The organism is Dyadobacter beijingensis DSM 21582 (assembly GCF_000382205.1).
GTDB classification, from domain to species: Bacteria; Bacteroidota; Bacteroidia; order Cytophagales; family Spirosomataceae; genus Dyadobacter; species Dyadobacter beijingensis.
Genome location: NZ_KB907790.1, coordinates 461372 through 519042 on the forward strand (window position 1 = coordinate 461372; position 57671 = coordinate 519042).

52 protein-coding genes and 1 tRNA gene (2 of these 53 running past the window's edge) are annotated in these 57671 nt (G+C 49.4%); 10 read left to right on the top strand and 43 right to left on the bottom strand.

Going from position 1 to position 57671, the window contains the following annotated elements; all coding sequences use genetic code 11:
* The 4 genes from H144_RS0125635 to H144_RS0125650 form a co-directional block, all read right to left on the bottom strand.
* Window positions 1-177, bottom strand: the beginning of a protein-coding gene (locus H144_RS0125635; RefSeq protein WP_019944972.1) for a hypothetical protein. Its footprint begins 201 nt before the window's first position; only the first 177 of its 378 coding nucleotides appear in the window; the start codon lies at window positions 175-177; the stop codon falls past the left edge of the window.
* Window positions 178-1311 (bottom strand): cytochrome-c peroxidase, encoded by a 1134-nt coding sequence (locus tag H144_RS0125640; RefSeq protein WP_019944973.1) that lies wholly within the window; start codon window positions 1309-1311, stop codon window positions 178-180.
* 22 nt (window positions 1312-1333) lie between these two features.
* Window positions 1334-2161, bottom strand: coding sequence for an MbnP family protein (locus H144_RS0125645; protein WP_033403279.1), 828 nt, complete (start codon window positions 2159-2161; stop codon window positions 1334-1336).
* Window positions 2162-2286: 125 nt separating this feature from the next.
* Complete coding sequence (locus H144_RS0125650) at window positions 2287-2682, bottom strand: hypothetical protein (RefSeq protein ID WP_157505135.1); 396 nt, start codon at window positions 2680-2682, stop codon at window positions 2287-2289.
* Between the two features lie 155 nt (window positions 2683-2837).
* On the opposite strand from H144_RS0125650, the gene H144_RS0125655 reads away from it, so the two are divergent.
* From H144_RS0125655 to H144_RS0125665, 3 genes are all read left to right on the top strand, one after another.
* Window positions 2838-3458 carry a Uma2 family endonuclease gene (locus H144_RS0125655; protein ID WP_019944976.1) on the top strand — a complete coding sequence of 207 codons (621 nt, stop codon included), beginning with the start codon at window positions 2838-2840 and terminating at the stop codon, window positions 3456-3458.
* 120 nt (window positions 3459-3578) lie between these two features.
* Window positions 3579-4259: a MotA/TolQ/ExbB proton channel family protein gene (locus H144_RS0125660; RefSeq protein WP_019944977.1), complete on the top strand. Its 681-nt coding sequence runs from the start codon at window positions 3579-3581 to the stop codon at window positions 4257-4259.
* A 56-nt stretch (window positions 4260-4315) separates the two neighbouring features.
* Window positions 4316-4708: an ExbD/TolR family protein gene (locus H144_RS0125665; protein WP_019944978.1), complete on the top strand. Its 393-nt coding sequence runs from the start codon at window positions 4316-4318 to the stop codon at window positions 4706-4708.
* Window positions 4709-4786: 78 nt separating this feature from the next.
* Here the strand turns inward: H144_RS0125665 and H144_RS0125670 are convergent, their stop codons facing one another.
* The 9 genes from H144_RS0125670 to H144_RS0125710 all read right to left on the bottom strand — a co-directional run bounded on the left by H144_RS0125670 (window position 4787) and on the right by H144_RS0125710 (window position 16205).
* Window positions 4787-5815, bottom strand: coding sequence for a Gfo/Idh/MocA family protein (locus H144_RS0125670; protein ID WP_019944979.1), 1029 nt, complete (start codon window positions 5813-5815; stop codon window positions 4787-4789).
* Window positions 5816-5857: 42 nt separating this feature from the next.
* Window positions 5858-7666: a TonB family protein gene (locus tag H144_RS0125675; protein WP_019944980.1), complete on the bottom strand. Its 1809-nt coding sequence runs from the start codon at window positions 7664-7666 to the stop codon at window positions 5858-5860.
* Window positions 7667-7688: 22 nt separating this feature from the next.
* Window positions 7689-9284 carry a M56 family metallopeptidase gene (locus H144_RS0125680; protein ID WP_019944981.1) on the bottom strand — a complete coding sequence of 532 codons (1596 nt, stop codon included), beginning with the start codon at window positions 9282-9284 and terminating at the stop codon, window positions 7689-7691.
* Window positions 9285-9298: 14 nt separating this feature from the next.
* On the bottom strand, window positions 9299-9673 hold the full coding sequence (locus tag H144_RS0125685) for a BlaI/MecI/CopY family transcriptional regulator (RefSeq protein WP_026350996.1): 375 nt from the start codon (window positions 9671-9673) through the stop codon (window positions 9299-9301).
* Window positions 9674-9834: 161 nt separating this feature from the next.
* Entirely contained in the window at window positions 9835-10458 is a 624-nt protein-coding gene (locus H144_RS0125690) for a hypothetical protein (RefSeq protein WP_019944983.1), read from the bottom strand.
* Between the two features lie 155 nt (window positions 10459-10613).
* A complete protein-coding gene (gene pyk, locus H144_RS0125695) occupies window positions 10614-12053 on the bottom strand; it encodes a pyruvate kinase (RefSeq protein WP_019944984.1) in 1440 nt (479 codons plus the stop codon).
* A gap of 29 nt (window positions 12054-12082) precedes the next feature.
* Window positions 12083-14578 carry a replication restart helicase PriA gene (gene priA, locus H144_RS0125700; protein ID WP_019944985.1) on the bottom strand — a complete coding sequence of 832 codons (2496 nt, stop codon included), beginning with the start codon at window positions 14576-14578 and terminating at the stop codon, window positions 12083-12085.
* A gap of 42 nt (window positions 14579-14620) precedes the next feature.
* Window positions 14621-15214 (bottom strand): aminotransferase class IV family protein, encoded by a 594-nt coding sequence (locus H144_RS0125705; protein WP_019944986.1) that lies wholly within the window; start codon window positions 15212-15214, stop codon window positions 14621-14623.
* Window positions 15201-16205 (bottom strand): aminodeoxychorismate synthase component I, encoded by a 1005-nt coding sequence (locus tag H144_RS0125710; protein ID WP_019944987.1) that lies wholly within the window; start codon window positions 16203-16205, stop codon window positions 15201-15203. The genes H144_RS0125705 and H144_RS0125710 overlap by 14 nt, the downstream gene beginning before the upstream one ends.
* Before the next feature lie 126 nt (window positions 16206-16331).
* Between H144_RS0125710 and H144_RS0125715 the strand changes: the two genes are divergently transcribed.
* On the top strand, window positions 16332-17339 hold the full coding sequence (locus H144_RS0125715; RefSeq protein WP_026350997.1) for a YpdA family putative bacillithiol disulfide reductase: 1008 nt from the start codon (window positions 16332-16334) through the stop codon (window positions 17337-17339).
* Window positions 17340-17398: 59 nt separating this feature from the next.
* Here H144_RS0125715 and H144_RS0125720 read toward each other — a convergent pair whose 3' ends face one another.
* Window positions 17399-18415, bottom strand: coding sequence for a WD40/YVTN/BNR-like repeat-containing protein (locus H144_RS0125720; protein WP_229207994.1), 1017 nt, complete (start codon window positions 18413-18415; stop codon window positions 17399-17401).
* A gap of 192 nt (window positions 18416-18607) precedes the next feature.
* Here H144_RS0125720 and H144_RS0125725 point away from each other — a divergent pair, with 192 nt between their 5' ends.
* Window positions 18608-18910 carry a YtxH domain-containing protein gene (locus tag H144_RS0125725; protein ID WP_019944990.1) on the top strand — a complete coding sequence of 101 codons (303 nt, stop codon included), beginning with the start codon at window positions 18608-18610 and terminating at the stop codon, window positions 18908-18910.
* 68 nt (window positions 18911-18978) lie between these two features.
* Here the strand turns inward: H144_RS0125725 and H144_RS0125730 are convergent, their stop codons facing one another.
* From H144_RS0125730 to tgt, 13 genes are all read right to left on the bottom strand, one after another.
* A complete protein-coding gene (locus tag H144_RS0125730) occupies window positions 18979-19518 on the bottom strand; it encodes a DUF4136 domain-containing protein (protein WP_019944991.1) in 540 nt (179 codons plus the stop codon).
* A 23-nt stretch (window positions 19519-19541) separates the two neighbouring features.
* A complete protein-coding gene (dnaG, locus tag H144_RS0125735) occupies window positions 19542-21563 on the bottom strand; it encodes a DNA primase (protein ID WP_019944992.1) in 2022 nt (673 codons plus the stop codon).
* A 13-nt stretch (window positions 21564-21576) separates the two neighbouring features.
* Window positions 21577-22329, bottom strand: a complete 753-nt coding sequence (locus tag H144_RS0125740; RefSeq protein ID WP_026350999.1) for a TerC family protein — start codon at window positions 22327-22329, stop codon at window positions 21577-21579.
* Window positions 22330-22658: 329 nt separating this feature from the next.
* Window positions 22659-23624 (bottom strand): glycosyltransferase family protein, encoded by a 966-nt coding sequence (locus tag H144_RS0125745; RefSeq protein ID WP_019944994.1) that lies wholly within the window; start codon window positions 23622-23624, stop codon window positions 22659-22661.
* Between the two features lie 12 nt (window positions 23625-23636).
* Entirely contained in the window at window positions 23637-25016 is a 1380-nt protein-coding gene (locus H144_RS0125750) for an O-antigen ligase family protein (protein WP_033403254.1), read from the bottom strand.
* On the bottom strand, window positions 25001-26365 hold the full coding sequence (locus H144_RS0125755; RefSeq protein ID WP_157505137.1) for a CDP-glycerol glycerophosphotransferase family protein: 1365 nt from the start codon (window positions 26363-26365) through the stop codon (window positions 25001-25003). The genes H144_RS0125750 and H144_RS0125755 overlap by 16 nt, the downstream gene beginning before the upstream one ends.
* Complete coding sequence (locus tag H144_RS0125760; RefSeq protein WP_019944997.1) at window positions 26305-27111, bottom strand: acylneuraminate cytidylyltransferase family protein; 807 nt, start codon at window positions 27109-27111, stop codon at window positions 26305-26307. The genes H144_RS0125755 and H144_RS0125760 overlap by 61 nt, the downstream gene beginning before the upstream one ends.
* Complete coding sequence (gene neuC, locus H144_RS0125765; protein ID WP_019944998.1) at window positions 27111-28256, bottom strand: UDP-N-acetylglucosamine 2-epimerase; 1146 nt, start codon at window positions 28254-28256, stop codon at window positions 27111-27113. Before neuC ends, H144_RS0125760 begins: the two co-directional genes overlap by 1 nt.
* Window positions 28249-29262, bottom strand: a complete 1014-nt coding sequence (locus tag H144_RS0125770; RefSeq protein WP_019944999.1) for an N-acetylneuraminate synthase family protein — start codon at window positions 29260-29262, stop codon at window positions 28249-28251. Before H144_RS0125770 ends, neuC begins: the two co-directional genes overlap by 8 nt.
* Before the next feature lie 24 nt (window positions 29263-29286).
* Window positions 29287-31545 (bottom strand): GumC family protein, encoded by a 2259-nt coding sequence (locus tag H144_RS0125775; RefSeq protein WP_019945000.1) that lies wholly within the window; start codon window positions 31543-31545, stop codon window positions 29287-29289.
* A 148-nt stretch (window positions 31546-31693) separates the two neighbouring features.
* Complete coding sequence (gene glf / locus H144_RS0125780) at window positions 31694-32800, bottom strand: UDP-galactopyranose mutase (protein ID WP_019945001.1); 1107 nt, start codon at window positions 32798-32800, stop codon at window positions 31694-31696.
* A gap of 120 nt (window positions 32801-32920) precedes the next feature.
* Window positions 32921-34378, bottom strand: a complete 1458-nt coding sequence (locus tag H144_RS0125785; RefSeq protein WP_019945002.1) for an OmpA family protein — start codon at window positions 34376-34378, stop codon at window positions 32921-32923.
* 227 nt (window positions 34379-34605) lie between these two features.
* Window positions 34606-35739 carry a tRNA guanosine(34) transglycosylase Tgt gene (gene tgt, locus H144_RS0125790; protein ID WP_019945003.1) on the bottom strand — a complete coding sequence of 378 codons (1134 nt, stop codon included), beginning with the start codon at window positions 35737-35739 and terminating at the stop codon, window positions 34606-34608.
* A 111-nt stretch (window positions 35740-35850) separates the two neighbouring features.
* Between tgt and H144_RS0125795 the strand changes: the two genes are divergently transcribed.
* From H144_RS0125795 to H144_RS0125810, 4 genes are all read left to right on the top strand, one after another.
* On the top strand, window positions 35851-36981 hold the full coding sequence (locus H144_RS0125795) for a glycosyltransferase (RefSeq protein WP_019945004.1): 1131 nt from the start codon (window positions 35851-35853) through the stop codon (window positions 36979-36981).
* Window positions 36972-37592 carry a 16S rRNA (guanine(527)-N(7))-methyltransferase RsmG gene (rsmG, locus tag H144_RS0125800; RefSeq protein ID WP_019945005.1) on the top strand — a complete coding sequence of 207 codons (621 nt, stop codon included), beginning with the start codon at window positions 36972-36974 and terminating at the stop codon, window positions 37590-37592. The genes H144_RS0125795 and rsmG overlap by 10 nt, the downstream gene beginning before the upstream one ends.
* A 25-nt stretch (window positions 37593-37617) precedes the next feature.
* Window positions 37618-37899, top strand: coding sequence for a hypothetical protein (locus tag H144_RS0125805; protein WP_026351001.1), 282 nt, complete (start codon window positions 37618-37620; stop codon window positions 37897-37899).
* An 85-nt stretch (window positions 37900-37984) separates the two neighbouring features.
* A tRNA-Asn gene (locus H144_RS0125810) sits at window positions 37985-38058 on the top strand.
* Window positions 38059-38153: 95 nt separating this feature from the next.
* Here H144_RS0125810 and H144_RS0125815 read toward each other — a convergent pair.
* The 14 genes from H144_RS0125815 to H144_RS0125885 form a co-directional block, all read right to left on the bottom strand.
* Complete coding sequence (locus tag H144_RS0125815) at window positions 38154-38978, bottom strand: hypothetical protein (protein ID WP_019945007.1); 825 nt, start codon at window positions 38976-38978, stop codon at window positions 38154-38156.
* Between the two features lie 33 nt (window positions 38979-39011).
* Window positions 39012-39569, bottom strand: a complete 558-nt coding sequence (locus H144_RS0125820; RefSeq protein WP_019945008.1) for a T9SS type B sorting domain-containing protein — start codon at window positions 39567-39569, stop codon at window positions 39012-39014.
* A 229-nt stretch (window positions 39570-39798) separates the two neighbouring features.
* On the bottom strand, window positions 39799-40116 hold the full coding sequence (locus tag H144_RS0125825; RefSeq protein ID WP_019945009.1) for a hypothetical protein: 318 nt from the start codon (window positions 40114-40116) through the stop codon (window positions 39799-39801).
* Window positions 40117-40684: 568 nt separating this feature from the next.
* A complete protein-coding gene (locus tag H144_RS0125835) occupies window positions 40685-40990 on the bottom strand; it encodes a hypothetical protein (RefSeq protein WP_019945011.1) in 306 nt (101 codons plus the stop codon).
* A gap of 74 nt (window positions 40991-41064) precedes the next feature.
* A complete protein-coding gene (locus tag H144_RS0125840; RefSeq protein WP_019945012.1) occupies window positions 41065-41532 on the bottom strand; it encodes an SMI1/KNR4 family protein in 468 nt (155 codons plus the stop codon).
* A 219-nt stretch (window positions 41533-41751) separates the two neighbouring features.
* A complete protein-coding gene (locus H144_RS0125845; protein ID WP_019945013.1) occupies window positions 41752-42084 on the bottom strand; it encodes a DUF6984 family protein in 333 nt (110 codons plus the stop codon).
* Window positions 42085-42304: 220 nt separating this feature from the next.
* Entirely contained in the window at window positions 42305-42709 is a 405-nt protein-coding gene (locus H144_RS0125850) for a hypothetical protein (RefSeq protein ID WP_157505139.1), read from the bottom strand.
* 60 nt (window positions 42710-42769) lie between these two features.
* On the bottom strand, window positions 42770-43048 hold the full coding sequence (locus H144_RS32465; RefSeq protein ID WP_019945015.1) for a hypothetical protein: 279 nt from the start codon (window positions 43046-43048) through the stop codon (window positions 42770-42772).
* Between the two features lie 2 nt (window positions 43049-43050).
* Window positions 43051-43203, bottom strand: coding sequence for a DUF6984 family protein (locus H144_RS35165; protein WP_019945016.1), 153 nt, complete (start codon window positions 43201-43203; stop codon window positions 43051-43053).
* 14 nt (window positions 43204-43217) lie between these two features.
* Window positions 43218-43382 (bottom strand): DUF6984 family protein, encoded by a 165-nt coding sequence (locus tag H144_RS35170; RefSeq protein WP_374754598.1) that lies wholly within the window; start codon window positions 43380-43382, stop codon window positions 43218-43220.
* Window positions 43383-43694: 312 nt separating this feature from the next.
* The gene (locus H144_RS0125865; protein WP_019945017.1) at window positions 43695-44345 is read right to left on the bottom strand and encodes a hypothetical protein; all 651 of its coding nucleotides are present in this window, start codon (window positions 44343-44345) and stop codon (window positions 43695-43697) included.
* A gap of 345 nt (window positions 44346-44690) precedes the next feature.
* Complete coding sequence (locus tag H144_RS0125875) at window positions 44691-50759, bottom strand: FG-GAP-like repeat-containing protein (protein ID WP_019945019.1); 6069 nt, start codon at window positions 50757-50759, stop codon at window positions 44691-44693.
* Between the two features lie 450 nt (window positions 50760-51209).
* Window positions 51210-52106: an OmpA family protein gene (locus H144_RS0125880; protein WP_019945020.1), complete on the bottom strand. Its 897-nt coding sequence runs from the start codon at window positions 52104-52106 to the stop codon at window positions 51210-51212.
* A gap of 379 nt (window positions 52107-52485) precedes the next feature.
* Window positions 52486-54132, bottom strand: a complete 1647-nt coding sequence (locus H144_RS0125885; RefSeq protein WP_019945021.1) for a leucine-rich repeat domain-containing protein — start codon at window positions 54130-54132, stop codon at window positions 52486-52488.
* Window positions 54133-54261: 129 nt separating this feature from the next.
* Between H144_RS0125885 and H144_RS0125890 the strand changes: the two genes are divergently transcribed.
* Window positions 54262-55149 carry a dienelactone hydrolase family protein gene (locus H144_RS0125890; protein ID WP_019945022.1) on the top strand — a complete coding sequence of 296 codons (888 nt, stop codon included), beginning with the start codon at window positions 54262-54264 and terminating at the stop codon, window positions 55147-55149.
* Window positions 55150-55221: 72 nt separating this feature from the next.
* On the opposite strand, the gene H144_RS0125895 is transcribed toward H144_RS0125890, so the two are convergent.
* Together H144_RS0125895 and H144_RS0125900 are read right to left on the bottom strand one after the other, a co-directional pair.
* Entirely contained in the window at window positions 55222-57045 is a 1824-nt protein-coding gene (locus H144_RS0125895) for a YjbH domain-containing protein (protein WP_019945023.1), read from the bottom strand.
* 74 nt (window positions 57046-57119) lie between these two features.
* A protein-coding gene (locus H144_RS0125900) for a hypothetical protein (RefSeq protein ID WP_019945024.1) crosses the window boundary here: on the bottom strand, window positions 57120-57671 show its 3' portion. The gene runs 483 nt beyond the window's last position; 552 of the gene's 1035 nt are visible here — the last part of the coding sequence; its start codon lies beyond the right edge, outside the window; it ends in the stop codon at window positions 57120-57122.

A 57671-nucleotide genomic window follows, 5' to 3' on the forward strand; every position in this document is an offset into this window, starting at 1 on the left:
GAGTTTTTTTGCGAGATAACATTTACCGTCGCAACGCAGCTCGGGCCGTTTGCGGTTTTCGCACAGCACCTTGGCAATGTATTCGCGGTTCAGTTTGAAATACGCGATCGTTCCCCACGGGCTGAGCGTGGGTAGCATAATGGCTATGAGCAATATGTATGCGATGATCGAACGCATTTAAAAAGATGTCCCTACGCCGGGATCGGAAAACCGTTTGTCTTTGATAAAATCATCATCACTCAATGTTTTCAGAAAAGCGATAACCGATTGCTTTTCGGCCGCGGTGAGGCTGATCCCACGTTTCTGGCCAGCCACATTCAGCAGCGGGTCGAGGGTAGGCGATACGTAAATGCTGTCCTTATTCCCGGGTTTGTCGTTGCTGTAATGGTCAAGCACTTGTTCCAAACTCGTAAAACGGCCGTCGTGCATGTAAGGCGCCGTCAGGCCCACATTGCGCAGGCTCGGTACTTTGAATTTCAGACGGTCGTTCTCGTTCAATGTAATCAAGTACCGGCCCTGGTCGTTGATACGGTTTGGCGTGAGGCCGTTGTTGCGGAATTGCTGGTCGGTAAAAAGCTCGCCCGTGTGGCAGGAAGCACATTTCTGTCTGAAAACAGTGAGACCGTCCTTTTCCTGGGCCGTCAATGCGGTAACATCGCCCCGCATGTAATAATCGTATTTCGAAGTGGCCGAAACGAGCGTCATCATAAACTGCGACAGCGCCAGCATCATCCGATCGGCGGTAATGCTATCGCTGCCGAAAGCCGCTTTGAACATTTTGGGATAATCCACTTGTTTGGTAGCACCGGCGACGGGCGTTTTTCTCAGCTTTTCGATCACGTTGGCCACCTTTTCGTCCATTTCCACCTTGTTCTGGATCGGGACGGGCGGTACCATATCAAGGGCATGCACACCGCCATCCCAGAAAAACGAAGTGCTCCAAGCCATATTCTGCACCGCAGGGGTATTCCGCGTACCGATTCTATCGTCCACGCCGTGGCTCAGGTCATGCCCGTGGTGGGTGAATGCCGACAGCTGCTGGTGGCAGGTGCCGCAGCCGATATTGTCTGTGCGGGAGAGGATACCGTCGTAAAAGAGGAATTTGCCCAATTCGACGCCTTCCACGGTGAGCGGATTTTTGGATAAATCATAAACCGGATCGGGGAAATAGGAAGGTTTCGTCCACTGCAGGGGCGTAGGCTCATTGTCCGTCGGCGCAACGGGCCCGGGGTTGTCGGATTTCTTGCCGCAAGAAACCGCCAACGCCACCAGTGCCGCCGTGAAGATCAATATGCCTGAAACTTTCCTCATTACCTGTCCGTAAATGCGCTATCTAATTGATTTTAATCTCTTTTACACTAAACATACCGGCATAGTTGTCGGCCACGTATTTCGTCGAGTCGGTAAACATCAGCGATGGATTCTGTTTAATGCGCAACTGCGTCGGGCCGTTGAAAATTTTCAGAATATCAGCCTTGATGAGCACGTTGGAAACAATGTTCGTCGTGACGATCGCCTTTTGGCCAGGGAAATTCAGTTTGACAGTTCGGAGATTGTTGAGGGTTCTTTCCGTTCTGCCCCCGAAGAAGCCGATATGGTAATAATATTTGCCATTGGCTGTTGTGGACGAATCCGAAGAGCCTTCGAGTTTCAAAAATATGTAGCCCGGGTTCCAGGTCCAGTACATTTCCTCTTCGTTGGTGGGTCCGGCATAGATGTCGAGAATACCCTTCCGCCCGGGCGAATCCGGCTCCATGACGCTGCGGGTGCTGTCCACGCCTACCATGAACTCGATGCCGGTATAATCCCCCGTCAGTACATTCCGTATCGTCAGTTTCTGGGATGCGGCGTTGGCTTCCCGGATCATAAAATAGCTCGAATCCTGCGGCACGGTGAAGATACTGCCGTCCATTCTCGTGAGTTTGATATTCGAAATATAGTAGTTCAGCTTGCTGACGGTGAAATCCTCGCCGGCTGCATTTACATACCGCGTACTGTCGAGCCGCAGGTCCTGGTCGCCCACGATATTATCGAATTGCAGTTCTATCGTCCCGGTTTCAATGGGATCGGTCTCTTCCTCCTCGTCGGGAAACCGGCATGATGTTACCCATAGCCCCGACGCCATCGCCAGTGCACACAGCAATGAAATTGTACTTTTCATGGTATTGTGTTTAATGAAAATATCGACCACACCCTTTCTGTGGGCATAGTTTAAGCCTGCAAAGATGTAAAGAGATTTTGTACCAACTGTTGATACAACTGCAAACGGGGGCGTTTTATGCTAAATCAGGTGAGCGGGGGATGAAAAATATCGTCCACCGCCATGCGGGGCGTGAAGGATGGTGCCACGGAAAAAGCAGTCCTGGCCGGCAATTCGGCTACGACCGCTGTTTGTGCAAAGGAAAATACCGCACGCTGGTCCATTACCTGGTCTATCAGCCGCGACATATAGCTTTTTTCGGCCTGGCGTTTTTCCTGCTCGTCGAGCGAGGCGATGCGTTTGGCGAGGTAGCATTTGCCGTCGCAATGCATTTGCGGCCTGTTTTTATTTTTGCAAAGGTTCGCGACGATGTATTCCCTTCTGATCTCGAAATCCAGGTACAACAGCGGAATCACCCATACTTTGATCAGCATGAGGCTCAGCAGGCTGAGGGAGATCCATTGTTTGGCAGAATTTCTCACAATTTCATAAACGAACAAACCGGTAGAAATGGTGTCGCGGCGGCAAAGGTAATGACGAACAGGCAGAAATTGGAGGCCACCACAGGATAATCGCCATTTTTTAGCCAGTTAGAATACAGGTATTAGGGTTATATTTGAGAAAAAACACACTATTTATGGCAGCATCCGCATTGGCACTTTTACAACCGATCATGTATTCAGAAGAGGAATATCTCCGGATTGAAAACGACGCTTTCGAAAAGAGCGAATATTTTCAGGGGCAGATTATCAGCATGGCGGGAGCAACTCCGAATCATAACCGGGTTAAAGAAAATGTAGCAGTAGAGGTTGGGATTGTACTGAAACAGAACAAATCCTGCCGAAGCTCTTCCAGTGACCAGCGTATTCACATTCCGGCCAACTCGCTCTATACTTATCCCGATATTGTTATCGTTTGCGGACCGAACAAATTTTCGCCGCTGGATCGTATCACAATCACAAACCCGTCGGTCATTATCGAAGTGCTTTCCTCGTCCACGGAAGAGTACGATCGCGGCTACAAATTCAAATTGTACCGCGACATTGAAACCTTGCAGGAATATGTGACAATAGATTCCCGCAAGCCCTACGCGCAGGTTTTCCGCCGGACAGCCGATAATCAATGGATACTGGCCGATGACGCATTCTCACTTACCGATAACATTACCATTCAGACCATCGGCGCTACGTTGCAAATGGCCGATCTTTATGATGGTACGGAGAATGTAAGCAGTCTCTTACCCCCGGCTAAAGAGTAATTTTCCTATATTTGCCCTTTGAACAATAAGGGGCTTTTTGCTCCGTTTATGTTCAAAATTGTTTTTTGCTAGAATCGACCTCTGTTTCATTCGCTTAACCATTCACTTTTTATTTCTGATATGATGCTTCTGCAAGCACTTACTGACTCTACTGCGGCTGCACCCGTCGCTGAGCAGGGCCTTTCCGTAATCGATCTGCTCGCCAAAGGGGGGTGGGTAATGTTGCCGCTCGGATTGCTTTTCCTGGCAACCTTGTTCCTCATTATCGAACGTTTCCTGGGTATCGGCGCTAACGGCAAGATCGAGCCGCAATTTGTGGATAACGTGAAAGATTTTATCCAGCAGGGGAACCTCAAATCCGCCGAGTCGCTTTGCAGAAACCAGCGTAATGCCGCGGGCCGCATTCTCGAACGAGCCATCGGTCGCATCGGCTACCCTATCAAGGACATTGAAACCACCATCGAAAACGCCAGCCAGATCGAGATCCAGCGCATGGAAGGTAACCTGCCTTACCTCGGGGTAATCGCCGGTATCGCGCCCATGCTCGGTTTCGTCGGTACGATTTCCGGTATTATCCGTATTTTCTACGATATTTCGATCTCCAACGACTTCAATATCAGCACCATCGCCGGTGGTATGTATGAAAAAATGATCACTTCCGGTTCCGGTCTGATCATCGGTTTGATCGCTTACGCGGGCTACCACTTGCTGAACATGAAGATCGACCGTTTCGCATTGCGCCTGCAAATGGCGGCGTCCGATTTCCTCGACGTGCTTTCGAAGCCGGTTGCTGCAAAATAAGATATTGATAATCAGGCACCTTTTAGAGGTGCCCGGTTTAAAACCTCATTGTATATATGAAAATACGTCGGAAGAGCCGGTTTGCCCCGGAGGTGTTTACGCACTCGCTCAACGATATCATGTTCTTCCTGCTGTTGTTCTTTTTGATCATCTCTACGATGTCCAATCCGAACGTGATCAAACTGATGCTGCCCAAGGCGTCGGCAACGCAGCAGATGTATAAAAAGCAGATTACGCTTTCGGTTGACGAGAACAAGGCTTACTTTATAGACAAAGAGCCGATTCCTTTTGAAAATCTGGAAGCGCAGCTGCAAACGATCTTCGCCAATGTAGAAGAGCGCACGGTGGTGCTGCGTGTGGATAAGAACCTGGCAGTTCAGGACCTCGTGGATGTACTCGAAATCGGGGCCAAGAACGATATCAAAATGGTAATGGCTACGGCTAAATAGATTTTCTGGGAAGAAGGAAGAGGGAGAAAGGAGCATGAAAAGGGCTTGGAGATTTGATCTTCAAGCCCTTTTTCCTGACTACTTATTTGCAGCGCTTTGGTAAATCTGCTCTACAATGGATTGCAGCACGGCACCTTGTGCGGCGTCGCAGATATTGGCCGGCTTACCTTCGCACAAATCGAGGAATGCAATGGTGTTTTCAAGCTGAATATCGACATCGCCCAAATGCGGAAAACGAATGTCCGCCAGCTCGCCCGCTATTTCCGTATGCACGGACAGCGGATATAGTTTCGCTCCGCCCTTCGTGCCGAATACTTCCAGGTTAACCACATCTTCCTCTTCCATATTCAGCGCAAACGACGTGGAAAGCATCATGCTTACATTGCCGGGGAACGACAGGTAGGCAAAGCACGCATCCTCTACTTCGAACGATTCGGGGTTCCAGGAGCCTTTCAACCCCTTCCCGCCCGCTTTGCCGATGAAGTCGTACGTGTTCGCGACCACGCGTGCAGGGAGCTGGTAGCCCGTCAAACCCAGCGCGAGGTCGAGGATATGCACGCCGAGGTCGATCATCGCGCCGCCGCCCTGGATGGCTTTGTTGGTGAAATTGCCCCAGCCGGGAATGCCACGGCGGCGCAGGTAATGCGCTTTGATGTGGTAAACCTCGCCCAGCTTGCCCAGCGAATGGTAGTTTTTCAATGCGGTGTATTCCGGGGAATGTCTTCGCTGGAAATTGTAGGCTAGAATTAAGCCTTTTTGTCGGGCCAGGTCCGCCATCTCGTTTGCTTGGGCGGCGTTCATGGCCGGTGGCTTTTCGCAAAAGACATGACAACCGTTTTCCAATGCCTGCGTCGTGAACGGGTAATGCAGGTTATTGGCCGTGCAGTTGATCACAATGTCGGGCCGGCCCTCAGCCTGGTACATTTCATCCGCTTTGTCGTAGGCGAATGGAATGCCGTGCTTGTCGGCCAGCGCACGGGCCTTGTTAATATCGCGGCTGCATATGGATACGACCTGGACGCGCTCAGGGAGTTTGGCTAATGCGGGCAGGTGGTTTTGGTCGGCAATGTGCCCGCCGCCGATGATGGCCGCTTTCAGGATTGACATGAAAAGGAAGAATGGGTTGGTGTTAATTCTTCCAAATATCCATTATTTGTGCTCTATTTTCCGCCATTTCAGCGGCGGATTTTTGATGTACTGACCTCCATAGTTGACAAACCGGTATTTCCCCTTTTCATTTTCCATGTAGTCGATCACCGCACTGTTCGAGACTGTGTAGCCCATTGACCAGTACGTAACCTCAGGCGCCTTTCCGGCGGCCAGTACATTCGGGGAGTCATTGAAAAGCTGGCCTATCTTCTCCATAGCCGGTGAGACGGTATTGAAATTCAGGAATCCCTGCCGCTTGTCCTGGCTATCTTTTTCCAGTTTAAAGTTGACTTCCAGCGTGTATTCCATTTCAACCGGTTTGCCGTTTTGCACCGCAGGGTTCCATTTCGGCATTTCATTCACAACGCGCAATGCTTCCTTGTCAATACCGTAGCCAATGTTTTTCAGGCTTTTCGCATTGCGGATATCGCCATTTTTATCCACGGTAAATGCGACCAGCGCAATGGCCTCCACGTTAATTTTGCGTGCCGTTTCGGGGTATTGCAGGTTTTGCATTAAATATCGCATCAATGCGTCCCTGCCGCCCGGAAATTCGGGCTGCTGCTCGACTACCTTCATATCGGTGTTTTCGACCCGGGCAGGTAAGGCCATTGCCGCAGTAGTACCGGGCGTCACCGGCTTGCCCACGACGACAGCGCCGGTGATCTGGTTAACTGCTTTTTTCATCACGAGCAAAAGCTCCGCCGGACTGTTGCCGACTTTCCATTCCAGCGTTTGGTAGGCAACATGCGTGATCACCAGTTGGGCATCGGCAGGAACATTGTCCAACTCAAACCAGCCGTTCCGATCGGTAGTGGTGCCGCGCGTGGTGCCCGCAATGATCACGATGGCATCCGCTACCGGAGCTTTGTTTTCATCGGTGATGTTTCCTTTTACTTTAATGTCCTGTTCGGTAACCGCACTCATCTGCGTGATCGAATGGAGCGGGGCCTTCGACGCCGTAATGGCCAGCGAGCAGCCGACTACCGGCAAAATGAACAGATAGCGCGTGAGGAGCCAACGGGAACTACGTTTTTTGTACATCATTTTGATCCGGCTTTTGAGTAAAGACCCATTGAAAAAATGATTGGCGAGCGAAATGTCGGGACTGCGTAATGCATAGGCGACGAGAAACGAGGCATAGTCGGGCCGGTGTGCAACAGGCTGGTCGGCCAGGTATTCGTGCACCGTTTCGATAGACCGTTTGTAGAGCCATAGCACCGGGTTACACCAGCATGCGATTTTTAATATTTCAATCACGAGGATGTCCGCCGTGTGCCATTGCCGGATATGTTCGTATTCATGCCGGATGACCGTGTCGGGATTGTGGCGGTAGTCCGGCGCGCTCAAAAACAGCCAGCGGAAGAATGAGAACGAGCTCACCGACCGGCTTGGACCATTGTCGGGAAGCAAAAGCAGTGTGTAATGCTCCATATCGATCCGCTCGCTGTGTGCCGCTGCTTTCAGGAGCCGGTAAATGCCGAGGCAAAACCTGCCCAAAAACGCGGATACGACGGCGATATACAATCCAATGAGCCACGCCCCGACGTTCGCTTGCGGGTCCTGGGCATGATTGGCCACTACGGCTACGGAAATCGTCGCTTTGTGGTACAAGTTAGCCGGAACGTGGATGGTCGTGACCGGCTCGGCCAGGCGCACGGCAGGCAATGCAAATGCGATCAGCAACGATCCCAGCAGGTAAATGCGGTTCCATTGGAAGAAGGTATGTTTCCGCAGCAAAAGCCAGTAGCAGGCGTAGAAAAGTACCCAGTACAGATTGACTTTTGCGAGATAAAGGAACGTTTCCATGCCGTAAGTGGGTCGGGAGTGGCTACTTGTTGTTTTTGGTCAGGATGGAAATGACGCCATTCGCACCTCTCTCACCATAGATCTTAGTGGCGCTTTCTCCTTTCAGCACATTCATGCTTGAAATGATATTCGGGTCCATGGTTTTGATCAGCAAAGGATCCTCCACGATTTCTCCATTCAGTACGTACAACGGCTGATTGCTCGCTGTAAACGGCCCGGACGACTTGCGGATGGTAATTTTAGTGGCGAGATTTTGGTCTGCGTCATGGAGCGGCTGTGCCTGGAAAGTTTCCCCGGGGATGGGTGTATCTTTTCTGACTTTTTCCGAAACCGGTTTGGCAATTTTCTTATACCCCACCACGGTCGTTTCTTTGGGATCTTTGACCGTCGTGTCTTCACCTTCTTCGGCGAGCTGGAACATGATCGGTACAGTGTATTTTACATTAACAGCTTTTCCATTCTGCCGGCCGGGCGTCCATTTGGGGAAATCGGAGATCACGCGAACAGCTTCTTCGTCGCAGCCAAAGCCAATGCCCTTCAAAACTTTGACGTCCTGAATGTCGCCGTCGGTGGTCACGACGAAGTTGACGAAAACCTTGCCTGATACATCGGCCCGGGAAGCGGAGGAGGGATATTTGATATTGCGGGCGAGAAAATGGTACATGGCCTCGTTACCGCCCGGATATTCGGGTTGCTGCTCCACGATCGTGAATACCGGGCCTCCACCTGTTGAGGGAGCTTCCGATTTTTCAGATCCATTTTCCTTTGAAACCTGGTTCTCACAGCCTGCGACGAACAATGCGCTGGTTCCGATCAGTGTTGCGGCGACCACGTAGGTGCCCAGCATCCATTTGGATGTGCGGTTTTTGTAGATCATCTGGATACGGTTTTTAATTTGAGATGGTTTGAAAAAATGATTGGTAAGCGACGCGACAGGCGCATTCAGCGCATAGGCAACGAGGAAGCGGGCATAATGCTCGCGGTTAGGCGCCTGGGCGTCGGCCAGGTATTCGTGGATTTCCTGCAAAGAGCGTTTGTACAGCAGCAGCACCGGATTGAACCAGAAAATCGCCCGTAGTACCTCCACCAGCAGAATGTCCAGGCTGTGGCGCTGTTGCGTATGGACCATTTCGTGCCGCAGGATCGCGTCGAAATGATGCTCGTAGTCGCTACGGTTGATGACGATCCATTTCAGGAATGAAAACGATCCTACCTGATTGGAATCGATCAGGACGATGGTGCAATCTTCCAGCTCGATCACCTCGCCGGATCGTAAATACCGGATCAGCCGGGCTATTTCACGGATCAAATGCGAAAGTGCGATCAGCAATCCCAATGCGTACACGCCTGCCAGGGCATGCGTCCATGTCCATCCGGTCGTTTCCGTTTTCGCCGCCGATACCGTGAAAGTTTCGGCGCTCACCTGGTACATTACCGGCAGCTCAGGCGCTGATTCGGGATAAATGATCTGGGGTAGGAAAAGTGCCGCCAGGAGCGACGTGATCAGGTATGTCCTGTTTCCCTGGAAGAAGGTATGCTTGCGCAGCATCAGCCAGTAGCAGGCGTAAAGCAGCACCCAATACAGACTTACCTTGCCGATGTAGATGATAGTTTCCATGGCTAACAGACGGGTTATTTGTCCTTTTTTTGTTGGTCGATCAGCCGCATGATCTCATCCAGGTCTTTGGTGTTCAGATCATTATCCTTCACGAAAAAGGAAACGAGGTTAGGCAGCGAATTATCGAAGTAGTTGACCATCAGCTGTTTCATCTCATGGCGTTTATATTCTTCCTCGGAAATCATGGGAAAGTACTCGTGTGTCTTGCCATAGGCATTGTATCCCACCACTTCCTTTTTTTCGAGGATGCGGATTATGGTCGATACGGTGTTGTAGGCGGGCTTGGGCTCCGGCATTTCGGCCAGGATGTCTTTGACAAACGCCTTCTTCAACTGCCAGAGGATTCTCATGACCTCTTCCTCAGCCCTCGTCAGGTTACGGATTTCCATATTGTTCATTCTTTAAAATGGGTTATCATTAATGATTAATTCAAATGTATGACTATTTTATTAGTTTCAAAACTATTTTATTAGTTATTTTAAAAATACAAAAACCGCCGGGTGGAGTCCAGCGGTTTAGGCACTAACTATCAACATTTTACCTGCTTTTTTTATGCAAATCGGGAGCCTTTGCTTCGAAGGTATTGCCCAACGTTACACAGCGCACCCGGCATAAGTGCCACTTCGTGGTCCCAGTCGAAGGTTGACCAGCTACCCGGTGTCGCGATCATCACTTTCCTGGTTTCTGTGAAGAACCAAACCGCCTTCTCCGCCCCGAATTCGAGTAGTTTCATCGTTTTTAGCGTCACATACGCGCTTTCTGTGGTATCTTCCAGTTCAACCTGCGTGTCTACTTCGATGCATATAGTCGGTGGTACCTGTGCATAGTGAAGGTCGATCTTATCTATTGTAAGCACATCCTTATCAAAGATCATGATATCGGAAGCCAAGTTATTTTTTGTATTGATATGTAACCCTGGTTCATTTGTAGCAATAAGATATTTTGCCCGATTGATCTGGTCATAGCATATTCCGATGAGATAACTAATAATGTAAGTTTGCAACGTACTGCACCCCATAATGCCTTCTTCGTCTGTCATGCCGGCAAGCACTTCCCGGTAACCTTTGTAGTAGTAAGGTTTGCCATCCATGATCTCGCGGATCAGTGAAGTAGGAATGCTTTCTTCCAATGCATTTTCAGGAATGTCGAAGCCTGGTTTTGGTGAAGCTATCATGGTTGTTCTCGTTTAGCCCATAATCCAATGTACAAAAATTATTGTTTGATACTCAACCTAATGTGTAACGTGAAGGCCTCAATGAATTATCGGTAAAAAACAAGGGCGACGGAATCAAATTCCGCCGCCCTTGCCGTAATTATCGCGAGTCGTGATTACTCCACCACGCTCAATTTTACCGTATTCGTTTTGCGCTGTCTCGAAACCGGCATGCTCAATGTGTTGATGAACACGTCGCCTTTTTGCAGCTCGCCTTTTTCAACGAGGAATGTCTTGATGTCCTCGATCAGGTCGTCGGTCGATACGCCCTGGTCACGGTCGTAGTAGAACACCTTGGTGCCCCAGTACAACGCCAGCTGGTTCATCAGCATTCTGTTCGACGTGAAGATCAGCAGATTGGCTTTCGGACGGTGGTGCGACAGGCGGAACGACGTGTAACCGGAGCGCGTGATACCGATGATTGCCGCGGCTTGCGTGTCGCGTGCGAGGCGGGCGGCACTCATTACCACGTTGTCATTCAGTTTGTATGCACCCGGCGTGTCGTTCACGGCCGCGTGGTGTCTGAAATAAATGGTTTTGCTCGAAGCTTCCACCTTCAGGATCGTGTTGGTCATGCTTTCAACGGCCAGGATAGGGTATTTGCCGGAAGCAGTTTCTGCCGAAAGCATTACCGCGTCGGCACCGTCGAGTACCGAGTTCGCCACGTCGTTCAGCTCCGCGCGGGTTGCGCGGGGGCTTTCGATCATCGATTCCAGCATTTGCGTAGCCACGATGACAGGCTTTCCGGCACGGTTACATTTGTCGACGATCATTTTCTGGATCATCGGAACCTCTTCGGCGGGAAGCTCTACCCCGAGGTCGCCGCGCGCTACCATGATCGCGTCGGTTGCTTCGATGATCTCGTCGATATTGAGGATCGCCTCAGGTTTCTCGATTTTCGCAACAACGCGGGCCAGTTTGCCTTTGTTGGCGATGTATTCCTTCACTTTCAAGATTTCCTCCGCAGTACGCACGAACGACAATGCGATCCATTCAACATTGTTTTCCAGGCCAAAATCCAGGTCTTCCCAGTCTTTCGGTGTTACCGAAGGCATAGAAACCTTCGTATTGGGCAGGTTAACGCCTTTTTTGGATTTCAGATAGCCACCGTAGATAACCTCCGTAATCACATCACTACCGTCGATACCGGTTACCAGCACTTCCAGCTTACCATCATCCATCAACACGCGGTCACCGATCTTCACATCATTATACATCCCGTCGTAAGGCGTGCTTACTTTCTCAGCAGTACCCAGCACTTCGGTGTTCGAAAGGATCAGTTTTTTACCTGCTTCGATCAGAACGCCGTCTTTTTCCGCTACAAGGCCGATACGGATTTTCGGTCCCTGCAAATCTTGAAGGATAGCCAGGTTCAGGCCGTGCTCTTCGTTGATTTCGCGGATATTGGTGAGTCTTTGCAGGTGGTCGGCGTGGGTGCCGTGCGAGAAGTTCAAACGGAATACGTTAACCCCTGCTTTGGCCAATGCATATAATGTTTCTTTGGATTCCGAGGCAGGGCCTACGGTTGCAACAATTCTGGTTTTTTTGGAAGACATAAAGTTAATGTGCAGTAAAAATGATGTTTTTATAAACAATCCACGTCGATTATTACCTGGATGCTTTTTAGCGTCTTGTCAGTCAGAGTGTCAATTACTTTTTCCTGTATAAATGACTTTGCCGCCTTAAAATTAATCTTTTCTCGTTCAAGTTTGATGAGAATATCGAACAAAAACTGATTTCTTACTCTTTCGACCAGCGGCGGTTGCGGTCCCAAAACCCTGCTGGCACCCAAATGGGCCGTCAATTTTTCGGCCAGCACTTTCGCCGCGCGATGAGCAGTTCCCTCGTCGATATGCTTCACGGTAACTTTGATGAGCCGGGTAAACGGCGGGTAGCTGAACTTCTCCCGCTCCGCGATTTCGGCCTCGTACATGCCCTCGTAGTCGTTGTTGACGATCTTTTCGAGCAGCGGTTGTGACGGATTTGCCGTTTGGATCAAAACCTTTCCGGGCTTTTCCGCACGCCGGCCCGCGCGCCCGCTCACCTGTGTAAGCATCTGGAACGCCCGCTCGGAGGCGCGAAACTCGGGGAAATGGATAATACGGTCGGCATCGAAAATACCCACGACACTCACATTATCGAAATCCAGTCCCTTACTCACCATTTGGGTCCCTACCAGAATGTCGATCCCGCCTTCTTCGAAATCCGAAATGATCTGCTGATAGGCATTCTTCGCACGCGTCGTGTCAAGGTCCATGCGCTGCACGCGTGCTTCCGGGTACATGACGTTGATCTCCTCTTCGATCTTCTCCGTACCGTAACCCATCGTTTTCACCTTCGGCGAGCCGCAATGCGGGCAGGTGCGCGGCACTTCTTCCTTATGTCCGCAATAGTGGCAGCGCAGTTCGCGTGCCTTCATGTGGTAGGTAAGGCTCACGTCGCAGTTGGCGCATTCCGAAATCCAGTTGCATTCCTCGCACTGCAGGTAAGGAGAGTAGCCGCGGCGGTTCTGGAACAGAATGGTCTGCTCTTTATTTTTAAGATTGTATTCCAAATGGCTGAGCAGTACCGAAGAAAACTCGTTCTTCATCTGTTTCTGCCGCTTCTCTTTTTTGGTGTCGATCAGCTCGAAGCGCGGTAATGCGGCATTGCCGTAGCGCTGTTTCATCTGAACAAACCCATACCGACCGCTTTGCGCATGAAAATAGCTTTCCAATGAAGGCGTCGCCGAACCAAGCAGGGTTTTGCCCTTGTGCATGTACGACATGATCACGGCCACGTCTCGTGCATTGTACCGCGGGGCCGGATCGTGCTGCTTGTAGGAAGTTTCGTGTTCCTCGTCGACGATAATTAAACCCAGGTTATCAAAAGGCAGGAAAATAGCCGAGCGTACCCCGACGACAAATTGAAACTTCCCATCCAATATGCCTTTCCAAACCTCCACACGCTCATTATCGGAGAATTTGGAATGGTAAATGCCCATTACGTCACCAAAAACCTTCCTGAGCCGCACGACTATTTGCGTTGTCAATGCAATTTCCGGAAGCAGGAAAAGCACCTGTGTGCCGCTTTCCAGCGCTTGTTTGATCAGTTCAATATAAACTTCCGTTTTACCTGAACCGGTAATGCCGTGCAGCAGTACCACTTCTTTTTCGGCAAACAGTTCATGGATTTGCCGCGAAGCTTCCATTTGGGTCTCCGTGAGCGTAATCGTGCCCATATTGCCCGTCGGAATATCGTCGAAGCGGGAGACAAAGATTTCAAACTGTTCGAAAATGCCTTTTTTAATGAGGGTATTCAAAGATGCGTCCGAAATGTGCTCGTCCTGGCTAAAAATGGATTTATCCAAACCCTTGTAATTCAAATCCGGATTGTTGTAAACGGGAATGAAACTGAGGTATTTCAATAGAATTTCCTGCTGCCTGGGCGTCTTGTCGAGGTCGGCGGCGAGTTTGGAAAGTGCCTCGTTCGTCGTGTAAACGGCCGTTAACCTGATTTTCTTCGCCACTTTCGGCTTGTAGCGTTCCTTAACTTCTTCATATAATATCACCGCCCGCTTACCCACCAGCGACTTGATAATCGAAGTTATATTCGATTTCTGCAAAAGCCTTTCCACTTCTTCATAGGAAAGCGTCTGGTGCTTTTTAATTTCTTCCACCACCAGATGTTCCTGGTCGGTCAGCAAGTCGTCATGTTCAAATTCGGGGTTTAGCTGAATGCGCGACTGGCTGGTGATTTTCAAACCTGCCGGTAATGCCACATTCATTACCTCGCCGATATTGCAGAGGTAATATTCGGCCACCCAGGCAAACAGTTCTAACTGCTTCTGGGTGACGATCGGCTGCTCGTCAAGCAATTCGAGAATGTATTTGGCCTGATATTTCGCCGGCGGATTTGAATGCAGCTGCGCCACGACGGCCGTAATGACCCGCTTCTGCCCAAACTGCACGATTACCCGCGCCCCGACCTTGATCAGCGACGCCATTTCCCGCGGTACCCGGTAAGTAAACAGGTTCGGGATCGGTACAGGCAGGATCAGATCGGCAAAAAGCGTGATTTCTTCCTCGAATAAGGAGGTCATGGATTCAATTCGTTAATTCGGCGGCAAGTTCGGAATTTGTGGTCAAGCAATCAAAGATACGTCGAGCGTAGCCGCATGCGCCCAGTCGACCATCGCGTTGAAAAGCCGTATCTGGCTGAATGCGCCGATGTCGCTTTCGCGTATTTCGGCTGTTTGGATAATGCCCTCGTCGAGCAGGTACGCGCGTTGCGTGCCCGGCAGGAGCGGGCTCGCGGGTGTAAGCCATTGATTTCCAAGTCGGAATGCCACGTTGCAATAATTGGAATCGGTGACCAGGCCGTTTTTGATGATCAGGATTTCGTCCGCGTCCCCGCGCTGCGCGAAAAGCTTGTTCAGCGCGTCGCGGTTGTCGTATTTATATTGGTAGTCGATTTCATCATGGTAAACCCGCCGGATTTTCCGGATCTCCCGCCGCGAATAGGGTTCCCATTGAATGTTATCGACCTCCTGCGCGTACGCTACCCGGCATTTGTGCATGCCTGCATGGACCCGCTCCGGGACTTCGAGTAGTGCATTTAAATCCCACTCATCGGTATATCCCCATAGCTCCCGGCGGGTTTTGTTCAGGCGTGCTTCGTGGTACGACAGGTTTTTCAGCTGCCGGTTTTCGACACAAATGGTTTCAAAGCACAGCATGCGGGACGTAGCTAAATGGGAGATAAACTTTATCGATCACTTCCTGGTATTCACTTTTTGCATTGCTCAATGCCGTAATCCCGCCCCCGCTTTTAAATACCAAACCATGATCCTGCCGCTCGATGAAGCGGATCATGACGGCACTTTCAAAGTTTTCGCCATCGAAATAGCCCATAACGCCTGTGTAATAACCACGGTTATATTGCTCGGCCTCCTCGATGATTTCCAGCGTGCGCGGTTTGGGCGCTCCGGTAATGGACCCTGCGGGCAACAGTTTGTTCAAAAGATCGCCGTATTGACCATTAAAAGTATCCGGTAATAGTCCCGCTATTTCAGAACTGACTTGCAAAAGCGCCTTATCATAAGTCTGAATGCGATCGATATAACGGTAGCGCTCCACCCACACTTTTTCCGCCACCATACTTAAATCGTTTCTGATAAGATCTACGATGGTAGCATGTTCGGCGGCTTCCTTGTAGTCCGACAGAATCACCTGTTCGGCGTTCGGTACCGAAGCGTCGATCGTGCCTTTCATCGGGAAGGATGCAATGCGGTTGCCCCGGATGCGGACAAATATTTCGGGAGAAAAACAAACGAACCGGTCTTTGAAAAATAGCCGGTAAGGCGCTTCGCTGTGCTGGTATATTTGGGTTAATGAGAGGTTGGTACTGATCGGCGTCGGCACCGACAGGTTGACCAGAAACGAATTGCCCGCATTCAAATGCTGTAAAACGCATTCGAATTTTGGCCGGTAGGTTTCGAATGGCGGTGGATATTTGTCAAAACGAATGGGATCGGGTAGCTCCCCGGGCAGGGGCGTGTGATCGTTGGTAAAGCCATTCAGATTGAAAAGGATTTCGTTCGGGTCGATGTCCGTGAGCTTCCAGGCCTGCGGCTTTTGGAACTGGTAGTCCACCAAAAAAAAGAACGGGGTTTTCGCTTTGCCCCATTCGTTCAGCTTCTCCGTAAATTCCCCGGCCGCGTTTTCCAAGCTAAAAAGTAGTATTATCAGACTTTCTGAACAGTTAGCTAATTTACAAAGTTCAGAAACCAATAGCTAAATTAGAGGGTTAAAAGACTAAGGGCGGCCGTGATCAAAGGGTCGTCGGCTCATACAATGCACATTTACCACGCGATCATTATCGGAGGCGGCCCATGTGGCCTCGCAATGGGTGTCGAGCTGGCCAAAAGCGGCCTCGATTACCTGATTCTCGAAAAGGGAAACCTCACCGAGTCGATCCGCCGCTATCCGCGACGGATGAAATTTTTCTCCACTGCCGAAAATATCGAGATCGGCGGTATCCCGTTCGCGATCTCGGACGTGAAGGCGAACCGTAACGAGGCGCTCCAATATTACCGGAAGGTAGCAGGTTACTACCATTTGAATTTCAAGCTCTTCGTGGATGTAGACCGGACGGAAAAGCAGCCGGATGGTACCTTTCTGACCTATTCCAATGACGGTCAGGTGTTTCAGTCTAAAAATGTGATCCTGGCAACGGGCTATTTCGATGTGCCGCGTATGCTGAATGTGCCCGGAGAGAACCTCCCGCATGTTTCGCATTACTATGACGAGCCATTTAAATACTCGTATACTAATGTAGTGCTCGTAGGCGGTTCCAACTCGTCGGTGGAAGCCGCTTTGGAACTATACCGGCATGATGCGAAAGTGACGATCGTGCATAAAGAGGCTGATTTCCGCACCAAAGTGAAGTACTGGCTCGTACCCGACGTCAAAAACCGGGTGAAAGAAGGCAAGATCCATACGCGCTTCAACGCCGTCACGCGTGCGATCGAACCTGGCCGAATGCTGATCGAAAACCTGGAAACGGGCGAACAGGAATGGCTGGCGGCAGATTTCGTTTTTCTACTGGTAGGTTACCTGCCCGACGAGCATTTGCTCGCGCGCTGCGGCGTAACGCTCGATCCCGTGACGAAAGTGCCGGAATATGACGCGGATACCTTCGAAACCAATGTGCCGGGATTGTATTTGTGCGGCACCGTTATGGCCGGGGTATTTACAGAAAAGGTATTTATTGAAAACGGTCGTGAGCATGCGGCTGCTATTGCCGATCATTTGGCTGGCCGTGAGATCAGGAAAGTGAAAGAATTAATCGACCGGATTTAAGGTCACGAAAACAGATTACGGCGGTCCGGTCAAATGCCGGACCGTGCATTTAAGCGCCACTACTGCTCTACCAGCACCAATTTGCGCTTTTTCTTTTTGCTCGAAATTTTCTCGATTTTACCGATTAAACCGTTCGCCCCCACGCCATAACCGACATTTCCGGCAAAGCTCAGCGAATGGAAACCTTCCGTACCCAACGAAATCCAGCTCTTGCCTCTGTCCAGCGAAACGCTGCTGCCGGATGGGCCGGAAGCGACCAGTGCGTAATTGTCGGAGCGGATTTGCGTGTCGCCGTTCCAGGTCGCGTTGGTTTTGTGGTAAACGGCGACCGATTCTTTCAGGCCGGCGGGTTTGGTCATCCCGGCCAGTGCCCAGGTCAGGCCGCCGTCGTTGGTGAGCAGCACATTCTGCGTCGAATCGGTGGTTTTTTTGTAGTCGCCGCCCACGGCAATTCCATTGTTTTTGGACCAGAACCTCAACCCGAAAATACCGCTGGTAGGGCCGGCAGGCAATGGGGTGGCTGCTACCGTCCACGAACGACCATAATCTTCGGATTTGAAAACCCGCGCCATTTTGCTGCCGCCGGTACCGATGAATGCTGTGCCCTTTCCATTCACGAGAATGGACGTGCCGCTGGCGGCGAAACAGGCCTCTCCCGGTTCGGCCGTCGGACGGCGGTCGAGGGGGAGTTCCTGCCAGGAGTTGCCGCCGTCATCGGTGGTGAGAATGAAGAGTTTGCCTTGCGTCGGGTCGCCGAGGCAAATGCCTTTGTTTTTATCCCAAAAGTCGATTCCATCCAGAAAAACCCCATTCTGTGTAGTTTGGTACACAAGCTTCCAGCTCTCTCCGCCGTCTTCGGTTTTGTAAATTTTGGCCTTGTCTTTCTCCGATTCGCCGGCGCTCATGGCAATGGCTACCTGCTTGTCGAATGCGTGGATGTCGCGGAAGTCAAGGGAGTCGGCGCCGGATACTTTGTAGGTCGTCCAGGTGTGCCCGCCGTTAGTAGTCTTCAAAACAGTGCCCCGCGTGCCCCCGATCCAGCAGATTGTTGGCGTTACCGCGTGTACTGCGCGCATATGGATCTTCGTTTTGATATCGATGACCTTCCATTGCGCCCGGGTTTCGGCTATGGTAAAGAAAACGAACAATGGCGTTAGTACAGCAAAAAGGCCATTCAAGTAAAATCGGGACGCTTGCTTGCGAAGTGGCACAGTATTTTGTTATTTTTCAGTTCTAATGTTTTTATTAACACAAAATAGGGAATTCATATGAACAAGAACCAAAAATTTTTGATTGGCTCGATCGGAGCTTTGTTGACAGGCATCGCGATTGGCCTTTTGGTAGCTCCCAAAGACGGAAAAGAGACTCGCAAATTGATCAAAAATAAGGCGAATGACCTCGGTGGAACTGCCAAGGACAAGTATGAAAAAAGCCTCGAAGAACTTTCCCAACTGGCCGACAAGCTGAAAGAAGGCTTCAATAAAAACCTCGCTACCGCGAAAGATAAAGCCAATGGCGTCGCCGACAACGTAAGCGAAAAAGTTCGCGGCGTCGTTAACAACAATGCTTAGTAACTCCGATATTCACGACATTGAAAGGGTTGTTTCTAACAGAGAAGCGACCCTTTTTTCATGCCTGGTCAGGGGATTTTGGCCACTACTCCGGCAATTACCTGATTGATATCTTCCGTAAAATTCTTCGTTTTTTCGGGGATTATGCCGCTCGCACCGCCCTGCCACACCATCCGGTTGTTGGCCGCGTCCACGAGGTCTATCACGATCGTGCCTTCGCGGTATTTGCCGGTTACTACTTCCTCGCTTTTCCACGAATACCGGCGCTGGCCCATGTAGCGAGGCAGACCGTCGGTGCGGAAATCGGTCTGGCGGGTCTGGAGTTGTTCCTGCACATTCAATGCGATATTGATTTTCAGGGCCGGGTCGCGGGCTTCGTCGAGGCCGCGGGTTTGCAGGTTTTTGGCAATGGCGTCTTTGATAATGTTTACGTTTTTCTCAAAATTTTTGGAAACGGTGTCGCCTTTCGCCTCGATGTCGTAAAAACCGTAGGTTGGGTAGTCGGAGAGCTTGAATGTCGCTTCCTTCTTCGTTTTTAATAACTGATAGGACGGGTTGCAGGCAGCCAACAGAACGGCCAGGCACAGAAGGGCCATTGCATTTTTCATAACGGGTCAATGTTTAGGTTAAACTATCCGATTACGCTCCCCAATTCCTTGGCGGCCGCCATGCTGATGCCTTTGTAAAACATGAACTCCGTCATGATGGCATGCTGCTCTTCCTCCGTTTGCGCGGTGGCTGCCTGTTGGAGGCAAACTTTCATTTTCTCTTCAATGAATGCCTTTTTCAGCCTCAGGATATTGTTAAACGCCGTCCGGTCGAGCACGTCGGTCTCGAACGGCACATAAATCTCGTATTTCTCCTTCCACAATTCGCTGAGCTCGTGCTTCTGCGTGAGCCATTCGATCGTCATGCTCCGGATGTCCGCCTCGTGGTGGTTCAGGAAATAATCGGTCGGGAGCACCTGGTTGCGGTTGTAATTTTCCCGGAAAAGTGTCAGCAAATGGTTGTAAACCGGGTCTCGTAGCTCGATGCCCTCGATCTGCCCTAGCACATATTGGCACACGGTAATGGTCGGTTCGAGCTCGCGCGCACCATGCACGACGAGCAGGCGCACGAATGCTTCCTCCTGGTAATGCAGCTTGGAGCGCTGAATAGGTTCGGCGGGCGGTTCCGGGGAAAATGCGCCCGCGTCGGGTTCACCGGCAAATGGACCAAACCCATCGCTGAATATCGCATCCAGGTCATTGGGCCCGTCCGGTACGCCTGTCCCCGGGCCGGAAAATCCGGAACCTGCATTGTTTTGACGTGCCGGGCGCTCGGCAGGTTTGGCGGTCTGCTGTTTGCGCAGCAGCTTATTCCCCTCGGTAATCAGCATTTGCTCATCCACACGCATCATTTCCGATGTGCGATGGAAGAAAACCTGCCGTTTGATCGCGTCGGGGATCTTGACAATGCTGTTGACGACCTCCTGGATCACCGCCGCGAGCCGGAAAGGGTCATTGCCGGCATCCTGCAAAAGGATTTCGGTTTTAAAGGTGATAAAATCCTTCGACGCCTTTTTCAAATGTGCCTTAAATGCCTCAGCACCCACCCGCCTCACATAGCTGTCGGGGTCCTCATTGTCCGGGAAGAGGACTACATTCACATTTAATCCTTCTTCCAGAACCAGGTCCAGACCGCGCAATGCCGCTTTGATGCCCGCCATATCACCATCATACAAAATGGTGACGTTCGGGGTAAAGCGACCGATCAGCCTGATCTGCTCGACCGTCAGCGAAGTACCCGACGACGCGACGACGTTTTCGATCCCCGCCTGATGCAGCGAAATCACGTCGGTATAGCCTTCCACGAGGTAGCAATGTTCGAGTTGCCGGATCGCGTTTTTGGCCTGGTAAATGCCGTAGAGGACTTCGCTTTTGTGGTAAACCTCCGTTTCAGGCGAGTTGAGGTATTTTGGCTGGTTTTTGTCGGATTTCAGTATCCGTGCGCCGAATGCGATCGTTTTGCCCGCGATGTTATGGATCGGGAAAATCACGCGGCCGCGAAAGCGGTCGTAACCGGCCGACTGGCTGCCTTCCTTGTGTATGAGCAGACCGGCTTTTTCAAGAATTTCGGCCGAATAACCCTTTTCCAGCGCCTCTTTGGTAAATGCATCCCAGACGTCGAGGCTGTAACCGAGCTCAAACTTCCTGCGGATCTCATTGGTAAATCCGCGCTCGCGGAAGTAGCTCAGACCGATAGCCTGGCCCTCCTCGCTGTCGTGCAGCTGATGCTGATAGTAGTTTTTGGCAAAATTGAGGATGATATACAAGCTCTCCCGCGCATTCTGACGAATGGTTTCCTCGTCGGTAAGCTCTTCTTCCTCGATCTCGATATTATACTTGCCGGCCAGATACCGCAATGCTTCGCCGTAGCCAATGCCGTCGATATCCATCACGAACTTGATGGAATCGCCCGCAGCGCCGCAACCGAAGCATTTGTAAATCTGCCTCACCGGGTTGACGTTGAAAGACGGCGTTTTTTCGTTGTGAAAAGGGCAGCAAGCCGAGTAATTGGCCCCTTTTTTCTTCAAGGACACAAAATCCCCTACCACTTCCACAATATCGGCGGCGTGCTTGATCCTCTCTACGGTTTCGGGGTTAATGCGCATAGTATTTGGTTTTTCAGCTCACTCGGTCGCGCAGCTTCACCGGATTCTTGGTTTTCTTGTCCAGGCGCATATTCAGCAACTCCACGAAAAACGAGAATGCCATAGCAAAATAGGCATAACCTTTCGGGATTTCGTAGTGGAATGCTTCGGCGACGAGCAGCGTACCAATCATCAACAAAAATGACAGCGCCAAAATTTTGATGGACGGGTGATTATTTACAAAATCCCCGATTTTGCCCGCAAAAGCAATCATAATGAAGGTAGAAAGCACGACCGCAACGATCATAATCGGCACTTCTTTCACCAATCCGACTGCCGTGAGCACGGAGTCGAAGGAGAAAATGATGTTCAGCAACGCGATTTGCACGAGCGCCGCGCCGAACGTCATCGATTTTTTGTTGGAAATATCGCCCGACGGCAGGTCCTCCGGCTCGCCTTCCAGCTTGTGGTGTATTTCTTTGGTGGTACTGTAAAGCAGGAACAATCCACCACCGAGAAGGATCAGGTCCCGGCCGCTGAAACCATGCCCGAATAGGTTCAAAAGGTCTTGTTTGAGGCCAATAACCCAGGAAATGGCAAACAGTAGGGCTATACGCAGCACGAGTGCGATGAGCAAGCCGTTGTTTTGCGCCTTTTTTCTCTGTTCGACAGGTAGTTTCCCGGAAACAATTGTGATAAAAATTACGTTGTCAATGCCAAGGACGACTTCCAGCAGGGTCAGTGTAAGCAGGCTGATGAGTGCGTCGGTGGTCAGAAGTGATTCCATGAAAGAGAGGGTGAGTGTTAGTTGCACGAAAGTAATCAGGGCGAGCAGTTTGAGCAATAATTAGGCTAATTTTCGGCAATTTCGATGGGTTGAACGGCGCGTAGAAAATTTTTTAGGGAAATGTCCATTATTTTCTCATTAGAATTTAGAAATTCGCGTCCTAAAGTTTTTTTCTGATTACTTTAGTTTGTTATTTTGCGGTATTGAAATTCAAGTTGAAATTTATCTGAGCGATATATAGATATTAAAAATATAGTGTGTGTATAGTGTGAAACAGGGCATGGAAATTTTTCTATGCCTTTGTTTTTTATATACTGACTATGAATTGATTAGCCTATCTGACCCGCTATTTCACGATACAAATCGATCACTTCCGCGACGGTGTCGGGAAGCATCTTCACCAGGCTGATCCGCTGCCGCGCGTCTTCCAAATGCGCATCCAAATCGACCGTTAGAAAATTCTCAAAAACGCTGCAAAATGAAGGCCTTTCCACGGCAGCCGAAGCCAGAACGGGTATTTGCAATGCCCACGCTTCGTGAATGGACAGTGAGACACCGTCCGTAGTGGTGTTGCGAATGAATGCATTCGAAAGCAAAAGGATGTTTCTGAAATCGTGTAAAGTGCTGATAAAAAGTATGTTATCGGGAATTTGTCTCGTTCCTTTAATGTGCCTCTGATAGTTTCCGGAAGGATCTGAAATAAGCAGCTGATATTGCGGAAATTGTGCAAAATGGCTCACCAGATCAGAGATACCATAGATTTCCCGCCCATCTCGATCGAATGCGACATTCCATGCATTGGTGCAAAACGTGGCTTCGTATTTAGTGTAACGTACTGTAATGCAATCGAGTAGTGCCTGCGGCAGTGGTTGAATGGCGCCTCCCGGAATGTAGGTAGAGATTAAACGCGCCCTGGGATTACACTTTAAAGCGAGGGAAAAACTCGCGCGATCCTGCACGATAAGCGCGTACGCGAGGCCGGCACCTAGTTCTACAAGCCAATTTTTCCACCAGCCGTAACGGCCCCACTTTCCGTGGTAAGTAATGATCAGTTTCTTCCCGATCAACCGGCAACAGATTGCGAAAAGCAGCTGAACCGAAGGACTGGAAAAATGAACATGGATAATCCGATGCGTGGCTATCTGGAAAATAATACGAACAAAGCTGTCTTTTTGCAGGTCACAAAAACGAAAATCGCAGCCCCGGTCCCGCAAATGATAAACCAGCCTCGCGATATGGACGGTAACCCCGCCGATGGGCGGCGGAATTTTGCCGATGATGAGCACCTTCGCCATGCTTACCTGCTGCTAATCCGAATTAACCGATTGAGAATAGTGGTACATACATATAAGCAGTATCGGTGCGATACAATTAATAGTCAGGCTTTTGGCAGGAATAATGACGAAAACTGAACCGACCGAATGCACAAATACCAGGTATGCCGCCAGCGAAAGCAGCAGCAGCCAACTCCCGCTATCAAACCTTGCCTTTTGGAACATGCCGTATCCCAATGCCACAAAAAGCCCGTACAGGTAACACGTGCCGGCTAGTCCCTGCTCGGCGAGCGATGTAAACAATAGCGAATGGGCCTCCCGGTAGCCTGGTCCCAATACTTCAAAACTCGCGATCCCGTGCCCGTAAAGCGGACTTTTCAGGAACAGTTGCCACGCCACCCGGTGAATGTCCAGTCGGCCGCTCGCCTCCTGCCATTTCTCCCACGCCGGCCCGACAGAATGCAACTCGCCAAATCGCAATTGCCAGGGATAGGCGACATCGACATTTGCCAGACTGACCAGCTCATCGAGAAAGAAGCACAGCATTCCGCCCAGCATAGCCAGCCAAATTAGCCGAACCTTCCCATTCCCGATGAATAACGAAGCAGCCAGGTAAGGGGCCACAATAAAGACCGCCCCGCGGGAAAACGAGAGGATGACGACCGCCGCAAACAGCATTACCATCAGGATTGTCAGCAACAAAGGATTGCCCCTTCGTTTCAGGTAAAGCAATACAAACGGCCACAGCAGGATGAAATAGGCCATGGTGACGTTCGTATCGGAAATGTTGCGCGTAACCAGCAGGTTGTCGGCATCCTTGTACCGCATTCCCGCGAACACCAGTCCGAAAGTACCGAGCGCGAGGATGACGAATAGGATGAAAAGGCATTTTTCAAGTTCCGCTCTGAATGCTGGCGCATGAGAAAGAATGCTCAATGCTGCAAAATACGCGGGTAATGTGATTAGAAATAGCAGGAATGCACCACCGATCGTCGCCGCCAGATTGGGCGAAATGCCGATAAACAGCACATGCAGTACAATCCATGATACGAACACACATTGTTCCGCGATGGATAATCGGATGCGAAATTGCGCAAGCAGTATCAGCAGATGCATATCGACGAGGACGAACGGCAGCAGCCGCCAGAGGGAATTGGCACCGGCGGGGAAATCGTATTTCTGGTACAAATGCAGGAATTGCGAGAACACGGGAATGCTGATCAAATGAAACAACCGGTGACCCGCAGGGGCCACTAGCACGATGATGCAATACAAGTAGAAGCTTAGCACGACGATCGTTTGGAGCCTGTTTTCGCCAAAAATCAGCAGGGGGTCGAACAGTGCAGTTAGCATTCCGGCGACCGCCATGGAGCATAATGCTTTGACGCCGGTATCGGTTAAGCGTCTAGCCATTCCTGAATGCATTGTGCCGTTGTGCGTGCGGGCTCCGGCGTGGAGAGGTTCATGACGGTTTTGAGCACCGATTGCCACTTCGGGGCCTGCCAACCGTTTTCCGCGAGCGCATCCAGTTTTGCAAACAATGCGGTACGGTCATGGACTATATTCTCCTTCAACAATAGGCGAAGCGGCTGATAGTGCGCATAATCATAAAATCGCCGCACGGAAGCACGGTAAGGCACCTGCGGATGTGCGTCATAGGCAATGCTGATGACGGGCTTGTCGCAGGCAGCGGCGTCCAGCAGCATGGTGGATGCTATCTGAATGCAAACCTGGCTTGCCGCGAGCTGTATTTGAAGTGTTTCCAGAAAATCGCTTGGAGGAATGTCTTCCTTGCATTGCCTGAACGACGGCAAAAAGCGGAGGTTTTTATATCCGCTGAACCGCTCGTATTTGCCGGGTTCATCGCCCGGATGGCACCTGACCATGATCACTACCTCCGGCCTGGTACGCGCATATTCCAGCAGATCTTCAATAACGTAGTCCTGACAAACATGATGCTTGACAGCGCCGGTCGAGAAAAGAATGACGCAGGCCCGCGGCACGATTCCCAGTTTTCCGCGAAAGACAGCCACTTTCAGCGGATCGGGTGGCTTGGCATAAATGCCGAACCGCGGAACGCCGGTCATGCGTAGCGCCCCCACATTTCCGAACAGCGAATAGAGCTGTTCGTATTCGTCGGCCATCAGCTTGTTCCAGACCAGCACCAGATCGGGCGCAGCATTGATAATCCCCTTCGAAGTCAGGTTATCCCAGCTGATAATCATCGCAATGCAGCGCGTCCCGCGGGTTTTGAGTGCATTGACAATGCGGTTCTCCCGCAAATCGAGCGGGGATGTGGAAATTACGGCCGCAAAACAATGTGCGCCCGGCAAACGGGCGCGGGACCTGCTGGTCCGGTTAATCAGCCGATGCCTGAGCCAAATGAGTAGCCAGCCGCTGCATGCGCGGAGTGCCGGGCTGTTGCCCGTCATTCTGAAAAGCCATGCCAATATCCGATGGCGTTCCGCGAGTTTGATCCGGAAGGTTTCCAATCGGAAGAAATGTGCGAACAACGCCGCCTGAAACGCCCGCAGCCATTTTAGGTACCTTGAAATGCGCGGAATGGGGCATTTCAGCAGCCGCATATGCAGTTGAAAATGAGCGTTCAAATGTGCCACGTCCGCTTCGCTCAGCAAATTAGACATGACTGAAACACGATAGGTCCTGCCCAGTTCCCGCATTAGCCCGGAGTGAACGACATTCAGCATGGCGAAAGGATTGGTAATGAGGATGAGGATGTGTTGGGTGTGTGTTTTTTCCATGTTTGAAGAAGGTTTTCGGCTCTTGCCCAGTCTGCCATTGTATCGATATTGACCCAATGATCGGTTTCATTGAACCACGGGATGATTTTTCCACCCATGATCTGCCCGTTGCGAATCAGGGACGCGCGCGTGATGTAAATGGCCCCGTCGCGGTGGTACGCGCAGGGGAGTTGCTGTCGGCAGGGAATCGGGGCGTGTTCCGCACTTGAAATGGTCTTTACCAACTGATCGTCGGCGAGATGATATGCCCAATGCGGATTAAAGGCATCGGGGATTTTTCGAACGGTAACCAGGCTGTCCGCATTCGTGGAAAGTAAATGCCGGATAGCATTATCGATCAAACCGGGCGCGCGGAACGGGCAGGTCGGTTGCAGGAGTACAACCCATTCGAATCTTCCCCACGCGCACTCCGCGTATGTGAGCGCGTGCCGGGCTACGTCCGCCATGCACGTGTCGTCCGTCGCCAGGTGCGGCGGGCGCAGGAACGGCACGGATATGCCTTCAAAATGGCTTGCGAAAATTGCTGTTTCAGGGCTGTCTGTTGAAACGAGGACCTTGTCAAACATTTTGGAATGTAATGCGGCCTCTATCGTGTATTGAATGAGCGGTATGCCGCCCAGCGGGGTGCCGCCCAGCGGAGTGCCGCCCAGCGGTATGCCGCCCAACCACTTCATGTTTTTGCCGGGGGCGCCTTTGGAACCTGCTCGGGCGGGAATGAGGGCAAGGATTTTGGGAAAATGGCTCATTATGCGGGTAGTATGTGTTTTTTGAGAATGAATGGAATGGCGGCCAGCTGGTCGGCGATCTGCTTGCCGGCGTCGCCGTGGCCGTAAAGCGCTGTGGGCGGGTAGGGCCCGTGGGCGAGTTGTTGCCGGGCCGCTCCTATGATTGCCGCCGTGTCGGGAATGCAGTCCAGCACATTAGGGCCCCGCTCCCGGCCCCGCTGGCGGCTTCCGATATTCACCGCCGGGATGCCCAACGCGCTGCATTCACGAATCCCGACACTGGAATTGCCCACGAAACACGCACAGTTTTTAAGCAACTGAATGAAATGCCGCGATTCCATATGTTTGAAAAAATGGAACGGTAACCCGGCATTTTGCTCGCGAAATGCCCTGATACCATGCGCTGTCCCCGTCGTGCCGGGGTCGGCATTGGGCCAGAACCAGAGGACGGGCATACCGAGTGCCGCCAGGGCGTGCAAAGTGTTCTCAACCTGCCATTTGGAATGGCTTATCTCAGTCGTTACCGGATGTTGCAGTACGACCAGGTACGGCATATGCAGATCCGGCCGCCTCCCGACCCCGCCGTAAACTTCGTATGGATCGAAGCCGGCGATGTTACGCTCGTATAGCAGATCAATGGACGGACAGCCGGTACAGTAAATTTTTATGGGTGAAAGGCCCATGCGGACGAGCCGGTTGCGTGCACCCGCGGTCGCCACAAAATGCAGGTCGGCAAGCTGGGAAATGCTGTTCCTGATCCGATCGTCGATATTGCCCGTCACCTCGCCTCCCTGAATGTGCGCGAGCGGAATATTCATGTTCACGGCCGCAATGGCCGTCGCGATCGTTTCGAAACGATCGGCAACGGTCACCACCACATCGGGCTGATGGTTGACGAAGAACGTAGCCAGCTCGATCACCGAGAGTGCCGTCGTTTTCGCCGAAGCGGTAGGATTGTCCGCATCGAGCAGGTTCGGGATGACAGCCGAAACAGGCAGATTATCGGCTGTCAGATCCGGCAGGATGTTCCCAAATTTATCGATCAGCGCGCTGCCGGTCACTACTATTTGCAGCAGCAGTCGCGGATGAGCGTGAATGGCGAGCAATGCGGTTTTGATCCGGCTATAACTGGCCCTGGCGGTGATAACAACGCAGATTTTACGCATGGCTGACGTGGTTTTCGGTGAGAAATTCCCATTGTGCGATATCCCGCGTCAACGTTTTGCCCAACACCTCCTGGTAGCGCGCCGGCGGCAGCCCGAACCCGGCCGGTTTCTTCGTTTCCAGGTCGCTGTACTGGATTCGTTCGCCTTTACGGAGGTCGCGGTTCACGGCCAGCGATTTGCCGAACATGCTTTTGAGCCGCGAAAAAGTAGCGTTCGCGTCTTTGTCGACTGGGCAGCTCAATGCTGTTTCAATGCGGCGGACACCCGAAACGAGGATAGTGGCCTGCCGGATATTGAGCGACGACGAAGCGTCGGGGTTGTTCATCCGCTTGTCGAAAGTGATATGGAATTCCAGAATGCGTGCGCCGAGTGTGACGGCTGCTAGAGACGCGAAGATGTCACCCGAATGATCGGAGAAGCCGACGGGTACCGGGTACCGCCGGCACATTTCGTGCAGGACATTCAGGCCCCATTGCTGCGGGCGGGCGGGGTAGGCGGTCGTGCATTGCAGGAGCGAAACGGTGATTCCCCGTGCGTGCAGGGTCGCGATGGCGTGGTCGAGCTCCTTCCACGAACTCATTCCCGAGGAAAGGATCACCGGCTTGCCGATCGCCGCGATTTTATCGAGCATCGGCGCATTGTCCACTTCCCCCGACCCGATTTTGAATGCGCAAACATCGATTTCATCCAGCAAATCCACCGCTGCCAGAGAGAAAGGGCTTGCCAGGAAATCCAGCCCGACACGTTCGCAATGCTTTTTAAGTCCGGCCCATTCTTCGCGGGAAAACTCCATGCGTTTCCAGTAATCGAACCGGTTACCAGTCTGATAGGGCATTTTGACGCGGAAATCCTCGTACATGCTGCTCTCCGCCTCGGCAATGTGCACCTGAAATTTGGCTGCATTCGCGCCTATGCCCGCAAGCATATCGATGTACGCGTGCGCGAGCGCAATGCTGCCCTCGTGCGCCTGCCCGATTTCGCCAATCAAGTAAGTGTGCTGTTTCATCCGTGTGTTGGTTTAAGTAAAAATTCAATAGTAATTGTATTGGTAATTGTGCAACTCGCGGGTCCCGTTCAGGACGATATAGATATCGGGGAGCTGTGATTCCTCGCGCCATCGCCGGATATTTTCCAGCTGGTGTTTGAATGTAAAATGCTGTCTTACAATGCATAGCGTCATGTCCGCAAGGCGTCCGAGCAGGCGTGCGTCGGCCACGAGGCCAGCGGGCGGGCTGTCGAGCAGCACATAGTCGTAGCGGGTTTTGAGTGTAGAAACCAGTTCGCCGACTTTGGGAGAAAGCAGGAGCTCGCCCGCGCCGGGATGCAGTTGCCCCGCTGCTAGGAAGTCGTATCGATGTGGGTTGCCGAGTGGGTGAATCCGCGGCTCGGTACCGAATACGATCGCTTCGGTGACACCTTCGGGAGGCTGGTTCAATGCATGGGCCAGGGTAGGTTTGCGGAGATCGAAATCGATAAGCAGTATTTTTTTGCCGGTGAGCGCCAGGGATTGCGCCAGATGCGTCGCTACGAACGATTTTCCCTCATTCGCCATTGCCGAAGTAAGCAGTATGACCTGGTTGGTATGCATTCCGGTAATGAACTGGATATTAGTCCGCAGCGTCCGGCATTGTTCACGGACGAGGCTCCGGTTGTCCCGCTTCATCAGCCGCGCCGAACCTGTTTCTTCGCTGATTTCGCCGATAATAGGAATGTCGCATTCCAGTAAAATGTCTTCCCTGGATGTAATCCGGTTATTAAAAATCTGCCGGACGTACAGTGTAGCGAGCGGTGCGAGAATACCGGAAAACAGTGCGATCAGGAATGTGAGCTGGCGGTTAGGGAATCCAGGCAGAGCGCTGGCTTTGGGCGCATCGATCACGCGTGCGTTCGCCACATTTGCCGAGCGTGAAATCGCCGTTTCCATCCGTTTTTTTAGCAAAAACAGGTAGAGATCCTGTTGAATACCCTGCTCCCGCGACTGCGATAAGAACTGCCGTTCGTCGCCAGGGATTGCCGCCGTTTTGAGATCGAATTCCCTCGCATATGCATGCGCCTGCGCGAGACTGAATGCCAGTTCCCGTTTTTGGTAGGCAATCGCATTGAAGAGATTGTTTCTGACAATTGTAATCTGATTATCAATGGATTCTATTTCCGGATGGCCAATCGCCAGGGAAGCCGATGCCCTGGCTTTGCGGAGTTGCATGTCATTGTAATGTGCCACGAGATCGGAGAAATGGCGGTCCTGCGGATACAACGATGTCGGGATAGCCGCCGACGCGTTTTCGCGCAAATGCGCTTCCAGCATCCCGATGACCTTTAAATGAATGGCCAGCTCTTTCTCTTTGGCCCCGTTGTCCAACATTTTCTGAATGGCGAGCCGGCCGCTCTCCGCCATGTTGATGACCTTATGCTGCCTGCGGAACCGCTCGATTCCTGCTTCTACGGCGAGCAGTTCTGCGGATACCTTTCCGAGATTGTGGTTGATAAATGCAATGGTATTATCTGCAACTTTGTTCTGGTCGTCGATATTGGCTTGCTGATATCTGTGAATGAGTTGTTTTAAAAATGCCTCGCCGCGGCGCGGAAGCACATCCTGCACGGAGATATTCACGAGGCTGGCCGTTTTGTTCGGTGCCTGGACGCTCAATATTGTTGCATATTGTTCGAGTAAAACATCACTTCCTGCAACGGAGAATGCATATTGATCGTCCGGGGCGGGTTTGAAACGCGTCGTATCGATGACCGCAAGGCCTTGGGGCAATGCAACGCGCTTGCCGAATGTCCCGTTAATTTTCCCGTTCGCTGTGTGGACGGTGAATGCATTCTTTCCCCGCCAGGTAATATGGCAGGTTGCCGGCCGGGTTAGGGCGCGGTTCAAAAATTTGACTTTAAATGGCGCTTTTTCATACAACTCGGCGGTTTTCAACCGGCCGGAGGCGAAGTATTGCGTAGTCAGGTTGAGGTCAGCGATAACCTGCGCGATGAGCGTTCTGCTTTTTAGTATTTCAATTTCGTTTTCGACACTGCTCGACACATCAGGCAGACCGAGCTCTTCGAGCAGGGCCGTCTCCCGGAAATTGCCTCCGCGCGAATCATCGCGGATGAGGAGGGAGGCATTAATGCTGTAACGCGGGGTTTTGTAGCGCAGGAAGAGCTGCGCGAGCAATGCGAAAGCCAGCGGGGACAGGACAAACCAGTACCAGCGAAAACGGACCGCTTTCCAAAGCGGGTGCGCCGACCAGTCCTGCGGCGGCGCGAATGCGGATAATGGAAGGTTGTTCGCCGGCATCTGAAACGGTTTATGCTTTTACCGTTTAGACGTAGACTTGTAATTTTGGTAACGAAACTGCTGCTAAACTTTTTTCAAATTTTTTCCTCAAAAACAAAAATCCCCGCTCCAATGCATGGAAACGGGGATTTTGGCTTGAAAAAAAATTTCAGGAGTCGAAGTGCACCTTCACTTTTTTCAATGCCGATGCTACCACCTGGTGCATATCGTAATAGCGGTATTCGGCCAGGCGTCCGCCAAAGATTACGTGCTGCTCTTCGGCAGCAAGTGCTTTGTACTGGTTGAACACCGCCGTGTTTTTATCGTCGTTGACCGGGTAGTAGGGCTCGGCGCCTTTCACCCATTCCTGCGGGTACTCGTGCGTGATCACCGTTTTAGGCTGTGTCCCGAACTCGAAATGCTTGTGTTCGATAATGCGGGTATACTGCGTTTCGCCGTCGGTGTAGTTGACCACGGCATTACCCTGGTAATTTTCTGTGTCGAGCAACTGGTTTTCGAAGCGCAGGCTGCGGTATTCGAGCTGGCCGAAGCGGAAATCGAAATACTCGTCGATAGGGCCGGTATACACGATCGTTTCCGCCAATGCCGCGAGTGCTTCGCGGTCTTTGAAGAAATCGACGCCCAGACGCACGTCCACGTCTTTGAGCAGGGCTTCGGTGAGCTTGTTATAACCGCCGATCGGGATGCCCTGGTGTCGGTCGTTGAAATAGTTATTGTCGAACGTAAACCTGACAGGGAGCCGTTTGATAATGAATGCGGGCAGTTCGGTAGCTTTTCTTCCCCACTGTTTTTCCGTGTAGGCCTTAATCAGCTTCTCGTAAATGTCGGTTCCGACGAGGGAAATCGCCTGTTCTTCCAGGTTTTGCGGGTCTTTAATGCCTGCTTCTTCCACCTGCTGACGGATTTTTTCCTTTGCTTCTTCGGGCGTGCGCACTTTCCATAGCTGGTAGAAAGTGTTCATGTTAAATGGAAGGTTGTACAGCTCGCCGTAGTAATTGGCGACGGGCGAGTTGGTGTACCGGTTGAACTCCACGAATGAGTTGACGTAATCCCAGATATCCTTGTCGTTCGTGTGGAAGATGTGGGCGCCGTACTTGTGCACATTAATGCCCTCCACATTTTCGCAATAGACGTTACCGCCGATATGGTCGCGGCGATCGATAACCAGGCATTTTTTGCCGCGTTTGGTTGCTTCATGAGCAAATACCGACCCCCACAATCCTGCACCTACTACCAGATAATCATATTGTTTCATTAATTCCCCTGTTGCGTTGTTATGATGTGGCTAATTGTTTTCCCTAATGGGTGCGTGAATATATTAAAAAGAGAAAGGCTCCCGACGGGAGCCTTTCTCTTTTAGTCGTTTATGAAACTATTAAGGAAGCAGTTTCAATTCTACGCGACGGTTTTTCTGCAATCCTGTGCGGGTTGCGCTGTCTGCGATAGGTTTGAATGATCCGAAGTAGTCTACGATCACTTTGCTTGGGTCTTGCAGACCAGCTTCGTTGATCAGGTAGTTTTTCACTGCATCTACGCGGCGTTTTGAAAGCGCGACGTTGTAACGGTCTGATGCACGACGGTCGGTGTGACCAGCCAGTTGCAGGCGGCATCCGTTTTTGTTCATCAATGCTGCTACGTTTTTCAGCAATTCCTGGAATTCAGGTTTCAATACGTTTTTGTCGGTATCGAATGTTACGTTAGCAAAGATCTCGGAGCAAGCTGCGCCTGTTGCCAATGCATTTTTCACGTAAGAATCGAAGTCGAGTACACGACCGGCACCGTCAACAATGCTTCCAGCCGGTGAGTTAGGCTCTTTATCGAAGAAGTCGGATACACCGTCACCGTCGGTATCAAGCAACAAACGTGGGTCGATATCTTTAGGACGGTTTGCTTTTGCAACTGAGTCCATTTCTTCGAGTGTAAGGATTTTCGGTGGTTTAACCAGTACACGTGGGTCTGTGTAACGCAGGTGGTAGTAACCGCCTTCTTCCGGTTTGTAATCCCATTTGCCATCCACTTTTGCAACTTTCAGGGCTTTTTTGCCGAGTTTGTAAGTTACCTGGATTGCACCGTATCCGTAGCTGTCGAGTTCAGAATTTCCTTTGCGGGAAGTTTTGTACTGATCTTTGATCTCTACTGTGTTAGGTGTTCTGTCGTAGTCGCCGCCATAAGTTGCGTCGAGGTAGTCAGAGTTGGTGTGGGTCAAACGGAAGTCAAGACCGATATCGATTCTTGGGGTAACTTCGTAGTTAATGTTCAAACCGGTCGGAACGATCCAATCGTTCATTTTACCTGTTTCGCGAAGCTTAACACCGCCTGTCAGGTCGTATGCAGTCGCATCGTAAAACACCTGACCGATACCTGCATACGCATCGATTTTCCAGCGCTTCATTTTGTTGGGACCCATCAGAAGTCCTTTCAAGTTCACCGTTCCGGAAAGCGAAACATCGAAATAATTTCCTTCAAAGTAGCGGTTATAGCTGCGACGTTTCATACCTCTGAGGCTACCCAGGGACGCGTCCAGACGGGCGCCGAAAAGATATGAAAGTTGTTTGTTCAGTGTGAGGCCTCCTTGAAAAGTTCCGGATTCCTTGTGGCTGTCAGAATTGGTTTTGGTAACAGGCCAGAAGTCATATTCTCTCAAATCGCCAAAGAACAGCGTCGGGCCAAAGTGTGCGGAAATTGACCAAGTGTTCAATTTGTAGGGGCCATCGTACGTCGCTTTTGGATTGTAATCCGGAGAATTCGGTTGCACCAGCGGTTGTGCGAATGAAGGCAGCGCCATCATTGCTCCCAAGGCAAACGAACCAATCAACTGGGATACTTTTTTCATACTATTCAAGTTAGCGTTATTAAGATTAACTAGGATTGATCTATATCCAATTTTATGAGTAAAGTTATATATTTATTTCACGGCTAATCGCAACATTAACCAAATGCCTAGTGCGCACAAAAATAGGTTAACAATATCACTTAATCAACCGCAAGTTGATACAAATGGAAAAGTTTCCTGATATTTCATTTAAATTTTACCCGAAAGAAACCTCCTTTTTTGAACTTTCAAAGCCGTTGATTCAATTTTTTTTCCATTTCCCGCTTCCAGGAAGCGAAAGTTCCGTCGATAATTTTCTCTCTCGCGCTGTTAACCAGCCACAAATAGAACGTCAGGTTATGGATGCTGGCGATCTGTGCGCCGAGCATTTCGCCCGATTTTACCAGATGCCGTAAGTACGCCTTACTATAAAATGTACTAACGTGGCCTCCCAGGCCTGAGTCTATCGGTGACAAATCATCTTTCCACTTTTCATTGCGGATATTGATTATTCCTTCCGTTGTAAAAATCATGCCATTGCGTGCATTGCGCGTCGGCATTACGCAATCGAACATGTCCACACCCAGCGAAATGCATTCCAGTATGTTCGCAGGCGTGCCCACGCCCATGAGGTAGCGGGGCTTGTCCCTGGGCAAAATGTCGCATACGACCTCCGTAAGCTCGTACATGATCTCCGCCGGCTCGCCCACCGAAAGCCCGCCGATCGCATTGCCTTCGCGGTTGGCGGAAGCGATGAATTCGGCCGACTGTTTGCGCAGGTCTTTGTACACACTTCCCTGAACGATAGGGAACAACGTCTGGCTGTGACCATAGCGTGGTTCGGTTTCGTCGAATCTCCGGCAGCAACGGGTTAACCACCGGTGGGTCATCTCCATCGATTTGCGCGCGTAGGTGAAATCGCATGGGTAGGGTGTGCATTCGTCGAATGCCATGATAATGTCCGCGCCGATCGTCCGCTGGATGTCCATTACGTTTTCCGGCGTGAATGTGTGTACGCCACCGTCAATGTGTGACTTAAATACCACACCCTCTTCGTTGATCTTCCGGCCGGTCCCGGCTAGCGAATAAACCTGATAACCGCCGCTGTCGGTCAGGATAGGGCGGTCCCAGCCATTGAACCCGTGCAGCCCGCCTGCCCTTTCGAGAATGTCGAGACCGGGGCGGAGATATAAATGATAGGTATTACCTAAAATGATCTGTGCTTTGACATCTTCCTTCAATTCGCGCTGGTGAACGGCTTTCACCGTACCCGCGGTACCCACAGGCATGAAGATGGGCGTCTGGATTACCCCATGATCCGTCTCGATCAACCCGGCTCTCGCTTTCGAATGGGGGTCCTCAACTTGTAGTGTGAACTTCATTAAAAGGTTTTAAATTGCTGATGTGCAAAAATAGAAGGAACGTCTCGAACATTCCTGTCAATGACAGTATATTTGCACCAATATGGTAAAATTTTACATCTCTCTTCTGTTGTGGCCGATTCTTTACTCTATGCGCTAGGAGCGTTCGTAGTTGTCCAGTTATTCTATTATCTCTTCTTTTTTACGAGGCTGGCATTTTACGGAAAGGGCGCGAACTACGGCAATGCCATGCCCGGAGTAACCGTCTTGGTGTGCGCCTGGAACGAAAGGGAGAACCTGACGGAGCTCATTCCGCTCCTGGACGCGCAGGAGTACCCCGAATATGAGGTGATCCTGCTCGACGACCGGTCGGACGACGGGAGTGAGGAATACATCCGCGAAAATATCAATGGCTGGAAAAATATACGGTATATCCGCATCAATGACCAGTTCGACCACGTCACGCCCAAGAAATACGCATTGACCGTCGGTATGAAGCAGGCGAAATACCCGATCGCGCTCATGACCGACGCCGATTGCCGCCCTTCGTCCAACCACTGGATCACCGCCATGACCTCCCGGGTAACGGAGGATAAGGATATCGTCCTCGGTTTTTCACCTTATTTCAAACAACGGGGCTTGCTCAACTGGTTTATCCGCTGTGAAACATTCTATGCGGCCGTTCAATACCTGTCGTTCACGCTCGCGGGCATGACCTACATGGGCGTCGGCCGCAACATATTATATAAGCGCTCGGTATTCTTCGCCAATAAGGGCTTTTATACACATAAACATGTATTCGGCGGCGACGACGATATTTTTCTGAACGAAGTGTCGACGAGCTCGAACACCACGATATCCATCGAGGAAGATTCATTTGTTTATTCCCTTCCTAAAACGACCTGGAAAGACTGGTTCCGGCAGAAGCGCCGGCATATTTCTGTGAGCCGCTACTACAAACCCCGGAATAAAATACTGCTCGGCATGCTCTCGGGCGCGCACATAGCCACCTGGCTGCTTGCGCTGGCCACGCTGGCGTGGGGGCTGATTACGAAAGACCATTTGTTGCTGCAATACCTCGGCATCGTGTTTGGTGTGCGCTGGGCCATCCAATGGTTCCTGCTCATCATTATTAATGTGAAGCTGGATAAGACCGTGGAGTGGTTCAGCTTTTTACTGATGGATTTTGCGCTATTTGTTTATTACCTCGTTTTCGGATTTTTGACCATGACGAGCAGAAAACCCCGTAAATCATGGAATTGATCGATCAATACTTCCCCAACCTGACAGCCGACCAGCGCGACAAATTCGGGCAAATGGGTGAGTTGTACGAATATTGGAATGCGCGGGTGAACGTGATTTCGCGGCAGGACATTGATACATTATATGAACGTCACGTGCTGCATTCGCTCGGCATCGCGAAAGTGCAGGAATTCCGCCCCGGGACGACCATTCTCGATGTGGGCACAGGCGGCGGTTTCCCCGGCGTGCCGCTGGCCATTATGTTCCCTGAAGCGCAGTTTCACCTCGTTGACAGCATCGGCAAGAAAATCCGCGTGGTGCAGGAGGTGGTGAATGCATTGAAACTGGATAACGTGCGCGCCGAGCAGGTACGCGCGGAAAGGCTCAGTGAAAGCTACGAGTTCGTGGTGAGCCGGGCGGTGACGCGCATGGCGCCGTTTGTGGGGTGGGTAAAAAAGAATATCAGCCGCAACTCGTTCCACGACCGCAGGAACGGAATTTTATATCTCAAAGGGGGCGACCTGGATGAAGAGCTTTCGGAGATCCGGGAAAAGCCGCAGATTTACGCGCTTTCGGACTTTTTCGCCGAAGAATTCTTTGAAACTAAGAAAGTGGTATACGTACCTTTGTAACGCATTTATTTAATAACCTATCCATATGAACGAACGATTTAGCGCCAGTGGGCTCATGAACCCGTTTTTCCCCGACGAGGTCACTTTCGGCGAAAAGGGCGTAACCTTTAAAGTCAGGAAGCTTTTCAGAAGCAACGACAACTTCGTGTTCTATTCTGACATCTCAGGGGTCGAAATCGACAGCGGCATGTTTTTTTCGACGATCCGGATCATCCCGCGGATGCGTCCTGAAATTATTATCAATAATTTTACAAAGGGGGATGCTAAGAAAGTCAAGGAGTTAATCCTCGCGAAAGTGCAGGCGTAACATTTTTTTAGTCGCGGCACTTGCGCTGTATAACTTGAATTACTAGATTTGCACCACAATTCGAGTACAACAACCGGATAATGATTCCCGAATAGCTCAGCCGGTTAGAGCATCTGACTGTTAATCAGAGGGTCGCTGGTTCGAGCCCAGCTTCGGGAGCTTGAAAATGAAGCGCTTAGCAAGAAATTGTTAAGCGCTTTTTCGTGTTTGGACATAAATATCCCGATAGCACGAAATCGGCGGCAGGAAGCAATCTACGGGACGTAATTTGTCAATGTCGAATAGTAGCCGTTAATGAATGCCGCATTCATGATACTTCCATCTGTCGCATCCACACCGCCGTCCATCGAAACATCGGTAGGAAGGTATTGATCAAAGAGACCGCTCATAAAGTCATTCGTAGCGATTGTCATATCCGTAGCATCGACGCTCAGATCGTTATTGACATCGCCCGCCCACATATACCATTTTCCATTGATGACACCCATTTGGGCGGCATCGCCCGGGAGCTGGCTGGCCTTATTAAGTGCTGTGGTGAAGTCGTAAATGGTCGTGCCGGCATTGAATGCGGCAATCGGGTTGCTTAGGATGGCAACATGGTTTCTGTGAAATATGGCCAGCCGTACCGGTGCGCTTTGCCCAACAAATTTCGGGAGCGTGCCATCTATGTCGACGATACTTCCGTTAGGTTTCAGTAGAAGGCTTTTCGATTGAAGTTTCACCGCCGGATTTGCGGCATCGCGGATTTCGATCTTAATCCAATCTACCACGGGGCCGGCCACTCCCGCCGGGTTGCCGATATTGTTGTAGCCGACATTCCCGCCATAGGGATCAGTAGCAGGCAAAAGCCCCGAATTGGCGCTGAAATAGGTTTGCAGGTCGGTGGCCATGTTCGCCTGTCCAGTGCGGTAAGCCCCACGAAGCAGGACTTTGGTGTCCACCAGAACAATGCTGCCATTAAGCTCCCTTTTGGTTCGGTTTCCGGCGTTGTCATAGGTAAATTTGATCTGCGCATGAATGACGCCCGGGAAGGCCACCATGATGGCTAACAACACAGTTTTAATAAGTTGTGTGTTCATATGGTTTATAGTGTGATGTGCTTTTGTATTGATTTAAAAACAATCCTTCTCCCCGTTGGCGATCGATCTATCCAATGTGCCTTCTTTACCCGCCTGAATGGGGTAGAAGCATCCACTTTTTGTCTGAAATACCTCCGATCCGCTCCCGCATACGATAGCGCACGCGCGGCCCTCGACAATGTGCTTGTTCGCCAGCATATCGTCCACGCGCATTTTGTATCGGAATGCTCCCTTATACCGCGTTCCGTCGGGCCGTAACCCATCCCAGCCATATTCCTGCACGGGCATTCGGGAATTAAAATAGGGCTTTTGATAAAGCATCGTATCTCCCTCAATACTGTATACGGCAAATCCCCAAACGTCCGTAACAACATCATTTACGGTGGGGAAAAAGTAGTCATTCACGCCGTCTTTGTTGGGCGTAAAAACATTGGGTACATAAATCCGCTTCTTTTCGTAGGAGAATTCGACGGGCTGGGTGCCGCAGCAGGATTCGTATTCCTGGCTGAATGCCTTCGGGTCGCCTTGCGAAGAGCACGTCGTGGCGCTGGAAATCAGGAGTAGAGTGAAGAGTGTAAGTGTGTTTTTCATTGGAACTACATTAAATAATGTTTAATAATTAATACGCTGACTTTCAGTTATATTGTTAGGCTATGATTGCGAAAAATAATATGATAAAATTACAAGGAGGAAAATTGTATTGACCCGTGAAAAGCATTATCAAATAGAAGAAATAGTAGTGATTAGGAAAAACGAATAAATTAAAGGCGCTTGTAAATGATCTATCGGAATATTTGCATTTACCACTAGGTTTTTTTTCTCATTTCACAAATAGTTTTTGCTCAGAACAACTCAGCAAGCATATGAGTAATAGATCGGATTGATAAACTACATTCAGATCATTAATTTCATGTACTATCGATAATGCAATATCTACACCTGTTCTTTCAAGTCTATCAATTGTTTGATATCGGGTAGGGCCATCAAAATTCACTTTTTCATATTCATCCATCCACGTTCTGATATGCTGAATGAGCGAATCGCTAATAGGCAAGCTTTCAAGGCCTATGATTTTTCCAGAATGGTAACATCTAAAACAAATTCCATCCGCTGAGGCATCGATCGTTATTTGCTTCATATCGCTTATGGTTCATGGCAATAACAGAAGGTATTAAAATTTATCTTTCTCATTTTTATAGCCGTTTATTAGATGTAAATTATTTGATCATCTATGCATTTGATCGCGGCATAACCATTTTTTAATTCTACACTTTCAAAATAGTTTGGAAGTGCGTATGTTTTAAGAATTTTTAAATTTTCGGCATTAATTGAAATAATTTCGAGTTCCGTAATTACATAAATCACTTCATTGTAAATTCTTATATCGTAGAGAAAATAATATAAAGAGATCTTGTGTTTTATTTTTCCTGTTAAAATATTAAAAATAATAAATATTTGATCTACGCCAACTATACAAATATCGGCGTTTGTCAGTAAGATAATTGGATCTATTTTGTCACTTTGTCAAGCTATTTTATATCGGTGTATTCCAAATGAAAAAACTCCGAAAGCTCGGCTTGCTGATCCATCTTCGAACAAATTTGGAATATCTAGTTTTCTGAAATTAGGTTTTGAAATCCTTTTTATTTGTAAATGCATTTTATTAAATATTTTGCGAATTATTTATGAAACCGCTGGTGTCGCGTTCATATGATTCGGCGGATAGAGGAATTATAGATTTCTACTTGCCAAGTTCCATCCGGTGCCTCTGCATCGACCAGCTCACTTTTAATTTTTCTGCAATTTTCTTTGCCTTCTGCGTCTATCCTATCAATTTCAGAACTGTCATTGAATCCTTGACGGCGTTTGATGTCATATCTTGCTAGCCAAGACTTGATACTATCAATGAAATCGGTTGTTAATTGTAGTTGTGTTACGTGTAGATAGCCTCCGTTGTACTGATCTCTTATTCCTGTACCATTAAATGAAGCGTCAACTATAAGGTATTTCATGTTTCCTTGTGCAAGAATTTATCTAGAATAAGCGCGAATTTTATACTTAACGTTTTGTATGGATTGCGGTAAATTTATAGCTGTAATTTGGGTGAGGAGCTTAGATATAGCGTAATGAATTCTGAAAATGAATCGGCGATTTTTTTGTACCTGTCGCCGCATATAACGTATACTTCAATTTTTTTTGATGGCAAGCAATTCAACCTAATTGCGTAAGCAAATAGATGGAAATTGGTGTTAGCGAATACATATAGGTCATCGACATCTTTGACATCTTGGAGATCTTGGTAATTTGGAATTCCTTTCCAGTCTTTATATGCATCGTTAACTGGTTGTATTTTATGGATTGAATAGAATTCAAATAGATCGTCCGTGCAATCGCCATCTGTTCCGTTCAATGATTGAAAATACTCCACTAGATCGCTAGGTAAAATGACATTGTGTTTTTCTTGGAAAATCTTTATATCGACCTTTGTAGCTACCGGAGGGTGGCCAACTTTCTCGATCCGCCATTTTGTTTCTAGTTCTGCTATGTGTTTCATGTTATTTTTGGATTTTTAGCTTGGAATCCATTTTGTTTTCTTGCGTGTTTTAATTGTTTACAAGACGACTTTATTCATTTGACGCAATGAAGTTAAGCCGGCTACTAACGGCTCCGCGAGTCTGAAAATAGCTTCTCATTTTAAGTCTTATCGTTCGGTTTGAAGCTGCCCTGAGTCACGGAAGTCTAATCCGCCTGCGTTTTTTTGAAAAAGGTGATACTAGTAAGATTTTGGAAATGCAATTAGCTTACTAAAATCTGTCTTCCAAATATCGAGTTCCAGTAGATTTCCATTGGTGTCCACATATAAGGAGGCAAGGACTTCAACGTTGTCTTGATCAATAAATTGAATTTCGCTTATTTGTTTTCCCATCGTTCTGCCAAGTCTTACCTCGCCATTTGGAAATAGATGTAGGCTACCCATTCCACCATCATCCATCGAGCAAACCAGTAAACCGTCACGCCAGTCTTTGGATATTACTTCGGATGATTTACTGATGAGGAGTTCAAGGAGACTTTCTTCCTGACTCGTAGCTTTTCTAGGGGATTCCATGTATCCTACCAATATTAAAAATACCGTTAGGAAGTTTGAATGCAGTGTATTGAATTTTTTGTCCGCCTGTCTCTATAATATGATTGAAAGTTATACATTCGAAATATGACATAAAAATTCTTTGTATAAGTGGATTTATTTTTGTTAGCGGGCTTTTGAAATTATTGTTAACAACAAAATAGTGACATTGACAACAATTTTATTTAAGCTGCTGATTTTTCTAATTTTTTAGTAAGTAAATAAACTTCTTTAGTGCTTTTTCTTTTTCATTGTATTCATGCGGCTCTAATAAAACATTTAATAATAGTTCTTCTTTTTCATAGTCATATAGGTCGATGCCCAGCCATCCAAATTCCCAGAAGTCGATGCCGCCTCCTTTTTTAGTTGAATTAATTACAACTTGATTTAGCGTTCCGAAATCTCCGTTTTCGAAAAATCTGTATTCTATATCATAATCGTGGAGTGTTGGTTCGATCTCAATTTTGAACCAAGTTTGGTCTTTCATAATATCCATGATTATTTTATTCGCAGAATCTGTGTTAAGTTTGATATTTGAGGCAATATCGCTCCACCTTGTTTGCATTAATAAATGCAGTTGGTTCTTCCTGGCACTTGGTTCTAACACTTTAAACCAAGATTTTTATCCAGTACTTTATAATATTTGACTCTTGAAAGAGATATAATACTATATGAGATTTAGCAGTTCTTTAAAAATTTTTTCTGTTTCTTTATTTTGATTTGGCGACAAGAATGCATTGATTAGTTCTTCACCGAGAACATAGTCTACAAAATGGATGTTGATGTAACCGCTGCTCCAAAAATCAATTTCTCCTCCTTTTGTTGTAGAGTTGAATGCGACTTGGTCCAAGTTTCCAAAGTCTCCATTTACGAAAGACTTATATTCGATTTCATATTCGGTTAGATGTCGTTCGACGTTCTGTTTAAACCAATCGACAGTCTTCATGTTTAGTAAGATTTGGGAAACGCAATCAGCTTGCTAAAATCTGCCTTCCATATATCGAGTTCCAGTAGATGTCCATTGGTGTCCACATATAAGGAGGTAAGGACTTCGACGCTGTCTTGATCAACAAATTGAATTTTGCTCATTTGTTTTTCCATCGTTCTACCAAGTCTTACCTCCCGTGTGGAAATAGATGTAGGCTGCCCATGCCACCATCATCCATCGAGCAAACCAGTAAACCGTCACGCCATTCTTTGGATATAACTTGCATTGATTTACTGATGAGGAATTCAAGGAGACTTTCTTCCTGACTCGTAGCTTTTCTAGGGGATTTCATGTATTCTACCAATGTTAAAAACGCGGTTTAGGAGTTTCAAGGCAGTTTATGAGTTAACATGCCTGTAACGAACAGGGTTATTTTGACCAGTTTTTTAGAAAGGTCTTTCATTGTCGCGGATCATTGAATCGTTGCTTCGCTTCAAGTCATAACAGAGGGGCTTATAGTTAATCAATATTTTGTTTTTTGTTGGTATTGAGACGCAATCATTGAAGCTGATAGCGGGCTGAAATTTTGTCGGTTATTTATGAATTTTTTAATTTATGGTGATAAGCTTTGTAGAATTCAGATTCTGCTAATATTTCGTGATATTCAGTCGCAGAATGAATTCAACTTTCCAAGTGCCAGATTCCTAATGGTTTCAACCGAGCATCTTTTTTTAATGTACTCATCTGGATCATAGAATAATTTATCCTGGGGGCTGTATATTTTTACTTCTTTTTTTTCTATGAGCCAAACGGCATCTCTGAAATATTGAACTTTGAACAGTAGCGTGTATTTTCTATTTTTAATGGCGTTAAAGATTTTTTTTTCTTCATAATTGTGATGATGGTCTTTGTCTTCTTGTGAATCATTGTAGTTGCACGGCTTACAGTCGGTATAATAAGCGATGTTGATGCAATCGAGCGTTGCGTGGAATTTTTTCTTTTTTAAAAACATTACAGATTGAAATGGAAACATATCGTTGGGCTTCAAATAGTCTACTATCTTTTTCGTGGAGTCATATTCGAGTGCTTGCTCACTAACCTCATATGACAGGATCGGTATTGGTTTAAGTATCTTGATTAGAGAGTAAATTTCAAATTTTGACAATATATTTTCTTGTATAAGCGATCTTCTAAGTTCTCTACGTATTATTTTTTTTGAAACTTTGATATTTTGTTTTCCTTGGCCGATTGGTATCTGAGCGATTGTGCTCGTAAAAACAATTGCAAGGAGCAGAGCTGCTAGGTACGTTTTCATGTGAATATTATTTTAATTCTAAGATTATTTAAAAGAACAAGTCGAATGTTTGTGTCGCTCCTATTGACTTTCGCTTACTGATATAGCTTATAGGTTGTGATTTTGCAATTTTCTTTACATACAATAGCTTTTATCCCTCCGCCGAGAGCTGTCGAATCCTTAGGCTGATATTCGACTATGTAACAACAAGGCACTTCTCTGATTGTCTTTCGATACTCGTAATTAGCCTTGTGTTTTTTTGCCAGCTCATCAACATTTCGATATATTAAGTCAATCGAGCATTTTGGGGCATTCCAGGCGCTTAGCCGTAATGCGAAAGTGAGATACAGAAAATAGTTCATCCTGTTATCGATTTAATGGATATGAGTAGAATGGATACGGATTCAATATCGAGTTGCTATATAGCAGTGTTGGGTTCTGATTCGGGACATGCCAGAAAATGTTTTGCCTGCCCACGACTGTCGAAGGGAGCCTCGATATGTTATTATTGAAGTAAATGTCCGCTGAGCTATGAGTTTCTTGCCAAGTGACACCTAGGTTTGGGTGAGTGTGGAAAGATGCGGTTGCGTTGTTTGGTTTGTCCTGAGGAAAGATCCTGTCTTTACCTCCGGTTGGGAACATTTCGACACTCCCGTCATCAAGAAGCCAGCCGCCAAATTCGCGACCTCTTGTAAACGACCTTTGCGCGGCAACACTAACTGCCTCAAATTGCTTTCTGCTCATCGTGCCACTAGAGTTCGCGTACTTATGATAATTGACAGCTAATTGCAATTGATATGCTCCGAACGCTACGCCTCCGCCAACGAGAGCAGAAATTCCTATACCTTGTAGGTCTTCGCCATTTAGTGCTGCTCCCGTGGCGCTTCCAGTTGCACCGCCGGCGAGGGCACCGGCGCTTCCTCCTATATAAGCACCTACGACCCCGCCAGTAAATCCGCTTAATGCGCCTTTCCAAGCGGCATTGCCTATATTGCCACCACTGATTGTCGCGAATCCCACACCGCTTGCGGCTCCTGCGGTAGCCCCTCCGATAGCGGCGCTGATCAAGCCGCCATAGCTAACTGTGATTGATGAGCCCACGGTCGCAGCCACTGTCGAGCCTATTCCAGCGGAAACTGTACCAACAGCCGCACCTCCCAACGCATGAAAAAATAGTGACCATCCGGTGGCACCCTTAGCTTTGCCTATGCGATACCCAGAAAATCCCCCAACGACTGCTCCAATTACAAAATTTATCCACTCTCCGTCAGGATCGTTGTATACCAGGGGATTGTTTCTCGCATAGGAATACCGATTGAAATCTTGTGTACTAAACGGATTCTGCACATAATTATCAACACTCAGCACCCGCCCCACAACCGGATCATACATCCGCCCATTCATATTGATCAAATTAAAATTCGTCAAATGCTCATGTCCGGTAAATCCGCGGTACAAATAGCTGGTCGGAGCCGGTACGTTGGTGTAATCCCAGTTGGCAGGATGACGCAGCCGTCCCCAGGCGTCGAAGTTTTGGTCGAGAATGACGGTGCCGTTGAGTGCGGTCAAGGTCAGTAGTGAGCCCAGGTGGTCGGTGTAGGTGTAGTAGTATTGGTCGGTGCCGTTCTCGCGGATGACGATGGCGGAGAGGCCTGCGGGCGTGTGGATGTAATGCAGGTGCTTGTCCGCTACGCCGGCGGTGATGTCTTTTTCGTAGCTTCCGAAATAGTAATGCGTGTTGATCAATGCGCCGTTCTTTTTCATGACACCCTTGATTCGCTGATAACCGGCATCGTAGGTATAAGTGAGCTCGTAGGGCTGGCCGGAACCGTTTTCGGTGATTTTTTCGGGCTGGTTGAACGCCGTATAGGTAATGTCCTGCGTGAGCATGGGTAGCGCGGTGGTGGGCGCAATGATGCCCGCGAGCGCGTTGAGTTTGGCAGGATGGTAGCTGAATTGCTGCCCGGCATCGGTTTTCGAGGCGATGTTGCCCGAAGGTTCGTAGGTGAGCACCTGTGCGGGCTTGCCTGCTACCGTAGCCGTGAGCAGGCGGCTTAGGTTGTCGTAAGTGAAGCTTTCTTCCTTGTTTTTAATGTAATCCTTGCGTTTAGTCAGGTTGCCTTTGGGATAATCCCAAGTCAGTTCCAGGTTTTGCACGCCGGCGGTGGAAAACAGTTTCGGAATGCCATAATCGTAATTGATCACCGACGATTTCCCATTGCCGAGCGTGTATGCCGTGTTCTGGCCCAGGCCATTCATGCCGGTGTTGGTGTAAAGGGTTACCGAACTGTTGGTGTTTTTGACGGTCGTCGGGTAGCCATTTGCATCATAGGCATGGTTCGTGCCGAATCCGGAAGGGTACAGCACCGAAGCAATGTCCCCGTAATTATTGTAAGTATAGGTAGTTGTGTAGGCGCTGCCATCAATCGTTTCCGTAATGGTTGCTAACCGGTCGTAGGCATCGTAAGTGTAATCTGTCACGTTTCCGGCAAAACCGGTTATTTTTTCGATCTGATTGATGCCATTGCCCGACGCCCGGTATTGGTAAATCGTCGCCGGCTCTCCTGCTTTTGTTCTGGTGGCAATTCTTCCGGCGATGTCGTAGGTTAGTGTGTAGGTGGCTCCATTGGCATTGGTCTGGCTCACCAATTCTCCCAGCGAATTGTAATCGTACAGCGTGGTGCCGGCATTGGGGTCGGTCAGCTGGGTTTGGCGACCATAGGCGTCATACTGGTTACCGGCGAGTGTAACGGCACCGTTTTTAATATCCTTTACTCCTCCGTGACTAAAATGGGTGTACGCCAAGATTCCACCATCGTCCGTCGAGCTGATGACCTTTCCACTGGCATCGGTCTTTTGCGAAGTGGTACCGGTAGGAGTGGTAGTGGTGGTGGTAAGGTCGCCTGCGGCGTAGGCGTAGCCGATCGTTTTCGTGCCTAACGCGCCGCTGTTGATATTGAACGGGCGGTTATATTCATCGAACTGCGTCGTCGTCGTAATGTATATTTCGCCTGCCTTGTAGGGCTGGGTGCTGGTAATGACATTACCCCTTGCGTCATATGTTTGAACCTGCGTGACGGGCTGGTTGCCAAAGCCTTCCGTTTCTTTTTTGATCTCGCGCCCCAGCAAGTCATACCATATTTTGACGTTCGGCCTACCGGGATGGGAAACCTGGCTGTACCACACCGCGCCGTTGGCCAGGTCCCATCCGTAGCTTTGGGTCATGTTGTAAGCAGCCGGTGCAGGAATTGTCGTAACGGTCGGCCTTCCGAATACGTCATATTGGTAAGTGGTGGTTAGCCCCTCGACGCTCGTTGAGGTCATTGGTTCGCCCCATTTAGGATCATAGGTCGCGGTAGAGGTCTGGCCCAGTTCGTTCACACTCGATTCGGCATAGCGGCCTTTGGGATCGTAGACGGCTGATGTATTTCGTGGCAGTGATGCAGCCGGGCCGTTCGGAGTGATGGTCGTCTTTTTGAGGTTTCCTAACGGGAAGTATTCGTAGGTGGTGACCACGTTTTTAGGAAGACCGGAGAAATCCGTTTTCGAAGTAAGCTGGCCAATGCCATTGTAAGCGTACCCCGTTGCAACTGTGAATGCTGGTTGGCCCGTCCGGGTCGTTGTAACAGTCACTGACGTCGGCTTGTTGGGCACCCCGGCCGGATAGGCTCCGTAAATGATGTCAGTGAAAGCAGTTTCCACGCCATTATTGATGCTACTTTGCTTGACGTTGCCAAAATCGTCATATACATTTACCGTAGTGCTCGTTCTGCCTTCGAATGCCTTGTTTTCCAAAACATTGGTTGTCTTTATCCAGAAGCGCTTGGCGGCCGGAGAAACGGCCACATTGGTATTGGTTGTCTGGCTCAGGAGGGCACTCGTTGACGCCAGATAGATAGAGGTCCGGTAGGGAATCGGGGTGTAATAGGTAGTGTTGAATTCGTTTTCAGCCACTGTTTTGATCCCCGTTGCCAGGTTGTTGGCCGTTATTTTACCAAAGCCGAGAAAGCCCTTGCCTGCCCGGTGCAGCTTACAGGCTTCATAGGTGTATTGAATGGTATTGTAGCCGCCAATGCCGTTTTGCAATTTGAAATCCGAAACAGCATATAGCGCAGGTTGTATCGCATTGAATGGGTAGGCGGTGAGATTTCCCCGGATGTAAAAGCCATTTTCATCCGTCAGTTTTTTGTAAACCCATTCAGTTACGTGATTAAAGCCGTTTTTTACTTTTTCAAGCAGATTTTCCCTGCCTTCCTTTTTGAAATAGAAGACATCCATCGGGTTGAGGACATTCTTGAAATTGATAATGTCGGCCCGGCGGTCGCCGTTGAAATCGCCGATCATGGGAGGCGGTGCCCCCAGGTTTACGGCGTACGTGCTGTTGATGCGATAAAAGTTGGCCCCGGTACTTGAATAGCCCTTTCCGTAGTAGACATCGAAATTCGAAGGTGCCGCAGTCTGCCACCCGTGATAAATGTCCGATTTTCCATCCCCGTTAATGTCCGCGATGCCCAGCTGGTCGCCCGTGAAAGGATCGGTATCAGGCGTTGTGTTAAATGTGAAGGGTGATTCGTAGAAGGCAATACCATTAGAAACCACCACTTTCCACGCGCCCGAAGTGGTTAATTTGGCAAGAATGTCCGTTTTGCCGTCACCATTGAAATCACCAAAATAGCTGAGGTGGTCTTTGGTTAAATAATTGGTGGAGTAATGAATGCGGCGTGCCGTCCAGCCATCGAATGTAAAGACCTCGCAATTCATACCCTTGATCAGCATGATATCGCTTTTGCCGTCGCCGTTGAAATCGACGACGTGCACTTTGTCAGCGGTCGGCCATTCGCTGACCGCTAGTGCAAAGACGCCGGAGATTACAATGGACCCGAAATCGGGCTGGACTTTTCCGTTGTACAGGTGGCAATTGTAATTGACGGCATTGCTTCCCAGCATGGTCAGAATGTCCTGAATACCATCCCCATCATAGTCGCCCGGGAAAATGAAGTGCCCGCTGGGATGGATTTTGGAGTAACCGGTGTACGGGGATATGGTCAGCGGATCGAACTGAATGGCCGATTGTCCATTGGTTTGCCAGTCGTAATTCTGAACGGTACGATAAATGCGGAGGCTGGTCAGCGTACGATTTTGGCCCGAACCTGCAATGTTGGTCATCAAAACGTCATCTGCTCCGTCGCCTGTAAAATCATAGGCCAGGAAATCGAACGAATTGGGAATGCTTTGCTTCTTTACCACCGAGTAGGTAACAGGCGCGTCCGTCACGTTGCCGACATAGAAATCGTTCGGTTTTGCATTGTAGGCAGGATACTTGGCGTAAACGATCATCCTGTATACGGCAGGATTCGGAATGAGACTGGCTTCCAGAAAATCGGTTAAGCCATCGGCATTGAAATCTCCTGTGATGGTGGTCGACGAAGGGTAATCATATCCATCCGTAGTGACGGTGCTGAAATCAGCAGGCGGGTTGCCGTATTTGAAAATGGTAGCATTAAGTTGCGTGCCGTCGGTGCCTGCCTCGATGACCTCTTTTAAATAGGAATTGATGTTGTCATGGCCGTAGCTGAATTGATAGGTCTTAACGATTGATCCTTCCGCTTTCGTGGTAATCTTGTCGAGCAAGTATTTACTTTCAACACGCGTTTCATGCTCGAAACCGGCATTTTCATCGATCGTGCGGATCTTATAGTCAAATTTGACCTGATTATAGGGCGCTAATCCTTGCGCGGCATTGCCGGTGTAATTGATCTCATCGATCAGTAGTGCGAAACTGGCGTTGGTGTTGTATTTGAAGGTAATGTAATTCCCATCGGCATACAGGATGCGGGAGAGTGCCCACGTAAGCACGGTAGCAAACTGGCCGGTAAGCCTGGAATCCGGGGTGTTGCCGTACTCCATTTTCACCCCGTCCTTTCTAGTTACCTCAAACCATTGCGGCCCGTTCCCCTGTGTGCTTTTGGAAGTGATGGTTGCGAAATTCTCACTTTCAGTGCCGTAAGTTGTGTTGGGTTCTCCGTAGTTGCCCGCTTTGGCAATCAGCCGCACGCCGTCCAGCACGAACCTGTCGCTGTTGGTCATCACAACAGGATTTGTCTCATTGTCAAAATACATATTCCGCGTGGAGCGAGTGATTTTCGATAATCCGCCAATGTCCCAGCCCTGCCCCAGCACGCCGTTTCCTGCCATCGAATGGTAATTGATCGAAACAGCCGGGCTGATGCCATTTGTACCGGGCGGCATCGAAACCGCCATCGCGTAGGTTGCGCCTCCTGACGCGACATTGCCGGTGCCCGTTATACTGCCAACCGGCGAGCCCTGGTTTATGGCCCGACCGTCGAAGGTCGCACCCGTGGAAAGGGCTTGGTAAGTGATATTCTGAGCGGCTGCGTAAAAACTGGAAAAAGCCAGCAGGCTCCAAAAGAGCATGCAAATACGATTGGTAGTTGTTGGTAAAAGGGGTTTTTGTGTGTAATGTTTTCTCATGTGCCAAGGGTTTTAAAACCTGGATAGTGGTGAATGAAGACGCGCAGGGCCATCGCTCATTTCAGATCTCTGAAATGATTGAAGGCCTTATTCAAGAAATGCTGTTTGTGTCACAGAGCAGCCGCTGCCGGCGGTGCGCAGTGCTGTCCTATTCCGGCGGGGTGCCGCAAATTGAGTGATAATGGAAGTTGAGTATGGAATTGCAGGGCATTAAGGTTACGCCGCGTTACAACCCGGACAAACGTATATATTTTATTTAATGCGATTTGTAGAACGCAACGGGGATTTATTTATCGGGAAAATAAATGGCTGGTAATCAGAGTATTGAAGGTTTGTTGCCTTTAAATAAATGGTGAATGGAATACTTCATCTGAATATCTGGTGTCGAGTCTACTACAAATCCTGTACTTTTATTACAACACGTCTGTTTAAACTTCGGTTATGTTCATTATCGTTCGGTGCGAGGGGCAATAGTGATCCTAGAATGCGACATTGGATTCTGCTTTCTAATATGTTATTACCAGCGAGATGTTTTTTTATTTTGATAGCTCGCTCTTCGGCTAACTTGAAGTTTTTTTTCGGATCGCCGACATTATCTGTGTGACTTTCTAATATTATTTTTACAGACCGATTTTCAGACAAACTATTAAGTACTTTATTTAAATTACTTATCGATGATTCTAATAAATTGGAACTAGTCTTTTCAAATTGAAGTGATGTCGAGATGAGATAGCTGATTGCATACTTGGAGTTATACAATGATAGGGGTTCTTCTTTTTTAATATTTTTAATGTTACTCCTGAATTTTTTTTCATCATCGATTTGAATAGAGCTGTTTTGAAATAATATAAAACTTCCGGGGACACAGTATTCATTAGTATAGCGATTGTCATAATACGTTGTGTAGCCGGTATAGGTCCCTGAAATCTCCTTAATCAGGCCTGACTTATCTACGTGAAATTTGCCTTCAAAACTCTTTAAGCACCAGACGTGATTTGGATATGAATCCTCGATAACTTCATTTTCGCTGATGATAATGTTATTTCCGGAAACGGTGCCCTGAAACTTCATAATGGCATATTTCCCCTCATAGGTGATCTTTACTCTACCGCTGATCAGACTATCTTTTTGTGTTGCAGAAACTTCGATAGGATATTCCCTCCCGTTATAGCCGGGTATCGTGATGCTGCCCAACCAACGACCGGAAATATTTTGGCATTGTGCATCACTCTCAACACAAAATATTAAGAGTGTTAGGCTTATAATGATATTCAATAGATTTATCATCATAATTAGTTCACGTATTTTAGGTTGATGTAATTGCCCGTAACCCAGAAACTATGATTGCGAATCGACAACTCATTTATCTTAATTCCAGAAATAGTGTTGCGTAAGAAGAGATAGTAAAGAATGAAAAGTCAGGCAAACGCATTTTCTAAGGCTTTGAAAATGCGTTGCATTGTAACTTCGGTAAACCTAAATATTTAATTTTTAGGAAGCGTGTAAAACATTAGGGATTTATTTGTCGGAAAATTAATTTGTTGATTTTCAATTATTTGAAAAAATACTACCTTTAAATAAATGCTTTTGCTCTATTAATAACTATGGCTATGTACTTTCTCTCCTGGAATGGAATTTCTATCACGCTAGCACCTTCACTCTCCGCCACCTACCGCCCAATCGCAATCTTCCTCACAACCCCACCTGCGCTGATCGTATAAAGCCCCGGTGCGATACCCGCGGTCGTCAGCGGCTTACCCGGTTCGCCCATTTGTGTGCTGATGATTTTTCCTTCCTGGTTGCGGATCACGATTTTACCTTTCTCTTTCAGGTTCTTGAGGTAAAAATGGTCCGTGGCCGGATTGGGGTATGTGACGATATCCGAATGCTGGTTTTTGATTGAAATAACCCTTGAAAAAGAGTATGTGCCATCGAAATCGAGTTGTTTGAGGCGGTAGTAGGTTTTGAATAGGGGGCTTTTGTCGATAAATGAGTATGTCGCGCCCTCGTGCGTGTCGCCGTGGCCTGGTACGAAACCAACTTTTTCAAAATCGGTGCCGTTCCAGCTTCTCTGGATGTCGAACCCCTGGCTGTTGGTTTCGAGGCTGGTTCTCCATGTCAGCAGGTTCTGATCGCCTTCATTGCTGCCTGAAAACGACACCAGCGTTACCGGCAGCGACGTTACCACCTCATTTTGCGTCGTGAGGGTCAGGTTCGGTACGGCGCTGTTTGTGACTTTTGCGTAGTAGGTGCCGTCTTCGGTCACATTGTAATTTTTATTACCGACTATCGTGGTTATAAGGATATTGTTACGATACCAGGTATACGTATTGTTGGCGATCGTTCCCCCGGCCTCGGCAGTAAGGGTTTTTGTCCCGACATTGTAGTTAATATCAATTTTTGACTGGTTGGAATAAAAATCTATCCGGCTGATATTCAAATCCAATCCTTCAAAATTAAATGAGTTGCTGCTGATATCGACAGTGGCTGTCGCAGGAATACCTGTCAGGGTGGGAATAGGGCCTGTCAATGTTCCGTAGGGTTGCGCACCCGGGTCGCCTAAATGGGCAATTCCCAGCTCTTTAAGATTGATCAGGTTATTAAACGAGGCCGGAATGGTGCCGGTGAATTGGTTGGCACCGCTCAGGATCAGGAATTCCAGTTTCGTAAGATTGCCAAGTTCAGGTGGTATGGGGCCTGAAAAACGCTGGTTGCCCAGGTTCAGGTATTTCAGGTCGACCAGATTGCCCAGAGAGCTGGGAATGGGACCATCGAGCTCTCCATAAAATTTCATATCCTTCAGCATGCAGCCCAGGTTGAGGTAAGTGAGTTTCGTCAAGTTGCCAAGACTCTCGGGCAGCGGGCCGGGCAATGGCAGGCCGCCATAAATGTCGTAGTTGATGCCGTTGTCACCGCTCAGATCGAGATGTTCGAGGTTGGTCAGATTGCCGATCTCCGTGGGAATGGGTAAATAGGGCGGGTTATAAGCTGTGCGGGCGTCGGTGAAAACGGTCCAACCGAGGATAAGGGTTTTCAGCTGATCGAGGTTTCCGATTGCCGGGGGAATGCTGCCGTCGAGGCCGCTTTGCAGCAAGTTTAGCCCGGTAACCCGCCCGCCTTCGCAAGTCACGCCGTACCAGCCGCACGGACTGTCGCCGGGATTCCCATTCGGATTCCAGCCTGCTTTTTCGTACCATTCGGGGCCATTGGTGGCATTATACAATGCAATCAATGCCAGCCGGTCCGATTCCAGCGAGCCTTGTCCGAAACTTGCGAGAAACGATAGAAGTAGAATTGGTAAAATCAGTTTTTTCATAGCAGATGTCGAAGCGTTGGAGAAAGGTTTAAACGTGTAAGGCAAGAGTGACAAATTTGAAAAGATCACGGACAATTCGCAAGTAAATATTTCAAAATCAATACCATATCACCGCAATCCTATTATACCATGTCGCAGCTCAGAAAAGAAGACATTAAGCAGGAGGTATTCGACCTTTACGACGATTATGCCCACGACCGCATCGATCGCCGCAATTTTGTGCAAAGCCTGTCGGCCTACGCGGTCGGGGGCGTCACGGTGGCATCGCTGATGGGTTTTCTCATGCCCGATTATGCAGGGGCGATACAGGTGCATGCGGGCGATCCGCGTTTGCAGTCCGATTATGTGAATTATAACTCGCCCAAGGGCGGCAAGACGATCAAGGCATTGCTGTCGAAGCCTGCGGATGCGAAAGGGAAGCTGGGGGGTATTGTGGTGGTGCACGAAAACCGGGGCCTGAACCCGCATATCGAAGATGTGGCACGCCGGGCAGCACTGGCCGGTTTCATTTCCATCGCGCCGGACGCACTTTCGCCGTTGGGCGGCTACCCCGGCAACGACGATGCCGGCCGCGAAATGCAAAGCAAACGTGACCGCAATGAAATGAACGAGGACTTCATCGCCGCCTACGAATACCTGAAAAACCACAAGGACTGCAACGGCAAGATCGGCGTGGTAGGCTTCTGCTTCGGCGGCGGCGTGGCCAATATGATGGCCGTGCGCATTCCGGACCTGGCGGCTTCCGTGCCTTTCTACGGCGGCCAGCCGGCTACCGCCGACGTTCCCAGGATCAAGGCGCCATTGCTGCTGCATTACGCGAGCCTGGATACGCGCGTGAACGAAGGCTGGCCCGCATACGAAAAAGCATTGAAGGATAATAACAAGGAATACACAGCCTACATGTACGAAAATGCCAACCACGGCTTTCACAACGACACCACGCCGCGCTACGACAAGGCCGCGGCCGAACTGGCCTGGAAACGTACGGTCGATTTCTTCAAGGAAAAACTGGCTTAGTGTGTATAGTGCGGCGGCAAACGCCGGAAATGACGATCGCCCTGTGAAGCCGCATTCACAGGACGATCGTCGTTATGGTCTTTGTTTGTTGAGATATTCGGTGTGGTATTGCCGCAGCTTCTGGTCGAGCTGGTAGCCGGTGCGGTACCGCTCGCCGATGCGGAAGCCGCGGGTGTAGCTATATTCCCACCGGAATTCCTCGCCCGTCCGGAACCGCACTTTCTTGCCCTGCGCAATTTTGCCCGGTGGGATCGGTATCGCGAAGTTGAACCCGGCAGTCGTGCCATTGTTCGTTTTCATCACATATAATCCCACTTCTGCATTGGTAAACTGCCTGATCAGGTCAAGGCGGGCACCTTCGTCACCGGCCAGGTACCGGCCGCCGGAGAGCTTCACGGTCAGGTCCGGACGCGAAAGGCGGTAGGCGGCGTCGGCGACGAGCAGCAGGTTGTTCATGTTTTCGTAGTAAATGCCGGTTTTGGTATAATAATACAAACCTGTAAGCCCGCCTTCGAAGCCGAATGACCACGGGCCGGAGAGGTCGTGATGGCGATACTGGACATTCACACCGTATTGGTCATTGTAAAAATACCCGGCGGAAGCGCTTACGAAATGCTTGCCGAATGCCAGGAACTGGTTCAGGAAGATGGGCGCCGGCCGGATGATCTTCGGGCGGTTGTCGAGGTCGTTGGTGACCGGGAAAAGTACGCCCGCATTCAGGGCGAGACCTTTCCAAAGGTAGAACTGCGTTTGCAGCAGCAGGCTCGTATTGCTCTGTAACGTCTTCTCGCGATAGCCGAAATTGGCCGCGAAAACCGGTTGCAGCCAGAAATCCAGCTTGTATTTGTTAAGCAAAAAACGGGGCACTTGTACTTCGTCCTTCGCCAGTGTGCGATAGCTGATCTTCTGATCCATCCGGTAAGCGCCGAGCGGCACGCCCTGGAACATCGGTACGTATTCTTTCACGCCGGAATCGCCCGATACGCGCTGCATTTCCAGCATACCGATGTACGGGTTCCGGTAAAGCCGCTGCTCGTAAGCTACTTTTCGGGCGGTGGAATCGACGTGGAGGTTCTCGAAGTTGTTGCGCAATTTTTCCTTTTCAGACGGCGCGGCCGCTTCCATGTTGTTCCCTTTCGGGTCCTGGTAAGCGCGCACCCGGCGCGGGAGCGGGAGCATATTCACGGCATAGGACGTGCCGAATGTCACCTGGTCGAAGTTCAGGACGGCTGCCTGTACCGTCCAGCGTTTGAATAAAGTCGTGTAAATGCCTGCATTGAAATGCTGGCTGTCCCATTCGGCCATAAAGCCGGCCTTGTTGTCGAAACGGACATTGAAACCACCAAAAGGGCCCGAAAGGTACCGGTAGGCGAGGTCCTTTTTATGGATGATTTCAAGGCTGTTGAAAATGTTGTAATTGCTTTTCTCGGATTCGTCGCGCTGAATGTAAATGGGGCTGCCGAATCCAGCGGTGATGTCTGCGTATAGGTTGTTGCCGAGGCGGAACGTCTTGCCCGCCACGAGCGCATTGGTCGCCAACGAGTTGTCGATCCCGAACGGGGCTGAGAGAATAACCGCCAGGGAAGGGCGTTTGGGGGTTTCTTTGAGCAGAAGGTATTTGATATCCAGCTGCCGATCGCCGATACCTTTTTTGCCACGCTGTTTCTCATTGTTGATCCGCAGCAGGTTCACATTGATTTCCAGCCGGGGTAGCAAGGTAAGATTGGCAAAATAGATCCCCTCCGAATTCCTGCGGTTATAGCGGAACCCGTAACGGACCGGGTTGTAGTGGTAGCCGAATTGAAACGCGCCGTCGCCCGTTTGCTGCGCCGACGGAATGTAAATCAGTCCCGGCTTGCCCGAAATATTGGTTTGCGCCTGCCCGGAGAGGCTCATACAAAGAGTAAGCAGAAGGGGAAACAATACATTTCCCCCTCTGCCTCTAACTAATTGAATCATCCGCCTGACGATTAGATACCGCTGCCCTGGTTGTGGCAGTTTTCGATCATTTTGTCTCTCAGTTCGATCGCTTTGGCAAGTGCATCATTGTAGCTTGCTTCCACGGCCGCTGTGTTCGAGTTTTTAACTTCTTCCGCACGCGTTTTTGCGATGGCGGCAATTTCAGTACAAGTACCGATTTTAGCAGCTTCCAGCTGATTTACCTTGTCCAGGTAATCGAGCAACTGGATGTTGATCAGCGCTTTCAGGTATTCGTACTGGCCCGGGCGCAGGAATGGCTTCGCTTTTTCCAATGCAGCCAAAGCTTCGTTCGCGATTTTGATACCTACCTGGCGCAATGCCTCGAAATGCTCCGCGCTGTTTTCGCCGGTACATTGTTCCAGGTTTCGCTGAATGCGTTCCAGGTCCCTGGTATACGCTTCGTTGATTTTTTGCTGCTCCCTGGCTTTGGCTTCGTCCAGGCGCTCTTTGGTTTTGTCAAACTTCTCATTGGCACGGGCGATACAGTCGTCGGTGTTGCCGGCTTCGATCGCCGGGCCTGTTACGGTGCCTTCGGTGGCCGC

What these genes read in the sequence shown, in the direction of transcription:
- H144_RS0125640 (WP_019944973.1), bottom strand. Translation starts at nt 1,311, where the DNA reads ATGAGGAAAGTTTCAGGCATATTGATCTTCACGGCGGCACTGGTGGCG.
- H144_RS0125645 (WP_033403279.1), bottom strand. Translation starts at nt 2,161, where the DNA reads ATGAAAAGTACAATTTCATTGCTGTGTGCACTGGCGATGGCGTCGGGG.
- H144_RS0125655 (WP_019944976.1), top strand. Translation starts at nt 2,838, where the DNA reads ATGGCAGCATCCGCATTGGCACTTTTACAACCGATCATGTATTCAGAA.
- H144_RS0125660 (WP_019944977.1), top strand. Translation starts at nt 3,579, where the DNA reads ATGATGCTTCTGCAAGCACTTACTGACTCTACTGCGGCTGCACCCGTC.
- H144_RS0125665 (WP_019944978.1), top strand. Translation starts at nt 4,316, where the DNA reads ATGAAAATACGTCGGAAGAGCCGGTTTGCCCCGGAGGTGTTTACGCAC.
- H144_RS0125670 (WP_019944979.1), bottom strand. Translation starts at nt 5,815, where the DNA reads ATGTCAATCCTGAAAGCGGCCATCATCGGCGGCGGGCACATTGCCGAC.
- H144_RS0125675 (WP_019944980.1), bottom strand. Translation starts at nt 7,666, where the DNA reads ATGGAAACGTTCCTTTATCTCGCAAAAGTCAATCTGTACTGGGTACTT.
- H144_RS0125680 (WP_019944981.1), bottom strand. Translation starts at nt 9,284, where the DNA reads ATGGAAACTATCATCTACATCGGCAAGGTAAGTCTGTATTGGGTGCTG.
- H144_RS0125685 (WP_026350996.1), bottom strand. Translation starts at nt 9,673, where the DNA reads ATGGAAATCCGTAACCTGACGAGGGCTGAGGAAGAGGTCATGAGAATC.
- H144_RS0125690 (WP_019944983.1), bottom strand. Translation starts at nt 10,458, where the DNA reads ATGATAGCTTCACCAAAACCAGGCTTCGACATTCCTGAAAATGCATTG.
- pyk (WP_019944984.1), bottom strand. Translation starts at nt 12,053, where the DNA reads ATGTCTTCCAAAAAAACCAGAATTGTTGCAACCGTAGGCCCTGCCTCG.
- priA (WP_019944985.1), bottom strand. Translation starts at nt 14,578, where the DNA reads ATGACCTCCTTATTCGAGGAAGAAATCACGCTTTTTGCCGATCTGATC.
- H144_RS0125705 (WP_019944986.1), bottom strand. Translation starts at nt 15,214, where the DNA reads ATGCTGTGCTTTGAAACCATTTGTGTCGAAAACCGGCAGCTGAAAAAC.
- H144_RS0125715 (WP_026350997.1), top strand. Translation starts at nt 16,332, where the DNA reads ATGCACATTTACCACGCGATCATTATCGGAGGCGGCCCATGTGGCCTC.
- H144_RS0125720 (WP_229207994.1), bottom strand. Translation starts at nt 18,415, where the DNA reads ATGCGCGCAGTACACGCGGTAACGCCAACAATCTGCTGGATCGGGGGC.
- H144_RS0125725 (WP_019944990.1), top strand. Translation starts at nt 18,608, where the DNA reads ATGAACAAGAACCAAAAATTTTTGATTGGCTCGATCGGAGCTTTGTTG.
- H144_RS0125730 (WP_019944991.1), bottom strand. Translation starts at nt 19,518, where the DNA reads ATGAAAAATGCAATGGCCCTTCTGTGCCTGGCCGTTCTGTTGGCTGCC.
- dnaG (WP_019944992.1), bottom strand. Translation starts at nt 21,563, where the DNA reads ATGCGCATTAACCCCGAAACCGTAGAGAGGATCAAGCACGCCGCCGAT.
- H144_RS0125740 (WP_026350999.1), bottom strand. Translation starts at nt 22,329, where the DNA reads ATGGAATCACTTCTGACCACCGACGCACTCATCAGCCTGCTTACACTG.
- H144_RS0125745 (WP_019944994.1), bottom strand. Translation starts at nt 23,624, where the DNA reads ATGGCGAAGGTGCTCATCATCGGCAAAATTCCGCCGCCCATCGGCGGG.
- H144_RS0125750 (WP_033403254.1), bottom strand. Translation starts at nt 25,016, where the DNA reads ATGGCTAGACGCTTAACCGATACCGGCGTCAAAGCATTATGCTCCATG.
- H144_RS0125755 (WP_157505137.1), bottom strand. Translation starts at nt 26,365, where the DNA reads ATGGAAAAAACACACACCCAACACATCCTCATCCTCATTACCAATCCT.
- H144_RS0125760 (WP_019944997.1), bottom strand. Translation starts at nt 27,111, where the DNA reads ATGAGCCATTTTCCCAAAATCCTTGCCCTCATTCCCGCCCGAGCAGGT.
- neuC (WP_019944998.1), bottom strand. Translation starts at nt 28,256, where the DNA reads ATGCGTAAAATCTGCGTTGTTATCACCGCCAGGGCCAGTTATAGCCGG.
- H144_RS0125770 (WP_019944999.1), bottom strand. Translation starts at nt 29,262, where the DNA reads ATGAAACAGCACACTTACTTGATTGGCGAAATCGGGCAGGCGCACGAG.
- H144_RS0125775 (WP_019945000.1), bottom strand. Translation starts at nt 31,545, where the DNA reads ATGCCGGCGAACAACCTTCCATTATCCGCATTCGCGCCGCCGCAGGAC.
- glf (WP_019945001.1), bottom strand. Translation starts at nt 32,800, where the DNA reads ATGAAACAATATGATTATCTGGTAGTAGGTGCAGGATTGTGGGGGTCG.
- H144_RS0125785 (WP_019945002.1), bottom strand. Translation starts at nt 34,378, where the DNA reads ATGAAAAAAGTATCCCAGTTGATTGGTTCGTTTGCCTTGGGAGCAATG.
- tgt (WP_019945003.1), bottom strand. Translation starts at nt 35,739, where the DNA reads ATGAAGTTCACACTACAAGTTGAGGACCCCCATTCGAAAGCGAGAGCC.
- rsmG (WP_019945005.1), top strand. Translation starts at nt 36,972, where the DNA reads ATGGAATTGATCGATCAATACTTCCCCAACCTGACAGCCGACCAGCGC.
- H144_RS0125805 (WP_026351001.1), top strand. Translation starts at nt 37,618, where the DNA reads ATGAACGAACGATTTAGCGCCAGTGGGCTCATGAACCCGTTTTTCCCC.
- H144_RS0125815 (WP_019945007.1), bottom strand. Translation starts at nt 38,978, where the DNA reads ATGAACACACAACTTATTAAAACTGTGTTGTTAGCCATCATGGTGGCC.
- H144_RS0125820 (WP_019945008.1), bottom strand. Translation starts at nt 39,569, where the DNA reads ATGAAAAACACACTTACACTCTTCACTCTACTCCTGATTTCCAGCGCC.
- H144_RS0125825 (WP_019945009.1), bottom strand. Translation starts at nt 40,116, where the DNA reads ATGAAGCAAATAACGATCGATGCCTCAGCGGATGGAATTTGTTTTAGA.
- H144_RS0125835 (WP_019945011.1), bottom strand. Translation starts at nt 40,990, where the DNA reads ATGAAATACCTTATAGTTGACGCTTCATTTAATGGTACAGGAATAAGA.
- H144_RS0125840 (WP_019945012.1), bottom strand. Translation starts at nt 41,532, where the DNA reads ATGAAACACATAGCAGAACTAGAAACAAAATGGCGGATCGAGAAAGTT.
- H144_RS0125845 (WP_019945013.1), bottom strand. Translation starts at nt 42,084, where the DNA reads ATGGAATCCCCTAGAAAAGCTACGAGTCAGGAAGAAAGTCTCCTTGAA.
- H144_RS32465 (WP_019945015.1), bottom strand. Translation starts at nt 43,048, where the DNA reads ATGAAGACTGTCGATTGGTTTAAACAGAACGTCGAACGACATCTAACC.
- H144_RS35165 (WP_019945016.1), bottom strand. Translation starts at nt 43,203, where the DNA reads ATGGAAAAACAAATGAGCAAAATTCAATTTGTTGATCAAGACAGCGTC.
- H144_RS35170 (WP_374754598.1), bottom strand. Translation starts at nt 43,382, where the DNA reads ATGAAATCCCCTAGAAAAGCTACGAGTCAGGAAGAAAGTCTCCTTGAA.
- H144_RS0125865 (WP_019945017.1), bottom strand. Translation starts at nt 44,345, where the DNA reads ATGAAAACGTACCTAGCAGCTCTGCTCCTTGCAATTGTTTTTACGAGC.
- H144_RS0125875 (WP_019945019.1), bottom strand. Translation starts at nt 50,759, where the DNA reads ATGCTCTTTTGGAGCCTGCTGGCTTTTTCCAGTTTTTACGCAGCCGCT.
- H144_RS0125880 (WP_019945020.1), bottom strand. Translation starts at nt 52,106, where the DNA reads ATGATGATAAATCTATTGAATATCATTATAAGCCTAACACTCTTAATA.
- H144_RS0125885 (WP_019945021.1), bottom strand. Translation starts at nt 54,132, where the DNA reads ATGAAAAAACTGATTTTACCAATTCTACTTCTATCGTTTCTCGCAAGT.
- H144_RS0125890 (WP_019945022.1), top strand. Translation starts at nt 54,262, where the DNA reads ATGTCGCAGCTCAGAAAAGAAGACATTAAGCAGGAGGTATTCGACCTT.
- H144_RS0125895 (WP_019945023.1), bottom strand. Translation starts at nt 57,045, where the DNA reads ATGAGCCTCTCCGGGCAGGCGCAAACCAATATTTCGGGCAAGCCGGGA.